Origin of the sequence: Azorhizobium oxalatiphilum (assembly GCF_014635325.1) — a bacterium.
Classification (GTDB): Bacteria; Pseudomonadota; Alphaproteobacteria; order Rhizobiales; family Xanthobacteraceae; genus Azorhizobium; species Azorhizobium oxalatiphilum.
On sequence record NZ_BMCT01000005.1, the window covers coordinates 397,264 to 453,798 of the forward strand.

At 67.2% G+C, this 56,535-nt stretch carries 50 protein-coding genes and 1 riboswitch (2 of these 51 cut by a window edge); of the genes, 34 read left to right on the forward strand and 16 right to left on the reverse strand.

What is annotated here, in order from left to right:
* From IEW24_RS18480 to IEW24_RS18510, 7 genes are all read left to right on the forward strand, one after another.
* Positions 1-1,884: the 3' portion of an efflux RND transporter permease subunit gene (locus tag IEW24_RS18480; protein ID WP_373870088.1), read on the forward strand. It extends 1,239 nt beyond the left edge of the window; the window shows 1,884 of its 3,123 coding nt (coding positions 1,240-3,123); its start codon lies off the left edge, out of view; it ends in the stop codon at positions 1,882-1,884.
* Positions 1,885-2,280: 396 nt separating this feature from the next.
* Positions 2,281-2,391 (forward strand): hemin uptake protein HemP, encoded by a 111-nt coding sequence (gene hemP / locus IEW24_RS29080; protein WP_308469029.1) that lies wholly within the window; start codon positions 2,281-2,283, stop codon positions 2,389-2,391.
* Positions 2,392-2,540: 149 nt separating this feature from the next.
* Complete coding sequence (locus tag IEW24_RS18490; RefSeq protein WP_188581329.1) at positions 2,541-3,623, forward strand: hypothetical protein; 1,083 nt, start codon at positions 2,541-2,543, stop codon at positions 3,621-3,623.
* A gap of 256 nt (positions 3,624-3,879) precedes the next feature.
* Positions 3,880-5,610, forward strand: a complete 1,731-nt coding sequence (locus IEW24_RS18495; protein ID WP_244644530.1) for an ArnT family glycosyltransferase — start codon at positions 3,880-3,882, stop codon at positions 5,608-5,610.
* Positions 5,607-6,515: a phosphatase PAP2 family protein gene (locus IEW24_RS18500; RefSeq protein ID WP_188581331.1), complete on the forward strand. Its 909-nt coding sequence runs from the start codon at positions 5,607-5,609 to the stop codon at positions 6,513-6,515. The genes IEW24_RS18495 and IEW24_RS18500 overlap by 4 nt, the downstream gene beginning before the upstream one ends.
* Complete coding sequence (locus IEW24_RS18505; RefSeq protein WP_188581334.1) at positions 6,512-7,249, forward strand: glycosyltransferase; 738 nt, start codon at positions 6,512-6,514, stop codon at positions 7,247-7,249. Before IEW24_RS18500 ends, IEW24_RS18505 begins: the two co-directional genes overlap by 4 nt.
* A gap of 7 nt (positions 7,250-7,256) precedes the next feature.
* On the forward strand, positions 7,257-7,592 hold the full coding sequence (locus IEW24_RS18510) for a lipid-A-disaccharide synthase N-terminal domain-containing protein (RefSeq protein ID WP_188581336.1): 336 nt from the start codon (positions 7,257-7,259) through the stop codon (positions 7,590-7,592).
* A gap of 62 nt (positions 7,593-7,654) precedes the next feature.
* Here IEW24_RS18510 and metC read toward each other — a convergent pair whose 3' ends face one another.
* On the reverse strand, positions 7,655-8,848 hold the full coding sequence (gene metC, locus IEW24_RS18515) for a cystathionine beta-lyase (protein ID WP_188581339.1): 1,194 nt from the start codon (positions 8,846-8,848) through the stop codon (positions 7,655-7,657).
* A 421-nt stretch (positions 8,849-9,269) separates the two neighbouring features.
* On the opposite strand from metC, the gene IEW24_RS18520 reads away from it, so the two are divergent.
* The 5 genes from IEW24_RS18520 to IEW24_RS18540 all read left to right on the forward strand — a co-directional run bounded on the left by IEW24_RS18520 (position 9,270) and on the right by IEW24_RS18540 (position 14,416).
* Entirely contained in the window at positions 9,270-10,280 is a 1,011-nt protein-coding gene (locus tag IEW24_RS18520; RefSeq protein ID WP_188581341.1) for an amino acid ABC transporter substrate-binding protein, read from the forward strand.
* Between the two features lie 357 nt (positions 10,281-10,637).
* Entirely contained in the window at positions 10,638-11,930 is a 1,293-nt protein-coding gene (locus IEW24_RS18525; protein WP_188581343.1) for an amino acid ABC transporter permease, read from the forward strand.
* Between the two features lie 12 nt (positions 11,931-11,942).
* Positions 11,943-13,343 carry an amino acid ABC transporter permease gene (locus tag IEW24_RS18530; RefSeq protein WP_188581345.1) on the forward strand — a complete coding sequence of 467 codons (1,401 nt, stop codon included), beginning with the start codon at positions 11,943-11,945 and terminating at the stop codon, positions 13,341-13,343.
* Between the two features lie 13 nt (positions 13,344-13,356).
* Positions 13,357-14,133: an amino acid ABC transporter ATP-binding protein gene (locus IEW24_RS18535; protein WP_188581347.1), complete on the forward strand. Its 777-nt coding sequence runs from the start codon at positions 13,357-13,359 to the stop codon at positions 14,131-14,133.
* A gap of 88 nt (positions 14,134-14,221) precedes the next feature.
* Entirely contained in the window at positions 14,222-14,416 is a 195-nt protein-coding gene (locus IEW24_RS18540; RefSeq protein ID WP_188581349.1) for a hypothetical protein, read from the forward strand.
* A 298-nt stretch (positions 14,417-14,714) separates the two neighbouring features.
* Here the strand turns inward: IEW24_RS18540 and panC are convergent, their stop codons facing one another.
* On the reverse strand, positions 14,715-15,572 hold the full coding sequence (gene panC, locus IEW24_RS18545; protein ID WP_188581350.1) for a pantoate--beta-alanine ligase: 858 nt from the start codon (positions 15,570-15,572) through the stop codon (positions 14,715-14,717).
* A gap of 183 nt (positions 15,573-15,755) precedes the next feature.
* Here panC and IEW24_RS18550 point away from each other — a divergent pair, with 183 nt between their 5' ends.
* Positions 15,756-16,466: a VWA domain-containing protein gene (locus tag IEW24_RS18550; RefSeq protein WP_188581353.1), complete on the forward strand. Its 711-nt coding sequence runs from the start codon at positions 15,756-15,758 to the stop codon at positions 16,464-16,466.
* 50 nt (positions 16,467-16,516) lie between these two features.
* Positions 16,517-17,251: a DnaJ domain-containing protein gene (locus IEW24_RS18555; RefSeq protein WP_188581355.1), complete on the forward strand. Its 735-nt coding sequence runs from the start codon at positions 16,517-16,519 to the stop codon at positions 17,249-17,251.
* 14 nt (positions 17,252-17,265) lie between these two features.
* Here the strand turns inward: IEW24_RS18555 and IEW24_RS18560 are convergent, their stop codons facing one another.
* Positions 17,266-18,951 carry a D-alanyl-D-alanine carboxypeptidase gene (locus tag IEW24_RS18560; protein ID WP_188581357.1) on the reverse strand — a complete coding sequence of 562 codons (1,686 nt, stop codon included), beginning with the start codon at positions 18,949-18,951 and terminating at the stop codon, positions 17,266-17,268.
* Positions 18,952-19,281: 330 nt separating this feature from the next.
* Between IEW24_RS18560 and IEW24_RS18565 the strand changes: the two genes are divergently transcribed.
* The 6 genes from IEW24_RS18565 (at position 19,282) to IEW24_RS18590 (ending at position 27,907) form a co-directional block, all read left to right on the forward strand.
* A complete protein-coding gene (locus tag IEW24_RS18565) occupies positions 19,282-19,614 on the forward strand; it encodes a phasin family protein (protein ID WP_188581359.1) in 333 nt (110 codons plus the stop codon).
* Positions 19,615-20,166: 552 nt separating this feature from the next.
* Positions 20,167-20,499, forward strand: coding sequence for an ATP-dependent Clp protease adapter ClpS (gene clpS, locus IEW24_RS18570; RefSeq protein WP_188581503.1), 333 nt, complete (start codon positions 20,167-20,169; stop codon positions 20,497-20,499).
* Positions 20,500-20,677: 178 nt separating this feature from the next.
* Positions 20,678-23,170 (forward strand): ATP-dependent Clp protease ATP-binding subunit ClpA, encoded by a 2,493-nt coding sequence (clpA, locus tag IEW24_RS18575; RefSeq protein WP_188581362.1) that lies wholly within the window; start codon positions 20,678-20,680, stop codon positions 23,168-23,170.
* Positions 23,171-23,393: 223 nt separating this feature from the next.
* Positions 23,394-25,574, forward strand: coding sequence for a BON domain-containing protein (locus IEW24_RS18580; RefSeq protein ID WP_188581364.1), 2,181 nt, complete (start codon positions 23,394-23,396; stop codon positions 25,572-25,574).
* 168 nt (positions 25,575-25,742) lie between these two features.
* Positions 25,743-26,492 (forward strand): helix-hairpin-helix domain-containing protein, encoded by a 750-nt coding sequence (locus IEW24_RS18585; protein ID WP_188581366.1) that lies wholly within the window; start codon positions 25,743-25,745, stop codon positions 26,490-26,492.
* A 319-nt stretch (positions 26,493-26,811) separates the two neighbouring features.
* A riboswitch (SAM-I-IV-variant riboswitch) is annotated at positions 26,812-26,921 on the forward strand.
* A 47-nt stretch (positions 26,922-26,968) separates the two neighbouring features.
* Entirely contained in the window at positions 26,969-27,907 is a 939-nt protein-coding gene (locus IEW24_RS18590; protein WP_188581369.1) for a homoserine O-succinyltransferase, read from the forward strand.
* A 245-nt stretch (positions 27,908-28,152) separates the two neighbouring features.
* On the opposite strand, the gene IEW24_RS18595 is transcribed toward IEW24_RS18590, so the two are convergent.
* Together IEW24_RS18595 and IEW24_RS18600 are read right to left on the reverse strand one after the other, a co-directional pair.
* The gene (locus tag IEW24_RS18595; RefSeq protein ID WP_188581371.1) at positions 28,153-28,323 is read right to left on the reverse strand and encodes a hypothetical protein; all 171 of its coding nucleotides are present in this window, start codon (positions 28,321-28,323) and stop codon (positions 28,153-28,155) included.
* Positions 28,324-28,627: 304 nt separating this feature from the next.
* Entirely contained in the window at positions 28,628-30,787 is a 2,160-nt protein-coding gene (locus IEW24_RS18600) for a lytic transglycosylase domain-containing protein (RefSeq protein WP_188581373.1), read from the reverse strand.
* 410 nt (positions 30,788-31,197) lie between these two features.
* Between IEW24_RS18600 and dapA the strand changes: the two genes are divergently transcribed.
* Positions 31,198-32,097, forward strand: coding sequence for a 4-hydroxy-tetrahydrodipicolinate synthase (gene dapA / locus IEW24_RS18605; RefSeq protein ID WP_188581375.1), 900 nt, complete (start codon positions 31,198-31,200; stop codon positions 32,095-32,097).
* A gap of 78 nt (positions 32,098-32,175) precedes the next feature.
* Complete coding sequence (smpB, locus tag IEW24_RS18610) at positions 32,176-32,655, forward strand: SsrA-binding protein SmpB (RefSeq protein ID WP_188581378.1); 480 nt, start codon at positions 32,176-32,178, stop codon at positions 32,653-32,655.
* A 301-nt stretch (positions 32,656-32,956) separates the two neighbouring features.
* Here smpB and IEW24_RS18615 read toward each other — a convergent pair whose 3' ends face one another.
* The gene (locus IEW24_RS18615) at positions 32,957-33,751 is read right to left on the reverse strand and encodes a DUF1217 domain-containing protein (RefSeq protein WP_188581380.1); all 795 of its coding nucleotides are present in this window, start codon (positions 33,749-33,751) and stop codon (positions 32,957-32,959) included.
* Between the two features lie 433 nt (positions 33,752-34,184).
* Here IEW24_RS18615 and IEW24_RS18620 point away from each other — a divergent pair, with 433 nt between their 5' ends.
* The 3 genes from IEW24_RS18620 to IEW24_RS18630 all read left to right on the forward strand — a co-directional run bounded on the left by IEW24_RS18620 (position 34,185) and on the right by IEW24_RS18630 (position 37,395).
* Positions 34,185-34,793 (forward strand): peroxiredoxin, encoded by a 609-nt coding sequence (locus tag IEW24_RS18620; RefSeq protein WP_188581382.1) that lies wholly within the window; start codon positions 34,185-34,187, stop codon positions 34,791-34,793.
* Between the two features lie 174 nt (positions 34,794-34,967).
* Positions 34,968-36,326 carry a DUF7256 domain-containing protein gene (locus tag IEW24_RS18625; RefSeq protein ID WP_188581384.1) on the forward strand — a complete coding sequence of 453 codons (1,359 nt, stop codon included), beginning with the start codon at positions 34,968-34,970 and terminating at the stop codon, positions 36,324-36,326.
* A 52-nt stretch (positions 36,327-36,378) separates the two neighbouring features.
* Positions 36,379-37,395: a DUF1963 domain-containing protein gene (locus IEW24_RS18630; protein ID WP_188581386.1), complete on the forward strand. Its 1,017-nt coding sequence runs from the start codon at positions 36,379-36,381 to the stop codon at positions 37,393-37,395.
* A gap of 3 nt (positions 37,396-37,398) precedes the next feature.
* On the opposite strand, the gene IEW24_RS18635 is transcribed toward IEW24_RS18630, so the two are convergent.
* The 5 genes from IEW24_RS18635 to IEW24_RS18655 all read right to left on the reverse strand — a co-directional run bounded on the left by IEW24_RS18635 (position 37,399) and on the right by IEW24_RS18655 (position 41,296).
* Positions 37,399-37,704 carry a type II toxin-antitoxin system RelE/ParE family toxin gene (locus tag IEW24_RS18635; protein ID WP_188581388.1) on the reverse strand — a complete coding sequence of 102 codons (306 nt, stop codon included), beginning with the start codon at positions 37,702-37,704 and terminating at the stop codon, positions 37,399-37,401.
* Complete coding sequence (locus tag IEW24_RS18640) at positions 37,704-37,970, reverse strand: type II toxin-antitoxin system ParD family antitoxin (RefSeq protein ID WP_188581390.1); 267 nt, start codon at positions 37,968-37,970, stop codon at positions 37,704-37,706. The genes IEW24_RS18635 and IEW24_RS18640 overlap by 1 nt, the downstream gene beginning before the upstream one ends.
* A gap of 55 nt (positions 37,971-38,025) precedes the next feature.
* Entirely contained in the window at positions 38,026-38,496 is a 471-nt protein-coding gene (locus IEW24_RS18645; protein ID WP_210324246.1) for a c-type cytochrome, read from the reverse strand.
* 79 nt (positions 38,497-38,575) lie between these two features.
* Positions 38,576-39,883: an MFS transporter gene (locus tag IEW24_RS18650; RefSeq protein WP_188581392.1), complete on the reverse strand. Its 1,308-nt coding sequence runs from the start codon at positions 39,881-39,883 to the stop codon at positions 38,576-38,578.
* Positions 39,884-40,156: 273 nt separating this feature from the next.
* Complete coding sequence (locus IEW24_RS18655; protein WP_188581393.1) at positions 40,157-41,296, reverse strand: Kelch repeat-containing protein; 1,140 nt, start codon at positions 41,294-41,296, stop codon at positions 40,157-40,159.
* Between the two features lie 505 nt (positions 41,297-41,801).
* Between IEW24_RS18655 and IEW24_RS18660 the strand changes: the two genes are divergently transcribed.
* Positions 41,802-42,773, forward strand: a complete 972-nt coding sequence (locus IEW24_RS18660; RefSeq protein ID WP_188581395.1) for a hypothetical protein — start codon at positions 41,802-41,804, stop codon at positions 42,771-42,773.
* Between the two features lie 256 nt (positions 42,774-43,029).
* On the opposite strand, the gene IEW24_RS18665 is transcribed toward IEW24_RS18660, so the two are convergent.
* Complete coding sequence (locus tag IEW24_RS18665; RefSeq protein ID WP_188581397.1) at positions 43,030-43,674, reverse strand: uracil-DNA glycosylase; 645 nt, start codon at positions 43,672-43,674, stop codon at positions 43,030-43,032.
* A gap of 4 nt (positions 43,675-43,678) precedes the next feature.
* Positions 43,679-44,284 carry a LabA-like NYN domain-containing protein gene (locus IEW24_RS18670; RefSeq protein WP_188581399.1) on the reverse strand — a complete coding sequence of 202 codons (606 nt, stop codon included), beginning with the start codon at positions 44,282-44,284 and terminating at the stop codon, positions 43,679-43,681.
* A gap of 198 nt (positions 44,285-44,482) precedes the next feature.
* Between IEW24_RS18670 and rpoZ the strand changes: the two genes are divergently transcribed.
* Entirely contained in the window at positions 44,483-44,872 is a 390-nt protein-coding gene (gene rpoZ / locus IEW24_RS18675; protein WP_188581401.1) for a DNA-directed RNA polymerase subunit omega, read from the forward strand.
* A 226-nt stretch (positions 44,873-45,098) separates the two neighbouring features.
* Here the strand turns inward: rpoZ and rimO are convergent, their stop codons facing one another.
* The 3 genes from rimO to IEW24_RS18690 all read right to left on the reverse strand — a co-directional run bounded on the left by rimO (position 45,099) and on the right by IEW24_RS18690 (position 49,308).
* Positions 45,099-46,451, reverse strand: coding sequence for a 30S ribosomal protein S12 methylthiotransferase RimO (gene rimO / locus IEW24_RS18680; RefSeq protein ID WP_188581403.1), 1,353 nt, complete (start codon positions 46,449-46,451; stop codon positions 45,099-45,101).
* A gap of 165 nt (positions 46,452-46,616) precedes the next feature.
* Positions 46,617-48,731 (reverse strand): TonB-dependent receptor family protein, encoded by a 2,115-nt coding sequence (locus IEW24_RS18685; RefSeq protein ID WP_188581405.1) that lies wholly within the window; start codon positions 48,729-48,731, stop codon positions 46,617-46,619.
* 142 nt (positions 48,732-48,873) lie between these two features.
* Positions 48,874-49,308, reverse strand: coding sequence for a DUF2946 family protein (locus IEW24_RS18690; protein WP_188581407.1), 435 nt, complete (start codon positions 49,306-49,308; stop codon positions 48,874-48,876).
* Between the two features lie 313 nt (positions 49,309-49,621).
* Between IEW24_RS18690 and exbB the strand changes: the two genes are divergently transcribed.
* From exbB to IEW24_RS18725, 7 genes are all read left to right on the forward strand, one after another.
* Positions 49,622-50,806, forward strand: a complete 1,185-nt coding sequence (gene exbB, locus IEW24_RS18695; protein WP_188581507.1) for a tonB-system energizer ExbB — start codon at positions 49,622-49,624, stop codon at positions 50,804-50,806.
* Between the two features lie 3 nt (positions 50,807-50,809).
* Positions 50,810-51,424, forward strand: a complete 615-nt coding sequence (gene exbD / locus IEW24_RS18700) for a TonB system transport protein ExbD (RefSeq protein WP_188581409.1) — start codon at positions 50,810-50,812, stop codon at positions 51,422-51,424.
* On the forward strand, positions 51,421-52,284 hold the full coding sequence (locus IEW24_RS18705) for an energy transducer TonB family protein (protein WP_188581411.1): 864 nt from the start codon (positions 51,421-51,423) through the stop codon (positions 52,282-52,284). The genes exbD and IEW24_RS18705 overlap by 4 nt, the downstream gene beginning before the upstream one ends.
* Before the next feature lie 233 nt (positions 52,285-52,517).
* Positions 52,518-53,831: a serine hydroxymethyltransferase gene (gene glyA, locus IEW24_RS18710; protein WP_188581413.1), complete on the forward strand. Its 1,314-nt coding sequence runs from the start codon at positions 52,518-52,520 to the stop codon at positions 53,829-53,831.
* Between the two features lie 24 nt (positions 53,832-53,855).
* Positions 53,856-54,374 (forward strand): transcriptional regulator NrdR, encoded by a 519-nt coding sequence (nrdR, locus tag IEW24_RS18715; RefSeq protein WP_188581414.1) that lies wholly within the window; start codon positions 53,856-53,858, stop codon positions 54,372-54,374.
* Between the two features lie 19 nt (positions 54,375-54,393).
* Positions 54,394-55,539, forward strand: a complete 1,146-nt coding sequence (gene ribD / locus IEW24_RS18720; RefSeq protein ID WP_188581416.1) for a bifunctional diaminohydroxyphosphoribosylaminopyrimidine deaminase/5-amino-6-(5-phosphoribosylamino)uracil reductase RibD — start codon at positions 54,394-54,396, stop codon at positions 55,537-55,539.
* 293 nt (positions 55,540-55,832) lie between these two features.
* Positions 55,833-56,535: the 5' portion of a GGDEF domain-containing protein gene (locus IEW24_RS18725; RefSeq protein ID WP_188581418.1), read on the forward strand. Its footprint extends 26 nt past the window's final position; the window shows 703 of its 729 coding nt (coding positions 1-703); its start codon is at positions 55,833-55,835; the stop codon falls past the right edge of the window.

Below are 56,535 nucleotides of genomic sequence, written 5' to 3' on the forward strand. Positions count from 1 at the left end.
GAGAATGGCGAGAAGCCGTTCCCGGCCGCCATGCGCGGCTCGCGCGAGATCGGCTTCACCATCATCTCCATGACGCTGTCGCTGGTGGCGGTGTTCATCCCGGTGCTGTTCATGGGTGGCGTGGTTGGGCGCGTGTTCCGCGAGTTCGCCGTCACCATCTCCATCGCCATCCTCATATCCGGCTTCGTCTCGCTCACCCTCACGCCCATGCTGTGCGCCCGCGTGCTGAAGGCGCCGGACCACCACAAGAAGCCCAACGCCTTCTACCGGGTGACGGAAGCCATGTTCGATGCGTGGCTGGCGGGCTATCGCCACAGCCTCGACTTCGTGCTGCGCCATCGCTTCTTCATGCTGCTGGTGACGTTCGCCACCATTGGCATCTCGGCCGCGCTCTATGTGGTGATCCCCAAGGGCTTCTTCCCCATGGAGGATAACGGCTTCATCACCGCCACGGTGGAAGCCAGCACCGACACCTCCTTCGATGCCATGGTGGAGCGCCAGAAGCTGGTGGCCGCCGCGGTGCAGGAAGACCCCAACGTCGCGTATCTCACCTCCACGGCGGGCGCCACGGGCATCAGCCGCACCACCAATACGGGCCGCCTGTTCATCGCGCTCAAGCCCAAGAGCGAGCGCACGCTCAGCGCCTTCCAGGTCATTCAGGATCTGCGCCGCCGCACCCAGCAGGTGCCGGGCGTGAACGTGTTCTTCCAGCCGGTGCAGAACATCAATATCGGCGGCGTGCAGTCCAAGAGCCAGTATCAGTACACACTGCAAAGCTCGGATTCTGCGGCGCTCTATGCTGCCGCTCCCGGCATGGAGCGGCGTCTGGCCGAGCTGCCGGGCCTGCGCGACGTGACGTCCGACCTGCAGATCACCAATCCGCAGCTCACCATCGACGTGAACAAGGACAAGGCCGCCGCGCTGGGCATCACGGAAGAGCAGATCCGCGATGCGCTCTATACCCAGTTCGGCACCCGGCAGGTGGCGACGCTCTACACCAGCACCAACCAGTACGCGATCATCGCCGAGGCGCAGCCGCGCTTCCAGCGCGAGGCGTCCGACCTCAGCCGCGTCTATCTGCGCACCACCTCCGGCACCGTCGTGCCGCTGGAGACGGTGGCCACCATCCGCCGGACGGTGGGGCCGCTGCTCATCGCCCATCAGCAGCAGCAGCCGGCCGTCACCATCTCCTTCAACCTCGCCCCCGGCGTCTCGCTGGGGCAGGCGGTGGAGCAGATCCAGGCGGCCGAGCGCGAGGCGGGCCTGTCGGCCTCCATCTCCACCGGCTTCCAGGGCACCGCGCAGGTGTTCCAGGATGCGCTGGGCAATCAGGCGCTGCTCATCCTCGCCGCCGTGGTGGTGATCTACATCGTGCTGGGGGTGCTCTATGAGAGCTTCATCCACCCCATCACCATCCTCTCGGGCCTGCCCTCCGCCGGCATCGGCGCGCTGCTGACCCTGATGATGTTCGACATCGAGCTGTCGGTGATCGCCATCATCGGCATCGTGATGCTGGTGGGCATCGTGAAGAAGAACGCCATCATGATGATCGACGTGGCGCTGGAGCGGCGTCGGCAGGGCGTGGAGGCGCTGGACGCCATCCGCGAGGCGGCGCTGCTGCGCTTCCGCCCGATCATGATGACCACGCTGGCCGCCATCTTCGGCGTGCTGCCCATCGCGCTCGGCGCGGGGGCGGGCTCGGAGCTGCGCCAGCCGCTGGGCGTGGCGGTGGTGGGCGGGCTGCTGTTCTCGCAGCTGCTCACGCTCTACATCACGCCGGTGATCTATCTCTATCTCGACCGGCTGGATAACCGCGTCACGCGGGCCATCTCCGGCGAGGACAAGGCGTCCGCCCCGCACGAGCATCCCGCGCCGGCCGAGTGATCCGGATTGGAGCGGATCTCCGATCCGTTCATCCGCCTCGGTAATCGGGCGCGTGACGTCGTCCCGCAGGGGAGATTCGTGCCGCGCCCGGATGCGCGTCACACCAATATTTGACCGAAGGTTATCCCCCGCGCGAAAGGTTGCTTCGCGCGGTGCAGCGCATTCAATAGAACAGTTCTATGACCCATTGCGTTGATTTATCTGTTAGCGTGCATTAATTCGATTTCATCGGAACGAGCGTAATATTGAACCGCTCTAAAGTGGCCTGAATGCAGGGCCGCGCGTGAAATCGACCGGCGTTAGTTTGGAGCAATTCAAATGACCAAGCATGATCATGCCCGTACCGCTTGGCAGCCCGAATCCCGGACGCGAGCGGTACCTGTGATGAACGAGAACATGGACAGCCGAGACCTGTTCGAGACGTCTCGCGTGCTGACCATCACCCATGGCGACCAGACCTATCAGTTGCGCCTGACCTCCCAGAACAAGCTCATCCTGACGAAGTAGGGTGCCTGTCTTTTCGGATGGTATTTTACGGCCCGACGTTGCCAAATCGGAAACGATCCTCCCTTAGTCTCTCTCCCCGGCCGGTCTGAACCCGGCTAAGAGTCCAGCTAACGACTCGAAGCCGCCGCAGAGTGGCAGGAGAGGGCAGGATGAACGTCAGGGGTATGCCGGGCCGTCACGGCCCTGTGGCAGGAGAAGTCGGAGCAGATCTGGTCAATGCCGGCATGCTGTATCATGCCGCGCCCGCCACATGCGCGGCTCTGCCAGCCGAATTCGAACCGCACATTTCGCTCCAGTCCGGCGCCTTGGTCGCCACCGGTCCGGACATGACCGACGCGGCCTTCGCGCCCGCGTTCGGCGGCATCGCCGGCTGGCAGGGGCAGGAGCGCCGCACCTCGGCCGATCCCGCCGCCCCCTGGCAGGCATGGAACGGCGCCGCCCCGTGGGGCCTTGCCCCGCAGGACGATGCGACCTTCGCCGCCGCCGGGGACACGCCCGCATGGGAGAGCTGGAGCCCGCCCGCCGGCCCCGACCCGCTGGATCCGCGCTCCGTTCAGCCCGCGCTTCTGGGGCTGCTTGACCGTCTGGGCCTGTCCGCCGCGCTGCTCCAGCCCGCGCCCGGCAGCGACTGGCGCGGGGTGATGGACGCCGCCGCCCGCGCACCGGAACGGCTGCGCGCCGTGCTGCCGCTTGCCAGCCTGACCTTGCCGCCCACCCTTGCCGTCATGGCCCGTCATGGGCTGGCCGGCCTCTCTGTCATGGTCGAGGCCTGCCGGGTGGAGCCGGCGCTGTGGCGCTCCGTGCTGCTCCGGCTGGCGGCCCACGGGCTGCACCTCCACCTCAAGGCCGACCCGGACCAATGGCCGGCGCTGCTGCCGTTCGTGCTTGGCCACGGCACGCCCGTGCGGCTGGACCTGCCCGGCGCGCGTCTGCCCGACGATGCCCACGCGGCGCTGGAACGCCATGCCGGCCATCCGGACCTGTGGATCGGCTTCGTCCCCGCCGCCGTGCGGGCACACCGCACCGGCCGGCTGCTGGAGCGGCTTGTGGCCGCTGCCGGGCCGTCCCGCCTCCTGTGGCACAGCGGGGCCGGGGAGGGCGGGTTCGATCTGGACGACCATCTGCTGGCCCTGCTTGATCTCTTCCCCACGGCGGACATCCGCCAGCAGGTGGCGGGCGCCAACGCCCGCTGGCTGGCTTTCGGGGTCGAATCCTTCGGCGATTTGGCCTGAGCCATCGCCTGAATCCTTTGCGGGCGCCGGAACGCCCCAGGGATTGCGAATCCTTGCAGGGCAGGGGAAGCCGCGTCTGAATCCTTGCCCGCGACTCCTTGTGCCGGTGCCGGCATGGGGCGTGCGCCTCCTGTTGCGGCAAGGCCCCGCAGGACTCCCGATCTCCGGGCCATTTTTGCGCCACCTTTGCACGGCCTTTGCCCGCCGGGCGTTTCTGCTATTGTCCGCGCCAAAATTGACCGGGTCTTCTCAACTCATGGCCATGACCGCACCGGCGTCCCAGACGCGCCGGTCCTTCGCAACTGATCTCGCCCAGCGCCTCGCCGCCGGCCTCGACGCCGCAGCCGGCACGCATCTGCGCGCCTGCCTCCTGCTGGTGGTGGTGGCGCTCATCGCCTTCCTGCCCGGCATCGGCGCCATCTCCCCCATCGACCGCGACGAGGCCCGCTTTGCGCAGGCCTCCAAGCAGATGCTGGAGACCGGCAATTTCGTGGACATCCGCTTCAAGGAGGATGTCCGCTACAAGAAGCCGGTGGGCATCCACTGGCTGCAGGCGGCCAGCGCCGCCATGGGCGAGGCCCTGACCGGCCCCTCGGCGCGCACCAATATCCTGTTCTACCGTCTGCCCTCGCTCATCGGCGCCATCGGCGCGGTGCTGCTCACCTACTGGACGGCTCTGGTCTTCACCTCCCGGCGCGGGGCGCTGCTGGCCGGCCTGATGATGGCCTCCTGCGTGCTGCTGGGCATCGAGGCCCGCCTCGCCAAGACCGACGCGGTGCTCCTGTGCACCGTCATGGCGTCCATGGGCGCACTGGCGCGGGCCTATCTCGCGCCCGTCATGGACAAGCGCGGCAGCTTCCCCAACGCCGCCATCTTCTGGACCGGACTGGCCATCGGCATCCTGATCAAGGGGCCCATGGCGCCGCTGTTCGTGGGACTGCCCATCCTCGCGCTGGTCATCGTGGAGCGTTCGGGCCGCTTCCTGCTGCGCCTGCGTCCGCTGCCCGGCATCCTGTGGTGCCTGCTGCTGGTGCTGCCGTGGTTCGTGGCCATCTATTACGTCACCAACGGCCAGTTCTATAAGCTCGCCGTCGGCGTCGACATGCTGGGCAAGGTGACGGAGGGCCAGGAGGGCCACTGGGCGCCGCCGGGCACCTATCTCCTCGCCATCTGGGGCACCTTCTGGCCGGCCATCGTGCTCGCCGTGATGGCGCTGCCGTTCGCATGGCGGGCGCGGCGCGAGAAGCCCGTCGTCTTCCTCATCGCCTGGGTTGTGCCGGCGTGGCTGGTGTTCGAGATCACCGCCACCAAGCTCCCGCACTATGTGCTGCCGCTCTATCCGGCGCTCGCCATCCTCACTGGCCTCGCCTGGCAGCGGGGCGAACTCCAGCATGTGGGCAAGCGCCTCGCCGGCCTCGTGTGGCTGTGGCCGCTGCTGGGCGTGCTGCTGGCCGGCGCGCTGGCCTTCGGCTTCTATTATCTGGGAGATGGTGCGGCGCTGATGGCGTGGCCCTTCCTCGCCGTGGCGCTGGTGCTCCTCGTGGTGGCGGCGCTCGCGCTGCCCTCGGCGGGCGCGCAGCCGGCCTATCTGGTGGCGGTGGTGGGCGCTCTGGCGCTGCACATCGGCGTCTATCAGGGCCTGATGCCGCATCTGAAGGGCGTGTGGATCTCCCAGCGCCTCGCCACCATCGCCCGCGACAGCGGATGCCCGGCCAATCGCATCGCCACCGTGCCCTATCAGGAGCCGAGCCTCGCCTTCCTGGCCGGCACGGACATCCGCTTCACCGATCCGGTGCAGGCGGCGGACCTCCTGAACGAGGGCGGCTGCTCGCTCGCCTTCATCGGCAAGAACATGCTGCCGCTGTTCGAACTGCGCATGACGCAGCTCGGCCTCAAGCCGCAACTGGTGGAGCGGGTGGCGGGCTTTGCCTATAACGGCGGCCGCATGGTCGAAATCTCCGTCTTCCGTGCGGAGCCCACCCGTTGAGTGACGCCGCCGCCACCCCTCCCGCATCCCGCCCGGCCTGGGTGGAGGATGTGAGGGCGGCCGTGGCCGGCCTGTTCACCGCGCTCAAGGTGCTGCGCACCCGCAAGCCCCGTGGCCCCGCGCCCCGCCTGCCCATGGACGGGCTGGTGGAGATGGTGTGCCTGTTCATGCTGGTGGGCGGCGTGGTGGCGGCCACCATGATCCTCATCGACCCGCTGATCCCGGGCCTGCGCCTGATGCTGCCGCTGGGCGTCATCCATTTCTTCGAGCGCGTCACCGAGCTTGGCCTCGGCGGCACCGTGCTGTGGCCGCTGGGTATCGCGCTCCTCGTGCTGCTGGGCGCCGTGCCGCACCTGGATTTGCTCTACCGCCGGGTGGCGGCGGCGGTGGTGGCGCGGGTCGGCTTTGTGTTCCTGAGCGTGGCCGCCACGTCGCTGGCGGTGCTGGTGGTCAAATACATCCTCGGCCGCGCGCGCCCCTATGAGGTGCTGCATCTGCCCGGCCCCAACGCCCATCTGACGTTCGAGCTGTTCAGGCTGCAGGCGAGCTACTCCAGCTTCCCGTCCGGCCATTCCACGGTGGTGTTCGCCTTCGCGGTCTCGGCGGCGCTGCTGTTTCCGAAGGCCCGCTGGTGGCTGATCGCGCTCGCCGTGCTGGTGGCCGCCTCCCGCGTGGTGCTCGGCTCGCATTTTCCCAGCGACGTGATCGCCGCCGCCGCCATCGCCACCGCCTCCAGCTTCTGGCTGGCCAAGGTGTTCGCGGCACGCGGGCTGGTCTTCTCCATCGCGGCCGATGGCAGGCTTCATCCCATGCCCGGTCCTTCCATGCGGCGCCTGATGGCGCTTTTCTCGCCCGCGCACCGCCTGTCCGGTGCCTCCTCCGCTTCCCAAGAGGCTAGACCTTGAGCTCCCCCTTTGCCGGATTTACCGGCACGCCCCGCCTGTCCGTCGTCATCGCCGTCAAGAACGAGCAGGGCAACATCGCGCCCCTCGTGGCCGAGATTGACGCCGCCATGACGGAGCCGTTCGAGATCCTTTTCGTCAATGACGGTTCCACCGACGGCACCGCGCAGGAGCTGGTCGAGGTGGCCTCCACCCGCCCTTACGTCAGGGTCATCACCCACGCCAAATCCTGTGGAAAGTCGGCGGGCGTGAATACCGGCGCCTGGGCGGCGCGGGGCGAGATCGTGCTGCTGCTGGATGGCGACGGCCAGAACAATCCGGTCTATCTGCCGGACATGGTTCGCGTGCTGGATGAAGGCGGTGCGCGTGTCGGCATGGTGCAGGGCGAGCGGCAGGGCCGCAAGGATACGGCGTTCAAGCGCGTCCAGTCCCGCACCGCCAACCGGGTGCGCCGTGCCTTGCTGAATGACGACACGCGCGATACGGGATGCGGCCTGAAGGTCGTGCGGCGCCCCGTTTATCTGGCCCTGCCCATCTTCGACGGCCTGCATCGCTTCACCCCCGCTCTGGTGAAGCGCGAGGGCTACGAGATCCGCACGCTCCCGGTCGTGGACCGGGCCCGTTGGCATGGCGTGTCCAATTACGGCTTCTTCAATCGCCTCTGGGTCGGCATCGCCGACCTCTTTGGCGTCTGGTGGCTGATCCGGCGGCGGCGGGTGCCGCAGGTCGTGGAGTGAAAGTCTGATGCTGCTCGTTCAGCTCCTGAATTCGGTCGGCGATTATCTGCACGACGTGTTCATCACCCAGTTCGACGGCTGGGTGGTGCTCGGCTTCGTGGCGCAGGTGATGTTCACCGGCCGGTTCGTGGTGCAGTGGATCGCCAGCGAGCGGGCCGGGCGCTCGGTGCTGCCCTTCGCCTTCTGGACCTTCTCGCTCGGCGGCGGCACGCTGCTGCTGGTCTATGCCATCTACAAGCGCGACCCGGTGTTCATCGCCGGACAGGTGTTTTCCACCCTGATCTATCTGCGCAACCTGCAGTTCGCCATCCGCGAGCGCCGCGCCAATCGCGCCGTGACCTGATCGGGGCTCGCCCCATGAAAAACCCCGCCGCCCGGAAGGACGGCGGGGTTTTTGTTTGAGGCTCACGCCGCCGCGGCAGCCCGCGCGGCCATCTTCTCCAGCGCCTGCGACAGATCCGCGATCACGTCCGCCGGCTCTTCCAGCCCGATGTGCAGGCGCACGGCCGGGCCTTCCACCTTCCATTCGGTCGCCGTGCGGTATTCCGCGCAGTCGAACGGAATGGCGAGGCATTCGAAGCCGCCCCACGAATAGCCCATGCCGAACAGCTTCAACGAGTCGAAGAAGGTGGCATAGGCCGCCTCCGGCACCGGCTTCAGGATCAGGCTGAACAGGCCGGTGGCGCCGGTGAAGTCGCGCTTCCAGATGGCATGCCCCGGATCGCTCTCCAGCCCCGGATGCAGCACCCGCGACACATAAGGCGAGGCCGTCAGCCAGCGCGCCACCTCAAGGGCGGAGGTCTGGTGGCGCTCCAGCCGCACCGCGAGCGTGCGCAGCCCGCGCGAGCCGAGCGCCGCATCGTCCGGCGAGACGCAGATGCCCATGTCGCCATGGGTGGCGAGCACCTGGGTCCATGCCTTGCCCACCGCCGAGATGGTGCCGAGGTTCAGGTCCGCATGGCCGCCCAGATACTTGGTGCCGGCCTGAATGGAGATGTCCACGCCGAAGCTGTGCGGCTTGAAGAAGAGCGGTGTCGCCCAGGTGTTGTCGATCAGCGTGAAGATGCCGCGCTCGCGCGCCACGGCGGTGATCGCCGGCACGTCCTGCATCTCGAAGCTCTGCGAGCCCGGCGCCTCAAGGAAGATGGCGCGGGTGTTGGGGCGGATGAGGTCCGCGATGCCGGCGCCGATGAGCGGATCGTAATAGGTGGTCTCCACCCCCATGCGCTTCAGCAGCTTGTCGCAGACATTGCGGGTGGGGCGGTAGACCGTATCCACCATCAGCAGGTGATCGCCCGCGCCCACCACGGACAGCAGGGCGACGGAGCAGGCCGAGAGGCCGGAGGGGGTGAGCACCGTGCCGTCGCCGCCTTCGAGCGCCGTGATGGCGTTCTGGAGCGCCTCGGTGGTGGGATTGCCGCGCCGGCCGTAGCTGTAGCGGCCGGTGTGGTTCACCAGATCCTTGTAGGTGGGGGAGAGCACGGTGGAGCCGCGCACCACCGGCGGATTGACGAAGCCGTCGAAGCGCTGGGGATCGAGGCCGAGATGGGCCACGCGGGTGGCGGGGGCCAGAGCGTCGTCGTCGCCGGAATGAGACATGAGCCACACTTCTCCCGATAAACTCGCCGCGTGATCCTGTCCGCCGGATGCGGAATCACGCTTTCGGTTGTTGAAAAGAGACCAAAATCAGCGATCGGTTCAATCCGCTCGTCGTGATCAGGCTCTAAAGTCCGATCGGATCAGGTTGCAACAACCTGATCGCTGAATCAGTCTCCAGGATACATGGAGTTGGATACATGGAGGACGTTTCGCCGATCAGATTGCAGGCAATCTGATTGTTACGTGCTCCGGAACTGCATTCGTGCGCAACCCGCAGGCACCTATTGACCGTGCGGGCGCGAGCGTTTGAGATGCTCCCATACGACGATCCCGCAGGGGACGTCGACTCTCGCCCTGTCAGGCGGGGGTCGGGCTGGCCACCGCCATCCCGGCTGGGGGACAAAAAAAGAAGGGATCATCCGTGAAACGCATCCTTATCGCAGCAATGGGTGTCCTCGCCCTCGGCGCAGGCGCCGCCAAGGCCACGACGCTGGACGACGTGAAGGCGCGCGGCGCGCTGAACTGCGGCGTGACGCAGGGCCTGCCGGGCTTCTCCAGCCCCGACGACAAGGGCAACTGGACCGGCCTCGACGTGGACTTCTGCCGCGCCGTCGCGGCCGCCATCTTCAATGACGCCAGCAAGGTGCGCTACACGCCCCTGTCGGCCAAGGACCGCTTCACTGCGCTCCAGTCCGGCGCCATCGACGTGCTCTCGCGCAACACCACCTGGACCATGTCGCGCGACACCTCGCTCGGCTTCAACTTCGCTGGTGTGATGTATTACGACGGCCAGGGCTTCATGGTCCGCAAGTCGCTGAACATCAAGTCGGCCAAGGAGCTCAACGGCGCCTCGATCTGCGTGCAGACCGGCACCACCCACGAGCTGAATCTCGGCGACTACTTCCGCGCCAACAACATGAAGTACGAGGTCATCACCTTCGCGACCATCGACGAGACGGTGAAGGCGTATGACAGCGGCCGTTGCGACGTGTTCACCTCGGACCAGTCGCAGATCTACGCCGTGAAGCTGAAGCTCACCAATGCGGGCGATCACATCGTCCTGCCGGAAGTGATCTCCAAGGAGCCGCTCGGCCCGCTGGTGCGCCATGGCGACGACCAGTGGTTCGACCTCATCAAGTGGACCTATTACGCGCTGCTCAACGCGGAAGAGCTGGGCGTGACCCAGAAGAATGCCGAGCAGGAGGTCAATTCGGCCAATCCGGAAGTGAAGCGCCTGCTCGGTTCGGACGGCAAGTTCGGCGAGGGCATCGGCCTCACCCCCGACTGGGCGCTGCGCGCCGTGAAGCTCGTCGGCAACTATGGCGAGATCTTCGAGCGCAACGTCGGCAAGGGTTCGCCGCTGGGCATCGAACGCGGCTTCAACAAGCTGTGGACCCAGGGCGGCCTCCAGTACGGCATGCCGATCCGCTGATCACGCAGTTCCGATGCCCGGTTCGCCGGGCATCGGCCTTTTAGGGGCGTTCGCCGTTCCGGCTGGGGAGACGGGGCGGGCGCTCTGATCCGGATGTGTCGCAGCGGGGAGCTGCCGGCGGGCCGGATCGTCGCCAATCGCCAAATTGGCGTGCCCCCGACTGAGGGGCATTCGAAGGATGCACCGGCCGCAGCCCCATCTGGATCAGGCGCGGCTGAAGGGCATTCCATCCCGTATCGTCGCGTTGATTGCCCGACTGCCGCGGATATTGGCCAAAGTTGGCTGGTCTTGGGGGCTGGCCGCGGGCGCCAGAGCGGACGACAGAGCCGCCGGCCTATCTCATTTCCGAGGGACAACATGACAGACGCTAGCCTGCGTGAAGGACCGCCGAAGGTCCGCCGCTGGTCCTGGACCGATCCGAAGCTCCGCTCTCTGGTCCTCCAGGCCGTGCTCGGCATCTTCCTGATCTGGATGGCCTGGTCCATCCTCGCCAATGCGCAGGCGAACCTCGCGCGGCGCGGCATCGCCTCCGGCTTCGGCTTCCTCGAGAATTCCGCCGGTTTCGGCCTCGTGCAGACGCTGATCCCCTACGATGAGAGCATGAGCTACGGCCGTGCCTTCCTTGTGGGCCTGCTCAACACGCTGCTGGTGGCCTTCGTCGGCATCATCTTCGCCACCCTCATCGGCTTCGTGATGGGCGTGGCGCGCCTGTCCTCCAACGTGGTCATCAAGGCGCTGGCCTCGGCCTATGTGGAAGTGACCCGCAACCTGCCGCCGCTGTTCCAGATCATGTTCTGGTACATCGCCGTGCTGGCGGCGCTGCCGGGACCGCGCCAGAGCCTGAGCTTTGGTCTTCAGCCGCTCATCAACGCTATCGCCTCGGGCCTCAACGGCATCGGCCTCGGCTCGGTGGGCGCCCAGCTCTCCGCATTCGCCGGCACGCTCGCGGCGCCGGGCGTGTTCCTCAACAATCGCGGCCTGCGCATCCCGCGTCCGGTCTTCGAGAGCGGCTCGACCATCGTCGGCATCGCGCTCGTGGTGGCCATCTTCGCCATCTGGTTCACCATGCGCTGGGCCAAGCGCCGGCGGGTGGCCACCGGCCAGCAGTTCCCGGTGTTCTGGACCGCTCTGGCCCTCCTCATCGGCCTGCCGCTGATCGCCGCCGTCGTCACCGGCTTTCCGGTGACGTTCGAGAAGCCCGAACTGCGCGGCTTCAACTTCGTGGGTGGCGTGCCCGTCATCCCCGAGTTCGTGGCGCTGCTGTTCGCGCTCTCCATCTACACCGCCGGCTTCATCGCCGAGATCGTGCGCGCGGGCATCCTCTCGGTGTCCAAGGGGCAGTCGGAGGCGGCGGCTTCGCTGGGGCTGAAGCCCAATCTCACCATGCGCCTGGTGGTGATCCCGCAGGCGCTGCGGGTGATTATTCCCCCGCTCACCAGCCAGTATCTGAACCTCACCAAGAATTCGACGCTGGGCGTGGCGGTGGGCTATCCCGATCTGGTGGCGGTGTTCGCGGGCACCACGCTGAACCAGACCGGACAGGCCATCGAGATCATCGCCATCACCATGGCGGTCTATCTCACCATCTCGATCATCACCACGATGATCATGAACTGGTACAACCGGCGCGTCGCGCTGGTGGAACGCTGAGGAGCCGCCGCCATGGACGTATCCGCTCCTCCCGCCGGCAAGCCCTCCGGTTACGTGTCTTCGGCCATGCTGCAGCAGCAGCCGCCGCCAGTCTCCACCACTGGCCCCATCGCCTGGGCGCGGGCGCATCTGGTCGGCTCGGTCGGGCAGGTGCTGCTCACCCTGTTCGGCCTGTGGGTGGCCTATGTGGTGATCCCGCCGGTGGTGCGCTTCTTCTTCATCGACGCGGTGTTCACCGGCACCAATCGCGACGCCTGCCTGCCCGAGAAGGTGGGCCGGGATGTGGGCGCCTGCTGGCCCTTCATCTGGGCCAAGTGGAACCAGATCATCTATGGCTTCTATCCGGAGCCGGAGCGCTGGCGGGTCAATCTCGTCTATGCGCTGGGCGTGGTGCTTCTGGTGCCGCTGATGATCCAGAAGGTGCCCGGCAAGCGCCTGAACGCGCTGGCTTTCTTCGGCATCTATCCGGTGGTGGCCTTCGTGCTGCTCACCGGCGGCGACCTCGGCCTGCGCGGCTTCCTCCTGAGCCGGCTCGGGCTCGGCGGCGTGTTCACCAACATCGGGCAGGCCATCGGCCTCAGGTCCGGCTTCTGGCCGGACTATGTGGTCTCGGCCCTGCTCATCTCCGCCATCGTGGCGGCGGTGGCGCCGGTGTTCGCCGGCAACCGCAGGACGGCGGGCAAAGGCATGCTCGTCGTCTTCGCCGTGCTCGGCGTGGTGCTGGCGGCGGTGGATATTCCCTTCGGCCTCACCTCGGTGCGCACCGACCTGTGGGGCGGCATGCTGGTGACGCTGGTCATCGCGGTCACAGGCATCACCGCTTCGCTGCCGCTGGGCATCCTGCTGGCGCTGGGCCGGCGCTCGCAGATGCCGCTGGTGAGCATCGCCTCCACCGCCTTCATCGAGTTCTGGCGCGGCGTGCCGCTGATCACGGTGCTGTTCTTCGCCACCTACATGCTGCCGCTGTTCCTGCCCGGCGGCGTCAGCATCGACAAGCTGCTGCTGGCGCTGGTGGGTGTCGCTTTGTTCGCCTCCGCCTACATGGCGGAAGTGGTGCGCGGCGGCCTGCAGGCGATCCCCAAGGGCCAGTATGAGGGCGCAGCCGCCCTCGGCCTGCCGGGCGGCCTGATGATGCGCCTCGTGGTGATGCCGCAGGCGCTGAAGCTGGTGATCCCCGGCATCGTCAACAACTTCATCGGCCTGTTCAAGGACACCACGCTGGTGCTGATCGTCGCGATCTTCGACCTGCTGGGTGCGCTGCGCGCGGCCTTTGCCGATGCCTCCTGGGCCACCCCCACCACGGTGGTGACGGGCTTCGGCTTTGCCGGCCTGTTCTATTTCGTGTTCTGCTTCGGCATGTCCCGCTACTCCATGGCGCTCGAACGGCGTCTTGACCGCAACCACCGCCATTGAGGGAAAGAACAAAATGAGCGCCGATCCCATCCTCGCCGCCGATGTCGCGGCTGCCCCGCCCACCGCCATCGAACTGGTGAGCGTCAACAAGTGGTACGGGGATTTCCACGTGCTGCGGGACATCAACCTCACCGTGAAGCGCGGCGAGCGCATCGTGGTGTGCGGCCCGTCCGGCTCCGGCAAGTCCACCACGATCCGCTGCATCAACCGGCTGGAGGAACACCAGCGCGGCCAGATCATCGTGGACGGCATCGAGCTGACCAACGACCTCAAGCGCATCGACGAGGTGCGCCGCGAGGTGGGCATGGTGTTCCAGCACTTCAACCTGTTCCCGCACCTCACCATCCTTGAGAACTGCATCCTCGCCCCCACCTGGGTGCGCAAGATGCCGCGCAAGGAGGCCGAGGATCTGGCCATGCACTTCCTCACCAAGGTCAAGATCCCCGAGCAGGCGGGCAAGTATCCCGGCCAGCTCTCGGGCGGCCAGCAGCAGCGCGTGGCCATCGCCCGCGCGCTGTGCATGCGCCCGCGCATCATGCTGTTCGACGAGCCCACCTCCGCGCTCGACCCCGAGATGGTGAAGGAAGTGCTGGAGACCATGGTGAGTCTGGCCGAGGACGGCATGACCATGCTGTGCGTGACCCACGAGATGGGCTTTGCGCGTCAGGTGGCGGACCGGGTGATCTTCATGGACGCCGGCCAGATCATCGAGATGAACGAGCCCAACGCGTTCTTCTCGAACCCGCAGCACGAGCGCACCAAGCTGTTCCTGTCGCAGATCCTGCACTGACGGGCACCCGTCCACGCGGCGTTCAAGGCCGCGTGGACCCAAAGGGCGGGTGCAGACGTTCCTCTGGGACAACCAGAAGGAGGCGATCATGCAGGATCCTGCCGAACGCCGCGAGGAACGCGACTTCCATCAGCCGGATAGGGAAGGCCCCGCCGGCGAACCCATCAAGCCCGCCGCGCAGGCCAGACAGGGCGTCGGCTCCGGTCGTATCCTGACAGTGCTCAGCGTCGCTCTGGTGCTGGTGATCATCGGCTTCGCCGCGACCTATATGGGCATGGTCTGACGGCCTTTTCGCATACGGCACGCACTCCCTCTCCCGCCTGCGGGGAGGGCTGGGGATCGGTTTCGCCGCGACCTACATGGGCATGGTCTGACGGCGCTTTCGCATGCGGCACGCACTCCCTCTCCCGCTTGCGGGGGAGGGCTGGGGAGGGGGCCGCGCGCTGCGCGGAGGCGCGCTCCACCGGCCTCCCCATTCCCGATTTTCCGCCCGGTCTGCCCCCTCCCTAACCCTCCCCCGCAAGCGGGAGAGGGGACAGGTCGCGCTGGGGGAAGTGTGGCGCCTGTAGCGAGCGGCCCGCTCACACTGGAATGTTGTCGATCAGCCGCGTGTTGCCGAGCCAGGCTGCCGCCAGCAGGCGGATGGGTTCGCCGGGCGCGGCAAGCTGAGCCAGCGTCAGTGCGTTGCGGGCTTCCAGATAATCCACCCGAAGGCCCGCTTCCGCCACCGTCAGGCTGGCATGCGCCATCGCCGCATCGGGAGCTGCGCCCGCGCGGATGCGGATGGCAGCCTCCGTCAAGGCCCGGTGGATCACCGGCGCGGTGGCGCGCTCCTCGGGCGAGAGATAGCGGTTGCGGGAGGAGAGGGCGAGGCCATCAGCCTCGCGCACCGTCTCGCAGGGCACCACCTCGGTCGGAATATTCAGATCGGCAGCCATCTGCGTCACCACCCGCAGCTGCTGATAGTCCTTCTCGCCGAACAGCGCGAAGTCGGCGCCGGTCTGGAGGAACAGCTTCGACACCACGATGGCGACGCCCGAGAAGAAATGCGGCCGGAAATCCGTCTCCAGCCCCAGCGCCGGGCCGGTGAGCGCCATGCTGGTGGCAAAGCCCGGCGGATACATTTCGGCGGCATCCGGCGCCCACACCAGATCGCAGCCGGCCTCTTTCAGCTTTGCCACGTCATCCTCGAACGTGCGCGGATAGCGGCCGAAATCCTCCGTGGGGGCGAATTGGGTGGGGTTCACGAAGATCGAGACCGCCACCCGGCCGGCGCGCGCCTGCGCGGCCTTCACCAAAGCGATATGGCCGGCGTGCAGCGCGCCCATGGTGGGCACCAGCGCCAGAGTTTCGCCCGCCCGGCGATAGCCGGCCACCACAGCCCGAAGATCCGCCACGCTGCCGACGATTTGCGGCCCGGTCACGCCCTGCTCGTTCATCGCTGTCCTCCCGCCGGGCCGTTGGTTCGCCCGCGCGCGGGGCGGAACCTAATCGCGAAGGGCAGGGGAGGAAAGCACCCTCCGGTATCTGCGGATGGCAGGACACCTTTGGGGGCGCCCTTGGTTGCCGGCGCACGACCGCCTATTTTCACCCCATGACACGCATCGAACCGCTGCCCGCCCATGGCCGATGATCCGAACCTTCCGGCAGGCTCCGCCTCGCAGGGCGAGATCAACGACTTCCTCGCCAAGGTGCGGGCTGTCGGTGCCACCCGCCCGGCCGGACGGCCGGCGCGGCTCGCCTTCGCGCTCGATGCCACCGCCTCCCGCCAGCCCACATGGGACCTCGCCTGCGCGCTGCAGGCCGAGATGTTCGATGTGGCGGCGAGCCTCGGCGGGCTGGAGGTGCAGCTCGTCTATTATCGCGGCCTGCGGGAATGCCGTGCCTCGGGCTATGTGACCGAGGCGCAGAAGCTGGCCGCGCTCATGGGCCGCATCTCCTGCGAGGGCGGGCGCACGCAGATCGGCCGCGTGCTGGGCCATCTGGAGCGGCAGGCGAGCGAAGCCGGACTGCCGGCGGCGGTCTTCGTGGGCGACGCGCTGGAGGAAGATGCCGGCACGCTGCTGGAGGCCGCCGGCCGGCTGGGCGTGCGCGGGCTGAAACTGTTCGTCTTTCAGGAGGGGCACGACAAGAGCGTGGAGCGGGTGTTCCGCGAGATGGCGGCCCTCACCGGCGGCGCGTGGTGCAGATTCGATGCGGGGGCGGCCGACGAACTGCGCGCGTTGCTCAGGGCGGTAGCCACCTATGCGGCCGGCGGATCAGCGGCACTCCTTGCGTCAGGCGATGCCGGCGCGCGCCGCCTGCTTGCGGCCATGCCGTCCGGCAAGGCATAGGTGAGCCCGGCGGGCCTTCGGGACGGTATGTATTTCTGGAGCTTCAAGCGATGAGTGTTCTGGCGGGGCTGGCCCTGCTCGCCGTGGGGCTCTACGCCCTCAAGGTGTGGACGGGCATGGATGCCAAGCAGCTGTCCCGCTACGTGATGCGCACCGGCGCGTGGATCGCGCTCACGGGCGCGGCGGGGCTGCTGTTCACGGGCCGCATCGGCGCCGCCATGGGGCTGGCGGTGGTTGGGCTCGCGCTGCTGGGGCGGGTCAGCGGGCAGACCGGCTGGCGTTCGGCCATGAGCGGCATGGGGACGCTGTTCGGCGCGGCGCGGGGGGCAAAGGCCTCGAAGGTGCGCTCGGGGCTGCTGGAGATGGAGCTGGATCACCGCACCGGCAATCTCACCGGCCACATCATCGCCGGGCCAAGGGCCGGCACCGATCTGGAGACGCTGGATGTGGCGTCTCTGGTGGCGCTGCGGGCGGAAATGGACCCGCAGTCGCTGGGGCTACTCGAAGCTTATCTCGACCGCCGGGCGCCCGCCTGGCGTGAACACGTTCAGGGTGATGCGGGTCGGGGGAATATGGGCGGTGGACGGCCGCGCACGGCTGACGCCGCCATGACCGAAGAAGAGGCCTATCAGGTCCTGGGGCTTGAACCGGGCGCCACGGAGGCGGCGGTTCGCGCGGCCCATCGGGGGCTGATGAAGAAACTCCATCCCGACCAGGGGGGCTCGGACTATCTGGCCGCGCGGGTCAATCAGGCCAAGGACGTGATTCTGCGCAAACATGCCTGAGGCCTCCCTTTCCGTCAGTTCCGCAGAGTCATGCAGTCGAAGTCCTTGCGCTGAAGTAAACGGCAGGCGTCCTTCGCGCCCTTTTCCGTCAGACCAGCGAAGCGGGCCCGGTAAATGTCCGAGCGGCCCTTCTCGACCTTCTCCGTGTAGGGATCGGCGCCCTTGAGCGCGATGGCGGCCTTCGAGCGCGCGTCGTCGAGGCGGGCGCGGGCTTCCTTCTCGGCGCCGAAGGCACCGATCTGGATGATCCAGCCCGAGCGGGGCGTGTGGGCGGCCGGCGCAGGCGCCACGGGGGCGGCGGAGGCGACACGCACCGGGCGTGGGGCAGGGGTGGTGGCTTCGGCCACCGTCTCGGCCGGCAGCGCCACCGGGCCGGAGGCAGCGGTGCGCACGGCGGCAGCTTCCGGCGGGGCCACGGCGGCCGGGGCCAGAGCGAGGTCGCCGGGCGGCGTCAGGGTGGCGGGCCGGGGCGCGGCGGCACCGGCGACGGGGGCCTGCTGGCCGGAGAAGGTCTGCGCCGCGGCGGGGGCGTTGGCCGGGCGGCCGATGGTGGTGGTGCGCACCGCCACCGGGCGGATCGGCTCGGTGGAGCCGGGGGCGGGCGCGCGGTTCTGCGAGACGCTGGCCGTCGTCACCGGATCGGCGGCGGCATAGGCCATGCGCTGCGGCGGGGGCAGCGGCGCGGTGAGGGCGGGCTGCGCCTGCGCCAGCTGCGGTGCGCTCGGGCGGTTGTCGGGGGCGGGCGCCGGGCGCGGCACGTCGGCATCGCGGGAGGCGGTCTCGACGATGCGCGGCGCGGTGCGGTTGCCGGCATAGGCGCGGTTGAAATTGGAGCTGAGCAGGCCGGCCATGCGGTTGTCGCGGGAGGCCGCGCTGGAGCCGCCGAGCACCACGCCGATCAGGTAGCGGTCATCCTTGTGCAGCGAGGTCACGAGGTTGAAGCCGGAGGCGTTGGTGTAGCCGGTCTTGATGCCGTCCACGCCTTCCATGCGGGCCATCAGGCGGTTGTGGTTGCCGATGGTCTGGCCGCGAAACACGAAGCTGCGGGTGGAGAAATAGCGATACTGGCGCGGGAAGCGCTCCTGGATGGCGCGGCCGAGGATGGCCAGATCGCGGGCGGTCGTCACCTGACCCGGATTGGGCAGGCCGGAGGCGTTGCGGAAGGTGGTGTTGTCCATGCCCAGCGCCCGCGCCTTGCGGGTCATCATGGCCGCGAAGTTGCTCTCGGTCCCGCCGATGGCCTCGCCGATCACCACCGCCGCGTCATTGGCCGAGCGGGTGACGACGGCCTTGATGGCATCTTCCACTTCCAGCGTGGAGCCGGGGCGCAGGCCGAGCTTGGTGGGGGACTGGGACGATGCGTGCGCCGAGACGGGCAGATCGCTGCCGAGCGAGAGGCGCCCGGTCTCGAGCTGCTCGAACAGCATGTAGAGCGTCATGATCTTGGTGAGGGATGCCGGATGGCGCAGGGCATCCGCATTGTCCTCATAGAGGACGCGCCCGGTGTTGGCGTCGATGATGAGCGCCGCGGTGCCGCGCTTCCAGTTGCCGCCGTCATCGGAGGAGCGCGAACTCGACTGGGCCGCCTTGGACTTGCGAGGGCGGGCATCGGCGGGGGTGGTGGCCGTCGCCATCACCACAGCCATGAGCGATGCCGCCACCAGTTTCTTGCCGAAGGAGGAGCCGAGCGCGAAATGCATGAAACCGTGTCCGTGTGCCTGGCCATGGCGACGCTGCGTGTGGTGCGTTGCGGAAGGCCCCCACCGAGCCGCTGCGCGCCGTCCAAGAACCAAGGCCATAGGAATTGACTGCACCCAGCCTAGGGAACGGGCAGTTACCAACGCGTAAATCCGAACGCATTGCATGCCATATTGTGCAGTGCACAAAATGACTTGACGTCAATTGTGCGGTGCGGGATATTCGGAGGTGGCGGGGGGAGGATCCCGCCTGTCGGCCTGCGGTGCAGTCGGCCTCAAGCCATGGCACTGGAGCGGGCCGTCTGTCGGCAATAGATGGATGGAGACACCCAAATGGTTCAGGGTCCCGTTGATTTTCAGAAACTCGGCAAGGACAATTACGACCTGGCCGTGACCAGCTTCGGCGCCTTCTCGAAGGGCGCGCAGGCGATCGCCATCGAAGTGGCTGATTACACCAAGAGCTCCTTCGAGCAGGGCACCGCGACCCTCGAGAAGCTCATGGGCGCCAAGACGCTCGAGCAGGCGGTCGAGATCCAGCAGAGCTATCTGAAGAGCTCCTACGAGGCGCTGGTGGCGGAATCCACCAAGCTCGGCGAGCTGTATTCCAGCCTCGCGAAGGATGCCTACAAGCCCTACGAAGCCGCCTTCGCGAAGGTGCAGGGCTGATCCAGCCGTTCCCGGCCCGGGCTGCTGTCCGCCAGGAGCTGCCCGGGGCGCGTTCGCTCAACGCGTATCGCGCCTGACGCATGATCCGGCCCGGCGCTCCCTTTCACCCAGGGTGAGGGGCGCCGCGCCGCAAACGCTTTTGTCACGAAAGGCCCCCGTCGGGCCTTTCGTTCCCCCTCCGGCCTTTCTTTTACCGGCGCGCGACGCGCCCCCGCGATGGGCCAGCCTGCGTTCCCGCCGATCCTGCGAACAGTTTCCCGTGGCGTTCACCCATGGCTGGCGCGCCTGCGCGGTTTGGTCCGCGGGCGGGCGCACGCTGTTTTTAGCCATTCTGGCAGCGCAGTCTCTGGCGCTTGGGGCAGCCGCTTCCTATTATCCGGCCAGTTCCCATCATCCGCGGTGCGTCTGGTCGCCCGACCCGCCGGCGCCGCCGCATGCGGGGTCGCGATCGCCGGACAAGGCGCAGAAGCCGAAATGACACGACGAGACATGGACCATTGCGAGCCCCTTTCCGCCCTCGACGGCGTCCCTGCCAGTCGGGACACCCGTGCCATGGCGGATGACGACAAGCCCCGCCGTGGCAATGGCGGCCCCGGCACGGCGGTCATCACCCGCACCAAGCCGCAGGTGAAGCGTCCCAGCCTGTACCGCGTCCTGCTGCTGAACGACGACTACACGCCCATGGAATTCGTGGTGCACGTCCTGGAGCGCTTTTTCTCCAAAAGCATCGAGGAAGCCAACACCATCATGCTGCACGTGCATCATCACGGCGTGGGTGAATGTGGGGTGTTCACCTATGAGGTGGCCGAGACCAAGGTCACGCAGGTGATGGATTTCGCGCGCAAGCACCAGCATCCGCTGCAGTGCGTCATGGAGAAAAAATGACGCTGTAATTGGAGGCATTTCCTGCGTTTGCACGATCACGACGACGCGGGTGGTGGCTTTTGGGGCTTGCGCAGGGGGGACAGCGGTACGAAGTTTTACGGAGCACACGCACCACGGGGGGCATGGCAGCCTGAAGTCAGGCGACCGGACCCCGGTGAGGCACGAGATAGAGGTGTCGATGCCTACTTTTTCCCGCAGCCTCGAACAGTCGCTCCATCGCGCACTGGCTCTCGCCAACGAACGCCACCACGAATACGCGACGCTCGAGCATCTGCTTCTGTCCCTCGTCGATGATCAGGACGCGGCCGCCGTCATGCGCGCCTGCAATGTCGATCTCGACAAGCTGCGTCGGAACCTCGTCGAATATGTCGACAGCGAGCTGGAAAACCTGGTCCAGACCGGCGGCGACGATTCCAAGCCCACCGCCGGCTTCCAGCGCGTGATCCAGCGCGCGGTCATCCACGTCCAGTCCTCCGGCCGCGAGGAAGTGACCGGCGCCAACGTGCTGGTCGCCATCTTCGCCGAGCGCGAGAGCCATGCCGCCTATTTCCTGCAGGAGCAGGACATGACGCGGTATGACGCGGTCAACTACATCTCCCACGGCATCGCCAAGCGGGCCGGCATGTCCGAGAGCCGCCCCGTGCGCGGCGCCGAGGAAGAGACCGACACCAAGGCCGGCGAGGAGCCGAAGAAGAAGGCCGATGCGCTCGACGCCTATTGCGTGAACCTCAACAAGAAGGCGCACGAGGGCAAGATCGACCCGCTCATCGGCCGCCATGCGGAGATCCAGCGCACCATCCAGGTGCTCTGCCGCCGGCAGAAGAACAACCCGCTGTTCGTGGGCGATCCTGGCGTCGGCAAGACCGCCATCGCCGAGGGCCTCGCGCGCCGCATCATCAATGGCGACGTGCCGGAAGTGCTCGCCACCGCCACCATCTTCTCGCTCGACATGGGCGCGCTGCTCGCCGGTACCCGCTATCGCGGCGACTTCGAGGAGCGCCTCAAGCAGGTGGTGAAGGAGATCGAGGCCTATCCGAACGCCATCATGTTCATCGACGAGATCCACACGGTGATCGGCGCCGGTGCGACCTCGGGCGGCGCCATGGATGCCTCGAACCTGCTGAAGCCGGCGCTGGCCTCGGGCACGCTGCGCTGCATGGGCTCGACCACCTACAAGGAATACCGTCAGTATTTCGAAAAGGACCGGGCGCTCGTCCGCCGCTTCCAGAAGATCGACGTGGCCGAGCCCACCGTGCCGGACACCATCGAGATCCTGAAGGGGCTGAAGCCCTATTTCGAGGACTACCACAAGCTGCGCTACACCAACGACGCCATCAAGGCGGCGGTGGAGCTGTCCGCCCGCTACATCCATGACCGCAAGCTGCCGGACAAGGCGATCGACGTGATCGACGAGAGCGGCGCGGCCCAGATGCTGGTGCCGGAGGCGCGGCGCAAGAAGACCATCGGTCTCAAGGAGATCGAGGCCACCATCGCCACCATGGCGCGCATTCCGCCCAAGTCCGTCTCCAAGGACGATGCGGAACTGCTGTCCAATCTGGAGACGACCCTGAAGCGGGTGGTCTACGGGCAGGACAAGGCCATCGAGGCGCTGTCCGCCTCCATCAAGCTGGCCCGTGCCGGCCTGCGCGAACCGGAGAAGCCCATCGGCTCCTACCTGTTCTCCGGCCCCACCGGCGTCGGCAAGACGGAAGTGGCCAAGCAGCTCGCCTCCACGCTGGGCGTGAACCTCCTGCGCTTCGACATGTCGGAGTATATGGAGCGCCACACGGTGTCCCGCCTCATCGGCGCGCCTCCCGGCTATGTGGGCTTCGACCAGGGCGGCCTGCTGACGGACGGCGTCGACCAGACCCCGCACTGCGTGCTGCTGCTGGACGAGATCGAGAAGGCCCATCCGGACCTGTTCAACATCCTGCTGCAGGTGATGGACCACGGGAAGCTCACCGACCACAACGGCAAGTCGGTGGATTTCCGCAACGTGATCCTGATCATGACTACCAATGCGGGCGCGGCGGACCTGTCGCGGGCGGCCTATGGCTTCACCCGCTCCAAGCGGGAAGGCGACGACGTGGAGGCGATCAACCGCACCTTCGCGCCGGAGTTCCGCAACCGTCTCGACGCCGTCATTCCCTTCGCCCACCTCTCGACCGACATCATCGGCCTGGTGGTGGAGAAGTTCGTGCTCCAGCTGGAAGCCCAGCTGGCCGACCGCAACGTCACCATCGGCCTTGCCGACGATGCGACGCAGTGGCTGGTGGAGCGCGGCTATGACGAGCAGATGGGCGCCCGTCCCATGGGTCGCGTGATCCAGGAGTTCATCAAGACGCCGCTGGCGGACGAGGTGCTCTTCGGTCGGCTCAAGAGCGGCGGCCACGTGCAGGTGGTGGTGGAAGGCGAGGGCAAGGACTCGAAGCTCGGCTTCGAATATCCGGATGGCCCCATCACGCCCAAGCCCGAGAAGATCAAGGCCCCGGCCCAGAAGCGCGCCCCGCGGAAGCGGGCTGCGGCGGCCCGCGCCACCAAGGACGGGGGCGGCAAGTCCGGCCCCAAGGGCAGCCCGAAGTCCGGCCCCAAGGGCGGTCCCTCGGGTGGCCCGTCCAGCGGCCCCCGGCGCGGCAGCCATGTGCCGAAGGTGCCTCTGGTGAAAGCCTGAGGCTCCCGGTGGAGAGTTCGGAAAGGGCGGCTTCGGCCGCCCTTTCTTTTTGCGCGCAGGCGCAGCCTTCCTCCAGTGCTTTTGTCCACCTGGGCCGTGATTTGGACCGCAAACCTGCTTAATGTGCCTCCGAGCCGGATCGGTGCAGATTGAGGCAATCTGAACCGTGAATCCGTCTCGAAGTCCCGATCCCGGTGGGCGGCCGAGGCGGCAGGAGAGGCGGATGGATGCAAGGTCTGGCCCGGGGGAGCGGGCCGGTGGGGCGGATGGACCGGCGCGGCGCAGCCTGTGGCGCGCCACGGGGCCCCTCGATCCGCGCATTCTTGTCATCGGCCTGCTGCTGCTCTGTGTCCTGATCGGCCTCGTCGCCGTGGCCAGCCGCGGCGGCGTCGAGACCGACCTCACCGAGCGCGCCGCCGACCAACTGGAAGCCATCGGCGAATCCTGGGCGGTCGCCCGTCTGGCGGGGCGCGATGCCACCGTGCATGGCGAGGCGCTGGCGCAGGAGGCCCGCGACAAGGTGCTGCGCGCGGTCGCCAGCCTCTCCGGCGTGCGCAGCGTCACCGATGCCACCACGCTTCTGCCGGAACGCCGCCCCTTCACCTTCTCCCTCGTGCGCGACGGCCCCGTGCTCCAGATGGAGGGCTATGTGCCCTCCCGCTATGCGCTCGCCCGCATCGCCGAGGCGGTCAAAAGCCTGCCGCCCGGCGTCACCGCGCGCGGCGTGGACAAGCTGGTGCGCGCACGCGGCGCCCCCGCCGGGGATTTCTCGGCCGTGGTGGCCTTCGCGCTCGATGCCTTGTCCCGCCTGCCGTCCGGCCGGGTCACGCTCTCCGACGACAGTTTCGCCATCGAGGGGCGGGCGCCGGACCTCTCCACCTATGATCAGCTGTTGCAGACCCTGCACGCCCCGCTGCCGCAAGGGTTCCGGCTCGCCCGCTTCGCGGTGCGCCCGCCGGTGGTGTCGCCTTATGTGTGGTCCGCAGCGCGCAACGGCGACAGCATCCAGCTGAAGGGCTATGTGCCCTCCGACGAGGCGCGCCAGCAGGTGCTGGATATCCTGCACGGCGCCATGCCCAATGCCGGGGTGGCGGATGGCACGGTGCTGGGCGATGGCGCGCCGGCCACCGACCGCTGGCTGCGCGCCGTGCGCTACCTCACCACCCAGCTCGCCATTCTGCCGAGGGGGCAGGTGGGCCTGTCCGATACGTCCCTGACCATCGAGGGCGCGGCGGGCAGCTTCGCCATCTATGACGCACTCGCCGCCGCCCGCCGCACCCCGCCCGAGGGCTTCCAGGTGAGCCGCTTCGCCATCGAGCCGCCTCAGGTGGCACCGTTCGTCTGGCGCATCTGGCGGCAGGGGCCGACCGTGCGCCTCACCGGCTATGCGCCGGGCGAGGAAGCCCGCCGCATCATGGGCGATGCGGTGAAAGCCCTGTTCGCCGGAGGGCAGGTGAGCGATCAGGTGCGCCTTGCCTCCGGCGGCCCGCCCGCCGAAGCCTGGACCGCCGCCGTCACCTACGCCATCGCGCAGGTGAGCCGCATGGCCTCGGGCGAGGCCACCGTGCTCGGCAGCACGCTTACCCTCACCGGCGAGGCGGTGGACAGCGCCAGTTTCGCGACCCTGTCCGAGGCGTTGAAGAGCCCGCCCGCGGGCGTCAAGCTCGATGCCGCCCGCGTGCTGCCGCCGGTGATCTCGCCTTATGTGTTCGCCGTGCGCTCGGACGAGACCGGCGTCACCGTGTCCGGCTTCTATCCGGACGAGACCACCCATGATGCGGTGAAAGCCGGCATCGCCCAGCTCTTCCCCGGCGCGCGCGTCACCGACGTGGCGGCGGTGGGGGCGGGGGCGCCGGCTGGGTTCCTCGATGCGGTCATCGCCGGCCTCGGCCCCTTGGCGCGGCTGGAGACGGGCGACCTGCGCTTTTCCGACGGGCAGGTGACGCTGATCGGCACCGGCCGCTATGCGGGTGCGGAGCCCCTCGTGACGGCGGATTTCAAGGCGGTGCTGCCCAAGGGCTTTTCGGGAGAGACCGAGATCGAGCCGCCGCCGCCCGCCGTGCCGGTGGGCGCGGCGGAGTGCACGCGCCTGCTCACCGATGCGGCGGCGCGCGGTCTCGCCTTCGATGCCGGCGGGCGGCCCACGCCGGTGAGCCGGGCCACGGTGGACCACATGGTGCAGGTGGCGCAGCGCTGTCCGGCGCTGGTGTTGCAGCCCGCGCCGGGCTCCACGCTGCCCGGACCGGTGGCGCAGGCGCGGGGCGCGGCGTTGCGCGCCGCCCTTGTGGCGGCGGGCGTTCCCGACCACCATGTGCAATGGGAACCCGATGCGCCGGAGCCTCTGCCCGGCGCGCCCGCGCTGAGCGTGGCGGGGGTCCGCATCGTGGTCCGCGCAGCCGAATGAACCAACAGGACGGCCGGCTCGCGGCCGCCATGGATGGCCGAAACGTCGGTCGTCAGGGGAAGGAGAAGGGATGCTCTATCTGGCGGTGAGCCTGTGGCCCTACGAGCTGCTGGCCTTCGGTCTGGGCTTCGCCACCATCTATGCCGCCTGGCGGCCCGGTGCGCAGCCATGATGGCCTTCAGCCTGGATGTGGCGTTGCTGCTGGTGGCCGCCTTCGGGCTTGGCGGCGCGCTGGCCTATGTGCTGCGCGTGCGGGCGCGGCGGCGGGGCCTCGAACATCTGGCGCGCGCCACCTTCTCGGCCATCGACACGTCGGATGAGGCCGAGCCCCGCAAGCGGCCTGTGCCCTCCGCACCGTCCCCCACGCTGACCCCGGCCATGCCGCCCGTGGAGCATGTGCCGCTGGCGCCCGACGATCCCGAGCTGCCGCTCGGCCTGCCGCCGGATCCCCCGCGCAGGGCCAAGGCACCGCCCAAGGCCGTTCCGGAGAAGAGCGCTCCGGAGAAGACGGCTTCCGCGAGGAGCGCTCCCAAGACCCCACCCAGGGCCGCTCCCGTTTCCCCCGCTACGCCGGCCGCGAAAGCGCCCGACAAGGGTGCCGCTGCGGAGACGCCCGCCGGTGAAGGCGCGCCCGGCATCGCCCCGCCGCTGCTGGCGGCGCCGGACGGGCCGGCGGACGATCTGAAGCGGCTGAAGGGCATCGGCCCGCAGAATGAGCGCAAGCTCAATGCGCTGGGCATCCACCATTTCCGCCAGATCGCCGCCTGGACGCCGGCGGAGGTGCGCTGGGTGGGTGCGGCTCTGGCCTTCCCCGGTCGCATCGAGCGCGAAGGCTGGGTGGCGCAGGCCCGCAGCCTGCTGGCGGACGGGCAGGGACCGGAAGGCGCCGGCGAACGCGGCGGGGACGGCGGGGAGTGAGGGGAGGCGGAAAGCTCTCCCGCCTGCGGGGACGCGCCGGACGTGCCAGAAAAGCCCTCTCCCGCTTGCGGGGGAGGGTTGGGAGGGGGCCGCGCGCAGCGCGGGCACGCGTTCCGCGGTCCTACCCCCGGAGATCTTCGGATCACTCTGTCTTGCTGTCTGACATGACGGGCGGCGCACCCGGCCGTGCCCCCTCCCTAGCCCTCCCCCGCAAGCGGGAGAGGGGACCTGTAGCGCGGGTGGCGAGTGTGGTGCCCCACGGACGAAGGCTCCCATTCAACATGCATCTTGCGGTTTTGCGCCAACAGGATTACACACGGCGGCACATCAAGAGTTGGGCCTGACGCCCAACGCCAACCTGCCTCCCGGGCAAGGTGGCGCTCCCAGAGATGGGAGGATGTGGCCGAACCGGCAATCAAACGGGTCAAAGCCACGCAGCGTCCGTCCAGCTCCTGAAAAGCGGAGGACCGTGGTTCATGCCCATCAAGATCCCTGACGACCTGCCCGCGCGCCGCACCCTCGAAACCGAGGGCGTGATGGTGCTGGGCGAGGCCGACGCCGTCCGTCAGGACATCCGGCCGCTCCGGATCGGGCTCCTGAACCTCATGCCCAACAAGATCAAGACCGAGACCCAGTTCGCGCGCCTGCTGGGCGCGACGCCGCTGCAGGTGGAGCTGACGCTGGTGAAGATCACCAACCACGTCGCCCGCAACACGGCGGAAGGGCACATCTCGTCCTTCTATCGCGACTTCGAGGACATCAAGGGCGAGCGCTTCGACGGCTTCGTCATCACCGGCGCGCCGGTGGAGACGCTGCCCTTCGCGGACGTCACCTATTGGGATGAACTGCGCCGCATCCTCGACTGGACGCAGACCAACGTGCACAGCCTGCTGACCATCTGCTGGGGCGCGCAGGCGGCGACCCATCATTTCCACGGCATGCCCAAGCACCGGCTGGAGGAGAAGGCGTTCGGCGTCTTCAGCCACCGCAATCTGGCGCCTGCCTCGCCCTTCCTGCGCGGTTTCTCGGACGATTTCGCCATCCCCGTCTCGCGCTGGACCGAGATGCGCCGGGAGGACATTCCGGCATCGAGCGGCCTCACCGTTCTGATGGAGGCGGACGAGACCGGCCTGTGCCTGCTGGACGACCCCGCCCATCGCGCGCTGCACATGTTCAACCACGTGGAATATGACTCAGGCTCGCTGGCGGATGAGTATTTCCGCGACATTGATGCGGGCCTCCCGGTGAAGCTGCCGGCCAATTATTTCCCGAAGGATGATCCGGCCAACCCGCCGAAGAACCAGTGGCGCAGCCATGCGCACCTGCTGTTCGGCAACTGGATCAACCAGCTCTACCAGACCACCCCCTTCGACCTCGCCGACGTGGGCGGGGTTGCCAAGGAACTGGCGGCGTAGGGGCGGGCAGCGCGGGCAGGCGTGACACAAAGCCCTCTCCCACGTGCCGGGGGGCTCTGCACCGGGCGATTGCAACGCGGGACAGGCCGTCTGTCTCGGCCTGTCGTGCGGCGTCATGACGACGGAAGACCGTCATGTCCGGGACAAGCCCGGGCATGACGTTGCTGTGTTGCATTGATGCTCAATGACGTGAGCGCCGCGATGCGGCGGCGGAGCATCCCGCGGAGCCTGTTGCTCCCTGTCGCCTACTTCGAGGCGTCGACGGTGCGTTCAGCGGGCGCTTGCGGTCCGCCGGCTTCGCTCTTCTGCTTCTTCCCCTGATCGTAGTGCCACTTCACGGCGAAGAACATGCCCACGCCCAGCACGATGATCTTGAAAGGGAAGAAGATGTAAGGAAACCAATCCCAACCGGACATTTGAGTGTTCCAGGCTACTTCTCTGTGCCGTCTATCCTGTGGGCTTGTGCCCCAGAACGACGGTTTCAGCAGCTGTATTAAGCCTGAGCCTGATGCACGGCCATAGCGCGTTTTGTCCAACCCTCCGCAGGGTCAAGCCTCCGCAGGGCAAGGTGCCGCAGGGGCAGTGCCGATCCTCTTCCGAGGGCGCGCCAGAGCGCTTCATCGTTTCATGGAAACGCTGAAACGCTCCAACTCATTGATAGAGAATGTCTTGCGGCTTGGATTGCGAAGCAATCAAAGCCGGACATGCTCCAGGCCGCGCTCAGCGCGCGGCCACCGGCTGGTTGCGGTCGGTGCCGAAGCGGGCGCGGTAGGCGTTGTAGTTCTCGCTCACCCGCTGCACGTAATTGCGGGTCTCTGAGAAGGGGATCAGCTCCACCCAGTCCACCGGGTCGATATCCGGCGAGCGCGGATCGCCGAAGCGCTCGATCCACTTGCGCACCGAGCCGCGACCGGCGTTGTAGGCCGCGAAGACGAGCACGGTGTTGCCGCCGTAATTCTCCATCAGCTCGCCCAGCTCGGCGGCGCCGAACTGCACGTTGTAGGACTGGTCGTTCATCAGGCGGCTCTCGTCATAGGGCACGCCGGTCTTCTTGGTCACTTCGCGGCCGGCGGCCGGCGTCACCTGCATCAGGCCCATGGCCTGCGCGCTCGAAAGCGTGCGCGGGTTGAACTGACTCTCCTGACGGGCGATGGCATAGACCATGGCCCGGTCCACCGGATTGCCGATGGAGGTGTAGGCGGGCAGGCCGAAGGTGGGGAAGGCGGCCTGATCCAGCGGATGGCCCTCGGCCACCGCCTCCTTGCCGACGACGAGCGCGCCGCGCGCGTCATTGTTCTGCTGCGCCAGCGTGTAGAGCATCTGGAGCTGCGAAGAGTCTTCCATGCGCCACGCGAGGTCGTAGAGCACGGTCATGGCGATGTCGCGCTCGCCGATGGCATAGAGCAGGCGCACCGCCTTGACCGGCTCGATGCGGTCGAAGGTGGCGCGGGCGCTGCCGCCGGCTTCGGGCGCATGGCGCAGGGCGACGGGCGCCGCGCCGAGGCGCTGGCGGGCGAGCTGGCCGTAATAGGTGGTCGAGTACTGCGCCGCCTGCTGATAGTGCGAGCGCGCGGTGCCGGTGTCGCCGGCCGCTTCCGAGGCGCGGCCCAGCCAAAAGGCGGCGCGCGACAGGGTGATGGGGTTCTTCTGCCCGTGGGCGATGCGCGAGAAATGCGCCTGCGCCGCGCGGGTATCCTTCAGGAAGGCGAGCGCGATCCAGCCGGCGGTGAACTGCTGCTCGGCGCGGTAATTGTCCGCCTCCGGCGCCGGGCCGTTGGCGGCCACCTTGTAGGCGGTGCGGAAGTCGCCGGTCTCCAGCAGCTCGCGGGAGACGAGGCGGCGCTCGATCCACCATTCGTCGGTGTCCACCAGCGCGTCGGCATCCTTGGAGGCGGCCTGCAACAAGGCGGCTGCGGCTTCCTGATCCTTCTCGGCGCGGCGGGCGAGCTGGGATTTGGCGAACAGATAGGCCGGGTCGCTGCTGAGCGTGAACGGCACCTGTGCCAGCAGGCGCGAGCCCTCGGGCGCGCGCTTGGCGATGGCGAGGCGGGCCTGCGTCAATGCCACCACGTCGGAACCGGCGCGGGCGGCGGCGCGCAGGGCGCGGGCCTGATCGGGCTTGTAGCTGAAGCGGTCGGCGCGGGCCTTGTGGTCGGCGCGGGTGAGCAGCACGCCGAAATCGCCCAGCACCTGATTCTCGAAGCTTTCGGTCAGCTCATCATTGCGCCAGGCATCGCGCACCAGCGCGGTGGTGGTGTTGCGGTCGCCGGAGGCGGCGAATGCCTTGGCGAGCGCGATCTTGCCCTCGCCGGACACCGGGTTCTGGTCGGCGAAGAAGGCGCGCACGGTGGCCGGGTCGCGATTCTCCTGCAGCAGCACGCGCTCGGCGCGGCGGCGCAGGGTGCCCGGCGTCGGCCAGCCCGGCTTGTCGCGCAGGAAGGCGGCGATGTTGTCGAAGCCGTAATCGTTGGGCGCGTGGCGGATGACAAGCCAGGTGACGAGCGTGCGCGCCACCGGATCGCTCATCTGGCGCGCCTGGGCGAGGGCCTCGGTGCCACGGCCGTTCTTGGCGGCGGTGACGGCGCTGCGCAGCTCGGAGAGTTCGCCGGTGGAGACACCGGCGGTGGGGGCGAGCGTGAGCGGGGCGGTCTTCGGCGCCGGGCGCGGCGGCAGGCCCGCGGACTTCACGTTGGATTTGGCCTGGGCGGCGGCCTTGGTGTCCTTGGCCTTCGCGTCCTTGCCCTTCGCATCCTTGTGCGCAGCGGGCTTGGCATTGGGCTTCGGCACCGGCTTGGCTTCGGCCTTCTTCGCCTTGGAACCGGGCTTGCTGTCGGTGGTTGAGGAAGAATCACCGGACGCCGCGAAGGCTGGCCGTGTCACGGTCCCGCTCATGGCGACGAGCGCCAGGGCAAGGGCGGTGCAGGAAAGCAGAGAGCGGACAGACGGCATGACAAATCCTCGCGCGGTACCCAGGGTTAGGACCCGGCACCGTCCGATCTTGGTCGACCCGCGTTGACGAAACGCTAAGCACCCTTCTCCGGCAATGCGGGCGGGAGCGGGGCAGCTTGTCCGTGCGGCATCCGAGGGTATGCCATCCTGGGGCGAGATTGCGTCCGGATCAACCGGAGATCGGTATCGTCGAGGCCAAGCCGCAAGCCCCGCGATCCCTTGCCAGCAGCCAAGAACCGTTCCATGCCCTTTTCGTCAGGGGCACAACGCTGTATCTGATGCGGTTCGCTGTCCCCGCTCCGGGGGATGGCGCCATAGCAATAGAGAACAAGGCTTCCGCCATGTCGTCCGTGTCGCCCAATGCCCTCTTCCGTGGCTCCCTCACCGCGCTGGTCACGCCATTCCGCGACGGAGCTCTGGACGAGAAAGCATTCCGCGGCCTCGTGGACTGGCAGATCACGGAAGGCACCAACGCCCTCGTGCCGGTCGGCACCACCGGCGAAAGCCCGACGCTGAGCCATGACGAGCACAAGCGCGTGATCGACTGGGCGGTGAGCGAATCTGCCGGCCGCGTGCCGGTGATGGCAGGTGCCGGTTCCAACGACACCGCGACCGCCATCGAATTCTCGCAGCATGCCGAGAAGGTGGGCGCACAGGGGCTGCTGGTGGTGACGCCCTATTACAACAAGCCCTCGCAGGAGGGCATGTACCAGCACTTCGCGGCCATCGCGAAGTCCACCAGCCTGCCCATCTTCATCTACAACATCCCCGCCCGGTCGGTGATCGACATGTCGGTGGAGACCATGGCGCGGCTGCGGGAGTTTCCGAACATCGTCGGCGTGAAGGACGCGACCACCAACATGGCGCGCGTGTCCTTGCAGCGGCAGACGCTGGGCGAGGACTTCATCCAGCTCTCCGGCGAGGACATCACGGCGCTGGGCTTCAACGCCCATGGCGGCGTCGGCTGCATCTCGGTGACGGCGAACGTGGCCCCGCGCCTGTGCGCGGAGTTCCAGGCCGCCTGCACCGAGGGCGATTACGCCGCCGCGCTGGAGATCCAGGACAAGCTGGTGCCGCTGCACACCGCGCTGTTCATTGAAACCAACCCGTCGCCCACCAAATATGCCCTGTCGGTGCTGGGCAAGATGGTGGACGACGTGCGCCTGCCCATGGTGCCCGTCTCCGACGCCACCAAGGCGGTGGTGCGTAGCGCCATGGTCCACGCCGGCCTCATCAACTGAGGCTGGTGCTGCCCGGTTCGGCGCAGGTTTCAAAACGGGGCGGGGGCCTGACCCGCGCCCGCCCCATCCGAGAGCGAAATGTCCGAAAAGAAGAAGAAAACGCTGCCGACCAGGACGGTCGCCGACAACCGGCGGGCGCGCTTCGACTATGAGATCGGCGAGACGTTCGAAGCCGGCATCATGCTGAAGGGCACCGAGGTGAAGGCGCTGCGCACCGGCAAGGCGACCATCCACGAGAGCTATGCCGCCGGCAAGAATGGCGAGCTGTGGCTCTATAACTCCTACATCCCGGAATATCTGGAAGCCAACCGCTTCAATCACGAGCCGCGCCGGCCGCGCAAGCTGCTGATGCACAAGCGCCAGATCCACAAGCTGACCGTGGCGGTGGAGCGCGAGGGCATGACCATCGTCGCCATGAAGGTCTATTTCAACGAAGATGGCCGGGCGAAGGTGGAAGTGGCGCTGGGCAAGGGCCGCAAGGCGCACGACAAGCGCGAGGCGGTCAAAGAGCGCGACTGGAACCGCGACAAGGCCCGCCTGATGCGGGATCGCGGCTGAGGAGCACCCGCAGCTTGCGCAACAGGCTCCCTCTCCCGCTTGCGGGGGAGGGGTGGGGAGGGGGCACGGGCGCAACATCTACCCCCAGAACGTCCCGCAGTTCTAGAGCATGTCCGGCTTTGATTGCTCCGCAATCCAAGCCGAAAGACATTCTCTATCAAAGACTTGGAGCGTTTCAGCGTTTCCATGAAACGCTGAAACGCTCCAGGCGAGCAAACCCTTCACCTGCCTCCGGAAAACGAAAAACGGCCGGGCAATATGCCCGGCCGTTCGCATGTCTGGGGTGGGGACGCGGGCGGGCTCAGCCGCCGTATTTCAGGTCCAGCAGAGAGGACGTGAAGGCGTCCGAGGTCGAGCTGGACGAGCCCGTCTGGAACAGCGCAAGGATCGGGTCCGAGGCCACGTTCTCAGTCGCGTCCCAGATGGCGGTGAAGCGCTGGAGCAGCTTGTCCACCTTCGCCGGGTCCTGCATGTCGGCCGGGGTGAACTTCTGCTCGACGATCTTCTTCTGCTGGTCGATGTCGATGCCGCCCATGGTCGCCGGGAAACCGTAGACCGTGGTCATCACCTTCCACATGGCCGCATCGCCGATCACCGTATAGGCGCTCTTGATGCTGGACGCGTTGCGGCGGAAGTAGAGCGCAAGCTGCACGCCCTGATCTTCCGTGCCGATCGTGGTCTCCATGGACTGGGCCAGGAAGAGCTTGCCGACGTCAGCGGCAGCCATGGGCGGATTGAGCGTGGATGCGCCCTCCACCGAGGAAAACTGCGAGAAGGCCTTGGCAAAATTGACGAAGCGATCGTCCGCCAGCCGGTTCGCGAAGCTGTTCTTGTCGGAGAGGTCGCTCTCCAGAACCTTCTTCATATAGGCCTTGGCATGCGCCATGTCGGACAGGCCGAACGCGGTCATGGCCGTATTGAAGATGGTGTAGTTGTTCACGAAGTCATCGGCAGTCTTCAGCTTGCCGATATTGGCTTCGTAATAGGTGATGTCCCGCTTGGTCTGCGGATCATTCGCCTGCATGGTCAGCGCCGTGGCGCTGTTCTTCACGTAGTAGTTGTAGGTCGCAAAGGTCGACCCGAGATTCACGGTCATCGCTGACAGTCCCCACCGTCTGCTTGGCTGGCCCGAATCCTCTCCCCGACCGTACGGACGAAAGACAGGAACGGTTGCTGCAACCATACCGTGGTGCAGGGTTTGGCGCCATCGCCATGGTGTGGAATTCGGCGTTGCCGCGCGGGGCGTGGCACCGGCACCGGGGCTGGCGGTGTGCGGGAAAACGGGCGGGAAATCCTTATGGTTAAAGGCCCGGTGGCGCGGGAACGGCGGCGCCCGCCTCGGCAGGGCGCGTCTGTGAAGCTGCAAGCTTCAGGCAAGCCTCGGCACCATGGCTGGCGCCTGCCGACCGGGATCATTGCTTGGGCCGAAGGGGATGTTGGCCAAAAGGGCGGGCGCCATGGCAGGATGCGGTTGCGGCCTTGCGTCGCGCGTGTGCCCCACGGGGGACGTTCACAGGGGAGACCGACCCATGCCCGACCCCATCGCCCCGGACCCCATCGCGCCCGCCGCCATCACCCCCGCCACCCCCGAGGATGACGGCGCCGCCGATCATCTGCCGGGGCTGGAACTGCCCATCATCCCGCTCATGGGCACCCATGGTCATCCGGTGGACCTGTCCGATCTCTCCGGTCGCGTGGTGGTCTATGCCTATCCGAAGACCGGCCGGCCCGACATGCCCACGCCCGATGGCTGGGACAGCATTCCGGGCGCGCGCGGCTGCACGCCGCAGTCCTGTTCGTTCCGCGACAGCATGGACGACCTGCGCAGCGTCGGCATCGAGCATGTGTTCGGTCTCTCGGTGCAGGACACCGGCTATCAGCAGGAGGCGGCCACCCGGCTTGTCCTGCCGTTTCCGCTGCTCTCCGATCATCGGCTGGAGTTCGCCCGCGCCGTACGCCTGCCCACCTTCGCGTTCGAGGGCGCGCTGCTCCTCAAGCGCCTCACCATGGTGATCGAGGACGGCGCCATCGCCCATGTCTTCTATCCCGTCCATCCGCCGCAGGAGAGCGCCCAGCAGGTGGTGGCGTTCCTGCGCGCCCACGACGCCGCGCAGGAGGCGAGCCGCTCGGGCTGGTGATGGCCCTGTGGATGGCTGCGACACGCGGCCACCGTCTGCGGTAGGGGCTTATGGGATCGGCGGGGCAGCTGGTGCCGGGTTGCCTCCGGTCGCGAAAAGTTCGCAAAAAGCTGCATCTTTTCCGTGGCTTCTGCAGTTAAGCTCCCGCCGCTTCGACGCGACACGGGAGAGCAGATGCCGACCTTCACGCCGCCCGACACGATTGCCCTCGCCGCGCTTCGCCCCGGCGATCCTTCCGAAAAGCTTGCCGCCGCCATCGGCCCGCGCTGGCGTCCGCCCCATCCGGGGGAGGGCGGCTGGGTGCGTTATCTGGAGCGTCAGTTCTCCTTCGCGGCGCGGCTCGACCGCGACGGGCGCATCGGCCTGCTGCAATTCAAGGGCAATTTCGATCCCAACGCCGTTATTGCCGGCGTTGGGATGCGCATGGAGCGTGCGGCGGCGGAGGCGCTGGAGCCGTCCCTGAGTATTGCGCAGAACACCGTGCGCGGCGGCGATTATGCCTTCGGCGGCCGGCAGCTCACCAAGGAGATCCGCCTCTCCGTCGATGTCGCCTATGGCAAGGTGAGCGAGATCAACATCACCAATCTTGCGGCCGTCTGGCCGGACTGGCGGGAGCTGAAGATCGCACCGCCGCGTCTCGCCTTCAACGTGAAGGTCGTTCCCGGTCTCAAGGCGCCGGGCAGTCAGGTGCCGCAGGGCTGGGCCTGCGGCCTGCCGCGCGGCATCACGCCCATCCAGTGGCCGCTCTCCATCGACACCGGCTTTCCGCTTGAGCACCATTTCACCGTGCGCGTGCCCGAGCCCTACCGGCTGAAGGGGCCCGATTATGTGGCGCTGGCGGTGTTCAGCGATACCCAGACCGAAAGCCGCTCGACGCCCGCCATGGTGGACTTCATGCACGCCACCCTCGACGGACGGCCGCTGCCGGAAGAAGTGGGACCGGAGCTGGCGCCCTTCCTTGAGCATCTGCGCAACCGCCATCCCATGGAGACGCGCACCTACGATCTGCTCTACAACACCTTCGCCTTCATCTGGCTGACGCAGGACGAGATCGACGGGCCGGAGTGCCTGCCCCCCGCGCCCATCGAGACGGATGCGAACGAAAAATCCGACCTGCCGGACTATCTGAAGACCTCCGCCGCCGAGCGCCTGTTCGGCTGGAACGGCAAGGAGGCGTTCAATTCCGAATATTACCTGCACCGCCTCGCCGGCCGCCGCCCGGAAAGCCGCTGGGATCTCCTGGAATTGCGGGTGACGCAGGTGTCGAACGATCCCAATGCCGGCAAGACGCCCATCGAGTTCGACGGGCGGGACAATGCCGACCGCTATGTGCCGCGCTTCGACGAGGCGTGGGAAAAGCTTGGGCTCCAGCTCGCCTATGACGATCTCCAGTTCGGCGGCACGCTGATGCACGGCGGCGGCATCTATGTGTCCTCGCCCTTCTTCCTCGCCTTCCACGAGACCATGGGCCAGCCGAACCTTGCCGGCCAGCTTGCCCAGCTCGATCTCCTCACCGGCATCGTCGATTACTGAGCATCCGCTCGTCGCCGTCCGGCTCCTGATCCCCCAACAGGGAGGCCTCCTCATGTTCGACAGCCCCGCCGATGCCCAGAAGATGCTCGCGGCCTATCTCGATCCGCCGGCCATCGTCGAAGTGGTGAAGTATCTCCAGCCCGCCATCGGCTTCACCTTCACCAGCCGTGCCGACATCCCGGTGGGCGCGACCAGGTTCGGCGGCACGCCCGATCTGCCCAAGGGCGCCGACTGGCCCCGCCCGCCCGCGCCGCCGAATGCGGAAGAGATCGCCGGGCGCGGCAATGCGGATGCGGGCGCCGCCATGCGCCGGCATATGGCGCTGAACCTGCCCTATGCCTTCATCGCCCAGATCGATCTCGGCGAGACGGCAGCGCTGGGCGAGGTTTCCGCATCCCTGCCGTCCGAGGGGCGGCTCCTGTTCTTCTACGACCTCTCGGTGGGGCCGTGGGAGACCGGGACGCGCGTGGCCAAAGTCATCTGGGACCGCACACCGAAGGCCGATCTCGCGGCCGCAGCCGTACCGCCGGACATGGCGGCGGAGGATGCGCTGGAGCGCAGGCAGTCGGCGGAGATCGCCCAGAAATTCAAGCTGCCGCCGCCGGATCCGAAGGCGGGCACCAATTATCTCGCCCCCGCCCGCGCCGCGAAGCCTTCACGCACGCTGGTGGCGGTGCCCCTCAGCACGGTGGAGGGCGATGCCATCCCCAAGGCCGAGCGCGACAGCTACACGGACGCCTATCAGGAATTCTATTACGGCGTGCTGGAGAAGCGCCCCGACGCGCGCAACCAACTGCTCGGCCCACCGGAGCCGGAGCAGGACGACCCGCGCTACACTGCCGCCGCTGTGACCTTGCTCAACAAGGAATTCCCTTCGAGCGATGAGTGGAAGCAGAACCGCGACACCATCATGAAGAACGCCGCCGACATGGTGCTGCTGCTACAGATGGACGTGAAGGGCTGGATGCAGGCCGACATGGTGGAAGGCACGGTCTATTTCGTCATCGGCAAGAAGGATCTGGAGGAGCGCCGCTTCGACAGGGTGATCGCGGTCTACCAGCAGACCTGAGGCTCACGGCTCACCCGCGATGAGCGCTGCGAAGTCGCGGCCACCATAGAAAATGCGGATGATCTCGACCGGTCCCGGCGTCAGCCGATAGACCACCACCACCCGCCTATCGAGCGGCAGCAGCCGTAGGCCGGGGCGCAGATCGTCCCGCGCCCGGCCCATCTCCGGTTGGGCGCCAAGCTGCCCGCAGCGGGCGATGATCCCGTCCACGAAGGCCGCCGCACGCTCGGGGCGGTCGCGGGCGATATAGTCCTCGATGGCGTCGAGATCGGTGAGGGCGGCAGGCCGGAACGTGACCGTGCGCGCCATCAGCCCCTGGCCGGTCCGGAGCGCAGGCGACGGCGGGCCGCGAGATGCGCCATCACCTCTTCCATCGGGACGCTTGGTCGGGGGTCTTCGAGGGATTCGTCGATCCGGCGCAGCAGGCCGGCGAGCCGCTCCTCATGGGAGACTTCGTGATCCTCCAGCAGCCGCAAGGCGGCGCGTACCACCTCGCTGGCGTTCTGGAAGCGACCTTCCGCGATCTGCTTCTCGATGAAGGCCTCGAAATGCGGGCCGAGCGAGACATTTGGCATCGGCACCTCCTCTCCCGCGCAGGGTCAGTCTGCGCCCATGCGATGTCAATAGATGTCAGTGTCCGCCCTGTGTCAGCAGATAAGCGATGAGATCGGCGCGCTCGGTGGGGGAGGGCACGCCGGGGAAGACCATGCTGGTGCCGGGCACCAGCGCGCGCGGCCCCTTCAGCCAGGCATCCATGCGCGCCGCATCCCAGCGCGCGCTCACGGCCTGCAAGGCGGCCGTATAGGCGAAGCGCGCACTGTTGCGGCCGACCTGCGATCCCATCACCCCATAGAGGTTCGGCCCGTTGAGATTGGGGCCGTTCTCGCGGATGGAGTGGCAGGCGGCGCAGCGCTTGAAGAGCTGCTCGCCCGCTTTCGGGTCCGCATGAGGCAGCAGTTGCGCCAGCGTGGCGCCCGGCGGCACAGCCGCCTTTTCCCAGTGATCGGGGCCGGCATCGGGGCGGGCGGCATGGACCAGCGCGCCGATGGCGGCCAGCATGGCGAGGAGGAAGAGGACGAGAAACGCCCGGGAGCGGGTCATAAGGCGAGGATCGGAACGCAGGAGACAGGGCGCGCACCATGGCGCGCGCCTGCCGCAGAGGCAAGCCGCCCGGGCCGGCTCACGCCGCCGAAGCGGCCTGCGGCTCCTTGCCCGCATCGGCAGGTCCATGGCGGGCGGGCGGATAGACGTAAGGCCCGAGCCGCAGCGACAGGAAGCCGGTGAGGAAGACGAGGCCGAGGAAGACGGCGATGCACGGCCCGTAGGTCTTCAGCGCATCATAGGTGCGGCCCATGGCATAGACGCCCACTCCCGAGCCGCAGATGAGCGCGCCGAAGATGAAGCCGTAGATGCGCGCGAACAGCGCCTTGGGAAAATAGCGGCTCGCCATGTAGCCCATGAGGTCCACCTCGGCCCCCAGCGAGAGGCCGAGCGCGATGACCGCCAGCGCGGGCGGCAGCAGCGGGCTGTTCAGCCACAGCACGCCCATGGCGCAGGCTGCCAGCAGGAACACGCCGAGCGCGATGAAGGGCGCGAAGACGCGGTCGGCGATGAAGCCGGCGCCGAGCCGCCCCACCACGCCGAAGGCGCCGGCAAGGCCCATCAGCCCCACCGCCTCGCCCATGCTCATGCCCCGGTCGGTGAAGAGCGAGACCAGATGCGGCATGGTGCCGTTCACCGCCACCGCCAGCACGAAGGCGGACGCAACCAGGATCCAGAAGGCCGGCGTCGCCAGCGCCGCGCGGAGCGAGGCTTCACCCTCGCCCGCCCGCTGCACGGTGGCGGGGAGAGGCACCGGCGCCTCCTTCTCGCGAATGACGAACAGCGCGCCCGGCAGGGTGACGCAGAGCAGCAGCGCGGCGAGGCCCACATAGGCGCCGCGCCAGCCGAATTCCGCCAGCAGCAGCGCCGCCACGGCGGGCATATAGGTGGCGCCGATGCCGAGGCCGGAATTCACCACGCCCAGCGCCAGCCCCCGGCTGCGGTCGAACCAGCCCACCACCACCTTCAGATAGGCCACCGGCTGCTGGCCCCAGTTCACGAGGCCGATGAAGGCGAACAGGGCGCAGAAGGCGGCCAGCGAATGGGCCAGCGCGAGGCCGGCAATGGCGGCGGCGGTGAGCAGCAGCGAAGCCACCAGCGGCCCGCGCACGCCAAAGCGGTCGATCACCATGCCCGACACGGGGCTTATGACGGCGGTGAGATAGAGCATCAGGCTCATGGCCAGGGAGGCGTCGGCGCGCGTCCAGCCGGTATCCTCGGTGATCGACTTCAGGAACACGCCGAAGGTGAGCGAGAGCAGCGGCAGGCCACCGGCGGTGAGCGCCAGCGTGGAGGCGCCCGCGATGGTCCAGGGATGGCGCAGGAACGGGTGGCGCAGGAGAGAAGGCTGTCCGGGGGCGGCGGGCCGGCGGGAGGCGTCGGTCATGGGTGTCCCGGATGACGGAGGAGGGCGGCAGCCGGAAGGCCCGGCCGCACGGAAGGGAAGGCACCGCCCGATGGTCCGGGCGGACTCAGCGGGCCGCGTGTCGGGAAGTAAGGTCGTACAGTCCGCGCGCGGGCGCAACATGTGTTGAACGGGAGAGGGAACGCCGCCCGACAAAAGGCCGCCGGCATCGGGCGGCATCGGGGCTCCTCGCCTGATGGCAGGCAGCCCCATCCCGCACCGGGTTCCCCCGGCGCGCTCCTGCTAAGTTTCCGCTCAGTCCAGCGCGAACGCCTCATGCACGGCCGATTGCAGCGAGCCGCCCAGCACCGCGCCGCCGCCGGCCACATGGATGCGGCCGCCCAGCATGGTGGCGCCCACCGCATGGCGGGGCGTGAGCATGGGGGCGTGCTGCTGCCATGTGTCGGTCTTCGGGTCGTAGCTCTCCATCTGCCCGAACACTTTTGCCTGCTGCGGCACGCCGTTGACGATGCTGCCGGCCTCGCCCCCCATGGCGAACAGGCGATCCTTGTAGATCACCAGCCCATGGCCGGAACGGGCGGTGGGCAGGGGCGCCCGCGCTTCCCATGTGTCTCGCGCCGGCAGATACACATGGTGCAGATCGGTATTGTACTCGAACGTGTTGAACCGCCCGCCGATCACATGGATGACGCCCTCATAGGCCACGCAACCCACGTGGTCGCGCGCGCCGGGCAGGGCTTTTCGCGTGCTCCAGGCATCCGCTTCCGGGTCATAGACCTCGTGCCAGCCGACGCTCGCCCGCTCCATGGTGGGGGCACCCGCGCCGCCGATGAGATGCACCTTGCCCGCCAGCGCCACGGCCGCCGCCGCGCCGCGCGGGCGGGGCATGGGGGCGATGGTGCTCCACCGGTCTTCCGCCACCACATAGACATAGGCGTTGGTGTCGGGATTGCGGTTCTGCTCGATGAAGCCGCCGAAGGCATAGATGCGCCCGGCGTCTGCCGTCACCGCCACATGGTTGGCGCCACGCGGCAGCGGAGCGGCATCGAACCAGCGGTCGCCGGCGGGGTCATAGACATGGTGATAGGCGCGGTCCACGCGTCCCTCGCCATAGCCCCCGATGATGTGCATGCGCCCGGCCCACGCCGTGGCCCAGGCCATCTCGCTGCGCGGCAGGGGCAGGGCAGCGCGCGGGCTCCATTGACCGGCCGGCCCCCTGGGGGCGGGGCTGTCGAACACCCTCTGGGCTTCCTGCGCCGGTTCCAGATGATGCACGAAGGTGCCGCCCTGCAACCGGGAATAGGGAGCGGGGGAGGGCGGCGCCTCCTTCAGCGCGGGCGCATGGCCGGCGTGCGGATTGGCGGTCTGGGCGAAGGCGCGGGAGCCGAGCGCGGTGGCGGCGAGCCCGGCGGCGAGGAGGGTGCGGCGATCCATGGAGGCCTCCCGTATGCGACGTTGCGCAGGGGGAGGATGAAAGCCGCGCGTGGGGGAGGGCGCAAGGGGGAGTTTGACCCCATGCCTACCCCGCGATGGCCCCTTCAGCGACGTCTGCTTTCGCCCTTGGAGCGGACCTTGCCAAGTACGTGCCTCGACGTCCGATATGGGCCCGAAAGCGGACTGGCCGGTTTTGGTTGCCGCCGTGCAGATAGCCGCCGTTCTGCGGCCGACCCCTTTTCGGACGTTCAGCTCGCATCCGAGTGCTCGATAAAGCTGCCATTCCTCCTTTGAGGTGACCTCCGCGAGGCTTCCCACTTCGGCCATTCAGGCCGGGCCTGCGTCTTGCTAGAAGCTGCCATTGCCCACTAGTCCGAGCTGACGACCAGCTTGGGGCTGCTTGCAGACGATATGCCTATCTTGTGGGAGTGGGGCAGCGACACAGACTCTTGCAGGATTCTAGGAGTAATCTGCAATACTATTCTCGTGACCTGCGAAGCAGGAAATGGCGACAAAAGCAGGAGTCAACGTGGACCTAGTTGCGCATTGTCAAAACTGGGAAGATCTGCTCACCCAGCAGTCTCAAGCCGAACAAGCAGTGCAGACGCTGTCCAAATATCTGATTGACACCCGTCAGCCGCCGCCGGGACCCTATCGGCTGTTTCACTATTTCTCAGACGTGATTGTGCGGATCCGCGAACTCAATGTTTTGTTCGAACGCATCTATCGTAGCAGGGAGCGGCTGCTGGAAGCCGACGCGGTATTGCATTCGCAAATGCCGACCACGTGGCCCGGAGGGACACGCTATCCGCCTGCAATCGCCGACCTAATTACAAAGACAGATCGGCTGAATTTGGAGCTAAGTCTCGACTTTCAATCTATGCTGATCTTCAGTGGCATGCTGCTCGATGAGGTGGCCCAGATCTGCGGGCACATCCTTGCAAAGCCCACGCCTTACCGCACCACCTTTGACGCCCTCGCCAAATCTGACGGTGCCGCTCCATTTGATACGTTGTGGGAGAAGTTTCGAGACGACATTTTGTGGCTCGACGCAGTTCCGCGCCTGTTTCGAAATAAGATGATGGTACACCGCGAGCGGCCTTGGCAGGTCGGAACCAACCGCTCCGTTTATCGCCTTGACTGGACGTTTTGGGTTCCAATTGCCGCAGGGTGGCTCTCCAGCGACGAACAGCAAGTCTTTATGGAAGAGGTTCAATCCATCCTTCTAAAAGCAGGGTTGCGCTTGATGGGCGCCACAGTGCATGAGGCGGTGTATCAGGGCCTAGATAACATTTCGAAGTTTGAACGCGACGATCGCAGGGCCCTTACGAAAATAGCGGCCGAGGTGGGGTTTGCAACGCCCAGCTTCCAAGTCTTCGGTCCACGAATCTATGGCTTCATTACCCGTTTCATGGCCGAATTGGAAGGGATTGTGCGCAGTAACCCGCAGGCGGTGGACTTGGGCAAAAAGCAATAGCGGGGTTTCGCGCGCTCCACAGAATGCCAGATTCAAAATTGCATCTTTGCTCCGGGGAGCGCCTCAACGCAAATCGGTCGCGAATGGGCATGCCGCAGCACACCTAAATGTCCGCTCGGATGCCGTTTCTCATAATAGCCGGCATTCCGCTTCCCACCCCAACCCGGCCATTCTTGATAGCCGCTGAACTTCAGCTTCTAGCGCTGTGACGTCGCGTCCCAAGATCCCTTCGCCCCGTCCCAACCGACGCCTTCCCTCAGCTCGCACCCTTGTCCAGAAACGCCCGCACGTCCGAGAACACGGCCCGGAACATCTCCGGCGTCAGCACGCCCGTATTGGTGTTGTAGCGCGAGCAGTGGTAGCTGCCGAACAGCGTATAGCCGCCGATCTCGTGCCGGGAGCCGTGGCCGAACTTGGCGCGCGACATGCGCTCGCCCAGAGACACCACCGTGGAGTCATGCGCGATCTTGCCCAGCGCCAGAATGGCGGTCAGGCGCGGCATGGCGGCCATGGCCTCGATCAGGAACGGCCGGCAGGTGCGGATCTCGTCCGTGGTCGGCTTGTTCTCCGGCGGCACGCAGCGCACCGCATTGACGATGTGGGCGTCGTGCAGGGTCAGGCCGTCATTGGGGTCGGCCCGGTAGGTGCCGCTGGCGAAGCCGAAGCGGATCAGCGTGTCGTAGAGCAGGTCGCCGGCATAATCGCCGGTGAAGGGGCGCCCGGTGCGGTTGGCGCCGCGCAGGCCCGGCGCGAGCCCGACGATGAGAAGGCGCGCATCCTGCGGGCCGAAGCCGGGCACGGGCGCGTTGAACCATGTCGGCTCGGCCGCCCGCCACTGGGTGCGGAAGGCGACGAGGCGCGGGCACAGGGGGCACTCGCGCCCCGGCTCCTGAAGAAGCAAGGGATCAGCCTTCGCTGGGGTCCGGCAGAGGCGCGCCGCGCCGTTCGAGGAAGCGCGGGGTGTCCTGCATGCGGTTGGCCCGCTCGGACGGATCGCGGCCGATCTTCACCTGCAGGTCCACGAGGTCGATGAAGGTGTCGGCCTGACGGCGCAGGTCATCGGCGATCAGCGGCGGCTGGGTGGAGATGGTGGACACCACGCTCACGCGCACGCCCTTGCGCTGGAGCGCCTCCACCAGCGAACGGAAGTCGCCATCGCCCGAGAACAGCACGATATGGTCGAGGCTGCCGGCCAGCTCCATGGCGTCCACGGCGATCTCGATGTCCATGTTGCCGCGGACGCGGCGGCGGCCCTGGCTATCGGTAAACTCGCGGGCAAGCTTGGTCACAACCGAATAGCCGTTATAATCCAGCCAATCCAGCAGCGGGCGGATGGAGGAGTATTCCTGATCCTCTACCAGCGTAGTGTAGTAGAACGCACGCAGCAGATAGCCCCGGCCCTGGAATTCCTTCAACAGTCTCTTATAGTCAATGTCAAAGCCGAGGGCTTTGGTCGCGGAGTAGAGATTGGCGCCATCAATGAAAAGCGCGATCTTTTCCATCCCTTGCATTTGGGGTCCTGCTGATGAAAATCTGGTGTCAGGCATGGGGCGATTTAGAACTGCGTGAGGGTTGTCATTTCTCGGCCAGACTCCGGCCGAGCGCAAGCGAAAAACACTACTCAGACTTGCCGAAGGGTGTCATTTCGGATATAGGGCCAATCTTCCACAAGCCATCCGCATTGCTGCGTGCACGAAGGAGTGCCGATCATGGCCCGCGTCACCGTTGAGGACTGCATCGACAAGGTCGATAACCGCTTCGAGCTGGTCCTCCTCGCGGGCCACCGCGCCCGCATGATCTCGTCCGGCGCCCCGATCACGGTGGACCGCGACAACGACAAGAACCCCGTCGTTGCTCTGCGCGAGATCGCCGACGAGACGGTCAGCCCCGAGGATCTGAAGGAAGACCTCATCCACTCGCTCCAGAAGTACACCGAGGTCGACGAGCCCGAACCCGAGGCCGTGCCGATGATCGCCAGCGGCGAAAGCGGCTCTGGTGATGATACGGACATCGTGCTCGACCGGATGACCGAAGAGGAACTTCTCGCCGGCCTCCAGGGCCTCGTGCCGCCGGAGCAGACCGACGACGACGAGGGTTGAACCCTACCTCCATCCTGCAAGGCAAGATGGCATTTTAACGCCGGTGGTTCCAGACGGAGCCGCCGGCGTTTTTCATTTCAGGCTATGGAACAGTGGCACAGTGCCACCCTGTGCGGCCATCGTCACAGGGCAGGCAAAAAGGCGTGCGCAATCAGGCACGGCTGTCCGTGGCCAAATGGGGCCAAGGGTGTGCCATTCGTCCCTGTCCCTGAACAGGTGAGGGGTATCAAAAGCCGGCGGTGCCCATGAGGTCGTAGGCGTCCGACGCCTCGATCTTGACCGTCACCACCTCGCCCACCCGCAGCGGGCGGCGGGCGGCGATCTTCACCGAGCCGTCGATTTCCGGCGCATCGCCCTTGGTGCGGCCGATGGCCCCGCCGGGGGTGAGGCTGTCGATGATGACCTGCTGGCGGGTGCCCACCTTGCGCTTGAGGCGGCGGGCGGAAATCGCCTGCTGCTTGAGCATAAAGCGTTCATAACGCTCGGCTTTCACCTCGTCGGGGACGGGGTTTTCGAGCGCATTGGCAGGCGCGCCGGCCACCGGCTCGAACTTGAAGCAGCCGACCCGGTCGAGCTGGCCTTCCTCAAGGAAATCAAGCAGTTCCTGGAACTCTTCCTCGGTCTCGCCGGGGAAGCCGACGATGAAGGTGGAGCGCAACGTCAGGTCCGGCACCGCCTCACGCCAGCTCAGCACGCGGGCGAGCGTCTTCTCCTGCGCCGCCGGGCGCTTCATGCGGCGAAGCACCGTGGGGCTGGCGTGCTGGAACGGAATATCCAGATAAGGCAACACCTTACCCGAAGCCATCAGCTCCATCACCCGGTCAACATGGGGGTAGGGGTAGACGTAGTGCAGGCGCACCCAGGCCCCCAGATCGCCCAGCGCATCGGCCAGATCGAAGAAGCGGGTGGACCATTCGCGGTCCTTCCACTTGCTTTCCGCATACTTCAGGTCGACGCCATAGGCAGAGGTGTCCTGCGAGATCACCAGCAGCTCGCGAACCCCTGCATTCACAAGCTTTTCCGCCTCGCGCATGACGTCGGCGAGCGGTCGGCTGACGAGGTCGCCGCGCAGCTTGGGGATGATGCAGAAGGTGCAGCGATTGTTGCAGCCTTCCGAGATCTTCAGATAGGCATAGTGCCGGGGGGTGAGCTTAACCCCTTGTTCCGGCACGAGATCGAGGAAGGGGTCGTGCTTGGGCGGCACCGCCTCATGCACGGCCGCAAGCACGCTCTCGTACTGCTGCGGGCCGGTGATGGCGAGCACGCTGGGGTGGACGGCGCGGATCTGCTCGGGCTCGGCGCCCATGCAGCCGGTGACGACGACCTTTCCGTTCTCCGCCAACGCTTCGCCGATGGCCGAAAGGCTTTCGGCCTTGGCGCTGTCGAGGAAGCCGCAGGTATTCACGATGACGAGATCGGCACCGTCATGGTTGCGCGTCAGTTCATAGCCTTCGGCCCTGAGCCTGGTGACGATGCGCTCCGAATCCACCAGCGCCTTGGGGCAGCCCAGCGAGACGAACGAGATGCGGGGCGCGCCGTTGGGCGCTGAATCGGTCGTGGTGGGCGCGAGCTGGGCCATGGCGCGGGGCGCAAGTCCGTGTTGTCCGAGAAGCCCGAGCGGTTACGGGAGGACGCACCTCCCGTCAATCCCATTGGAGCCATTCCAGCCTTCGGGGCGCGCAGGGGAGGCATGCGGCGGGAGGGGCGGGAAAGGCCCGGCAGATGTCGCCGGGCCTTGGCATCGTTAGAACCTGAAGCGTGTCCCCACCACCACCGAGCGCCCGTTGCCGGGCTCGAACAGCGCCTGATTGGCGCTGGCGCGGCCGGTGACGTTCACGCTGGCGATGTAGTTCACATCCAGCAGGTTGCGCGCATCGACGTAGAAGGACGGCCCTTTGGGATTGTCATAACCGAGCTTGAAGTTCAGCAGGGCGTAGGGCGAGGTATCCAGCGTATTGGCGTCGTCCACATAATAGGCGACGGGCACCCACTCCACGTTCGGGCCGGCGTAGAACCCGCTCGGATGCTTGTAGAGCAGCTCCGCCCGCAGGTAATGGGGCGGGATGCCCGGCAGGCGATTGTTGCCCCACACCGGATCGTTGTCGAAATAGAAGTCGCTGTACGTATAGGCGACATTCAGCCAGAGGGAATCCGTCACCGGACCGGGGGTGAACAGGTCCTTCGCCACCTGCATGCCGAAGCCGGCCTCCAGCCCCTGATGGATGGTGCTGCCCAGATTCACCACCGTGCAGGTGAGGCCCGCCGTGGTGCCGGGATCCTGGCATTGCAGCTCGTTCTGGACCCATGAACGGTAGAGCGACACGTCCCAATTATAGGTCGGTGCACGCCCGCGGGTGCCGATCTCCACCGTGGTGGCCGTCTGGGCCTCAAGGTTTCCGATGATCGGATCGACAAAATTGGTCAGCTCCGAGAAGGTCGGCACCTCGCCGGAACGCGAGACATTGCCATAGACCTGCGCCCCCGGCGCCGCCTCGAAGACGAAGCCGGCCTTGGGCAGGAAGAGATTGTAGTCGTTGCCGCCTGAAGACGCATTGTAGATGGCGGTGCGGTCGAGGCTGGCGTTCAGATACTGGAACGCCCCCACCAGAGCGAAGGCCGGCGTCAGGTAAAAGTGATCTTCCAGATAGTAGGTGGTGTTGGTGGCGTCGTCATTGGACCAGTAGGCGAGATTGCCGGCCAGCCCCGAGCGATTGACGTAGCGCCGGGCATCGGTGCTGCCGGTGCCGTAATTGATGCCGAGCACCAGCCGGTTGTTGAAGCCGCCGATGCTGCGCTCGTCCACGAGGCGGGTGAAGGCGCCGTACTCCTCGTAATTGTAGTTCAGCACCTGGAAGATCGGGTGGTTGAGGTCCTTGTTGGTATAGAAGACGCCGGCATCCAGCTTCGTCGTATCCGAGAGAAGGAAGGTCGTCTTGTTGGCGAGCCGCACCGCCTCGATATTGCGCTGATAGTTCAGCGAGATGTTGGTGGGATTGGCCGACTGCGGCGAGTTCAGCGCCACCGTCCTGGACACCGCGCCGGGAATTTCCTGCCGGACATTGGTGGCGTTGAGATAGAAGCGGGTCTCGATGTTCTCGTTCAGCTGGATGCCGAAATTGGCGCTGCCGCGTGTGTTCTCACCGGAGGAATGATCGCGGAACCCCTGCTGGGTCAGCCATGAGCCGGTGACGAAGCCGTCAAAGGCCCCGTTCACGCCGCCGGTGCTGGCCTGCAGCCGGTAGAAGCCGAAGGAGCCGGCATCCGCCCTCCCTGCGAAGGCCGCCGCATCCCGGCCGGTGGGCGTGACGAAATTAATGGCCCCGCCCAAGGCGTTGGCGCCGAACTGGTAGCCGTTGGCGCCCTTGAACACCTCCACATACTGGAAGGCGGTGGGGTCGATCTCCTGGAAGTCGCCGCTGCCGTCGGGCGAGGAGAGCGGGATGCCGTCCTGATAGAGCTGGACGCCGCGCAGATGTGCGCTGCGCGAGACACCCGAGCCGCGAATGGAGAGGCGGGTGTCCTCGCCCCATTTGGGCTGCGCGAACACGCCCGGCACATAGTCCAGCATGTCCTTCACGCCGGTGGCCGGCGTATCGGCCCAGGTGGCCGCGCCCACCACCTCGGCGCCGCCGGGGGTGAGGTTGATGGCCGCGCGCGCGGCCGCCTCCGACAGCACGGTGAGCGAGCCGCCAGTGGCCGTTTCCACATTCACGGTCGGCAGTTCGACGGCGGCTTCCTGTGCGGCGGACGGTGCGCAGACGAGAGGCTGTGCGGTGGCGGCAAGAAGGAGGGTCGTGGCGAGGGAAGCGCGGCGCTGCGGCCGACCTGCGGCAATGAACCGGGGGAGGAGAGGGGACATGGGGGAATTCCGGCGCCGGCGCGTCAGGCGCGTCCGGGCCTTGAGAAAGCTGGAAGATGAAGCGTTCGGCCCGCTGCCGGCATGGCGTGCCCGGGCAGGGGGCGCGTGGCGCCTGTGCTTTGTCTGCCGCTTGGTGCGGCGATCAGGCGGAGGTGGGCGGGGCGCGTGGCCGGGCGTTGGGGCAGATCTGCGCGGTTCGGGCCGGCGCGGGCTGGACGATCCGGTCTTCCCCCGGCCGGGCGAACGCCACGGGAACGGAGGGGAGCTTCAGATCCGGAAGAACCGGCATGCCGCCCGCAAGCGGACAGGCGGTGCAATCGTGCTGCGGCGGCAGGGAAGAGCCGCCGGCATCAGCCTGAGCGTCGGCCTGATGTGACGTAAGGCAGAGCAGGAAGGGATCGCTGACCGTCTGCGGGCCGGCCATGGCACCGGCGGCGAGGCCGGCGAATACGGCCTGAAGCACCACCAGATAGATGGCCAGCCACCGCCCGACCTGAGCCGCTGCCCGCCGGACATGCCCGCCCCGCCGCAGCCGTTGCTGCGGTCGGGCAGGGGAATGGTCCGGGCGACGAGACACGGGGGCGATACCTTGGGGCGGGCGATTGTCGGCGCCCATACGGCACGCAGATATGCCGTTTGGTCAACCCTGTCAGCCGCTGGAAGCACAGGTGGCGCTCAGGATACGGCGCGAACCCGCGCGGACAGTGCCATTGCGGCGCACAGTCTCGCAACGGAAGGGCCTGCGTCATTGCGGCGCAAGGATTTTCGGACACACTTTTTGGTTCCGCATTGCGGCATGATGGCGCTATAAGGACGCCAGCCAGCCAATTCCCGGTCAGGGATCGCCAGCCAACCGACGTTCAAAATGCTCGATTGCTGGTGACGCAATGATGAAACGCGATGGTTCTTGCACGCCCGTGGCGCGTGTGCGGCGGGTAGTGACAACAGCTGCCGCGCTCTCCCTTGTGGTGACGCTGTCTTCCGGCGCTGGCGCGCAGGGCACTTCTCCCGTTGCCCCGGCTGCGACCGCTCCTGCCGCAACGGCTCCTGCCACAACAACTCCCGCCACCCCGGCTCCTGCCGCGCCGAGCGCTGTGGCTCCTGCCCCGACTTCGGCCCCTGCCGCCGCCACCCAGGCCCCGCGCCCGACGCAGGCCGCACCCACCGCTTCCGGCAGCGCGCAGCCCACGGTTTCGCAGGCCCCCGCCGCCCAGTCTCCCTCCGTGCCTGCGCCGGCTGCATCGACGCCCGCCGCCGCTACGAACGGTGCCGCTCCCGTGGCGCCTGCCGATCCGGCCGCCGCGCCGGCACCCGCCGCTGCCGATCTGGCCCCGCATGCGGCCGCTCCGGCCGCTCCGGCTGTCGCCGGTGGCTTCCAGTTGCCCCATGACCTGTCCCCCTGGGGCATGTTCATGGCCGCCGACTGGGTGGTGAAGGGCGTGATGATTGGTCTTGCCTTCGCCTCGGTGGTGACCTGGACCATCTGGCTGGTGAAGGTGATCGAACTCTGGCTGGCCAATCGCAAGGTGCGCCACGGCCTGCATCTGCTGCGCAAGTCGCAGACCCTGATGGCTGCTGCCCGTGGCCTGCCGCGCCGCGGCGGCGCTGCCGGTCGCATGGTGCAGACCACGCTGGCCGAGGTCGAGGCGTCCCGCGCCCTGCCGGCGGAAGGCATCAAGGAGCGCGCGGCCATCGCGCTGAACCGCATCGAGGCTGCGGCCGGCCGGCGCATGTCGCTGGGTACCGGCCTGCTGGCCACCATCGGCTCCACGGCGCCCTTCATCGGCCTGTTCGGCACCGTGTGGGGCATCATGAACAGCTTCATCGGTATCTCGAAGTCGCAGACCACCAATCTGGCGGTGGTGGCGCCGGGTATCGCCGAAGCGCTGCTGGCCACCGCCATCGGTCTGGTGGCGGCCATTCCGGCGGTGATCATCTACAACGTGTTCGCCCGCGCCATTTCGAACTACAAGGCCAGCCTGGCCGACACTTCGGCCGAGGTGATGCGCCATCTCTCGCGCGATCTCGATCGTGAAGAGTCGGGTGACAGCCGCCTGCGCGCCGCCGCGGAGTAAACCATGGCCGCGAAGCTCGATCTCGGCGGGGAAGACCTCGTCGAAAACCACGACATCAACGTCACGCCGTTCATCGACGTGATCCTGGTGCTGCTGATCATCTTCATGGTGGCGGCGCCGCTGGCCACCGTGGACGTCCAGGTGGACCTGCCCACCGCCAATGCCCAGCCGCAGCCGCGTCCAGACAAGCCCCTGTTCGTGACCGTGCAGAACGATCTCACGCTCTCCGTGGGAGACGATCCGGTCCAGCGCACGGCGCTGGCGATGGCTCTCGACGGCGTGACGCAGGGTGACAAGCAGCAGCGCGTGTTCGTGCGCGCTGACAAGGCTGTCTCCTATGGCGACGTGATGGAGGTGATGAACCTGCTGCGCGACGCCGGCTACCTGAAGATCGGTCTCGTGGGTCTGGAGACGGTCGGCGGCGGGACGCCGGCTCCGGCTGCGCCCGGTGCCGCCCCCGCCCCGGGTGCCGCTCCTGCGGCAGGAACGCCTCCGGCGGGAGCGCCCGCGGCGCAGGGGGCCGCGCCTGCGGCGCCCGCAGCCACGCCGGCAGCGCCTGCTCCTGCGGCCCCGGCACCGGCGCCCGCTCAGGCGGCGCCTCAGGGGACCACGCGGTGACAGCCATCCATCCCGAGGATCACGTGGCGCAGGATCACCATCATCACGACCACCGGCTGGCGTACATCGCCGGCTGGTGGCTGCTGGCGGGCGCGCTGATCTTCGCCGCGCACGCGGGGCTCGTCTATGCGGCCCTGCACTGGCACAAGCCGATCTCGGCGGCGGACGAGGCTGCTGCCGCCGTCATGATCGAGCTGGCGCCGATCGCGACCGCGCCGCCGTCGCAGACGGAGGACGTGGCGCCGGGTCCGGAGATGGTGCAGGCGCCCGAGCCGATTCCCGATGCGCCGGAGATGATGGAGGAGGCCGAGCCGCCGCCCGCACCGGAGGTGGTGGAGGAGCAGCCGCCTATCGAGAAGCTGCCCGACCTGCCGCCGCCGCCGCCCATCGCGGAGGCAGTGCTTCCCACGCCGCGTCCGGTGATCCCGGATCCGCCGCCGCCGGAAAAGCGCAAGCCGGAGCCGAAGAAGGAACGCAAGGCGAGCCGTAGGCCCGCAGCGCCCGTCACCAGTGCGGCGCCGAGGTCCGATGCGCAGGAAGCTGCCGCCACGGCGGCGCCGTCCCAGGGTGACAGCGCCTCGCGCTCCCAGCAGCGTGCGGATTGGGCAAGCCTCGTCAGCGGGCGACTCAACCGCTTCAAGCGCTATCCTCCCGGTGCGAGCGAGCGCGGGGTCGCGCAGGTCCGCTTCTCCATGGATCGGTCGGGCAACGTCCTCTCGTCGAGCCTCGTCCGCTCTTCCGGCTCTGCCGCGCTGGACGCGGAAGCGGTGGAGTTGCCCCGGCGTGCGTCGCCTTTCCCGCCCCCGCTGTCGGGTGGGACGCAGGTGCTCACGGTGCCGATCAACTTCAACGGCCGCTGATCGCCTCCGATCCTGCACCCCTGGACAAGACTGCCAAAGCCCCGGTTCGCTCCCGAACCGGGGCTTTGGCTTGAAATGGAGCCGCCTGCCGTACACGGCTCGTGCCACGTGCGAAATCTGCGGTGTTCTTCCGTCCGCGCTTTGGACTTAGGCCACGCGCTATGATAAGCGAGCGCTCCCATTATCGGCTGGGCCTTTGCCCGGCTAAAAGCCGAATGTCTCGGAGACGTCCCATGGCCTCGTCTGCTGCGAACAGCACCTCCGCCTCGGCGGAGATGAACCGTTTCTTCTCCGCTCCCCTCGCCGAGGTGGACCCGGAAATCGCTGCCGCCGTCGAGGCCGAGCTGGGTCGCCAGCGTGAAGAGATCGAGCTGATCGCGTCCGAGAACATCGTCTCCCGCGCCGTGCTGGAGGCCCAGGGCTCGGTGCTCACCAACAAGTATGCCGAGGGCTATCCGGGCAAGCGCTACTATGGCGGCTGCCAGTTCGTGGACGTGGCCGAGACGCTGGCCATCGAGCGCGCCAAGAAGCTGTTCGGCTGCGCCTTCGCCAACGTCCAGCCCAATTCCGGCAGCCAGGCCAATCAGGCGGTGTTCTTCACCCTGATGAAGCCCGGCGAGACCTTCCTCGGCCTCAACCTCGCCGCTGGTGGCCATCTCACCCACGGCTCGCCCGTGAACATGTCCGGCAAGTGGTTCAACGCCGTGCCCTATGGCGTGCGCGAGGATGACCAGCGCATCGACTATGACGCGGTCGCCCAGCTCGCCGACCAGCACAAGCCGAAGGTGATCGTGGCCGGCGGTTCCGCCTATCCGCGTCTCATCGATTTTGCCCGCATGCGCGAGATCGCCGATGCCGTCGGCGCCAAGCTGATGGTGGACATGGCCCATTTCGCGGGCCTCGTCGCCGGTGGCGCGCATCCGAGCCCGTTCCCGCATGCCCATGTGGTGACGACGACCACCCACAAGACCCTGCGCGGCCCGCGTGGCGGCATGATCCTGACCAATGACGAGGAACTGGCGAAGAAGCTGAACTCCGCCATCTTCCCCGGTATCCAGGGCGGCCCGCTCATGCATGTGATCGCCGCCAAGGCGGTGGCCTTCGGCGAGGCTCTGCGCCCCGAGTTCAAGGTCTACGCCAAGAACGTGGTGGAGAATGCCAAGGCGCTGGCCGAGAACCTGCGCGGCCACGGCTTCGACATCGTGTCCGACGGCACCGACACCCATCTGATGCTGGTGGACCTGCGTCCCAAGCGCCTCAACGGCAAGGTGTCGGAAACGGCGCTCGGCCGTGCGCACATCACCTGCAACAAGAACGGCATCCCGTTCGATCCTGAGAAGCCGGCCATCACCTCGGGCGTGCGTCTCGGCACCCCGGCGGGCACCACCCGTGGCTTCGGCGTGGCCGAGTTCCAGCAGATCGGCGACATGATCGCCGAGGTGCTGGACGTGCTCTCGCAGAAGGGCGTGGCCGAGGACAGCCTCGTGGAAGAGGCGGTGCGCGGCAAGGTGAAGGCCCTGCTCGGTCGCTTCCCGATCTACAGCTGATACCAGCGGAGAGGGGGGGCTCTCATGCGGTGTCCTTATTGCGGCAGTCTCGACACCCAGGTGAAGGACAGCCGCCCCACCGAAGACAATACGGCCATCCGCCGCCGTCGGGTCTGCCCCGACTGCGGCGGGCGGTTCACCACCTTCGAGCGCGTGCAACTGCGCGAGCTGATGGTCGTGAAGCGCTCCGGGCGGCGGGTGCCGTTCGACCGTGACAAGCTCGCCCGATCCGTGGAGATCGCTCTGCGCAAGCGCCCGGTGGAAACCGAGCGGGTCGAGCGCATGCTGTCCGGGCTCGTCCGACAGCTTGAGAGCTTGGGCGATACCGAGATCCAGTCCGAGACCGTCGGCGAGATGGTCATGGAAGGGCTGAAGCAGATCGACGACGTGGCCTATGTGCGCTTCGCCTCGGTCTATCGCAATTTCCGCGAGGCCAAGGATTTCGAGAGCCTTCTGGGCGAACTGAACCTTGGCGACGGCAAGAAGGCCGAAGCGCTGGCCAAGCTCAAGCGTGGTGAGACGCGCGAGCCGGAGCCGGAGTAGCGCGCAGGAGTAGCCATTCATGAGTGTCCGCCCGGCCGCAGCCACCGTCAGCTCTCCCGAGGAAGACGAGGCCCTGATGGCCGAGGCGCTCGCCGTCGGTCGTCTCGGCCTCGGGCGGACCTGGCCCAATCCCTCGGTCGGCGCCCTCGTGGTGCGCCCGACCTCCGGTGGCCCGCAGATTCTTGGCCGCGCGGGCACGGCGCCCGCCGGCCGGCCCCATGCGGAGCCGCTGGCGCTGGCGCAGGCCGGGGATGCGGCGCGCGGCGCCACGCTCTACGTCACCCTTGAACCCTGCTCCCATTACGGCCGCACGCCGCCCTGCGCCGATGCTGTGATTGCGTCCGGCGTCACCCGCGTCATCGCCGCCATCGAGGATCCCGACCCGCGCGTGCGGGGCAGGGGCGTTGCCCGCATGCGCGCGGCGGGGCTCTGGGTCACGGTGGGCGTGGGCGCCGAGCAGGCCCTGCTGGACCATGCCGGCCACATCAGCCGCGTCACCCGCGCCCGTCCGCATGTGCTGCTGAAGATGGCGGTCTCGGGTGACGGCAAGATCGGCCGAACGGGGCCGCAGCGGGTGCAGATCACCGGCCCCGAGGCCAATGAGCGGGTGCATGTCATGCGCTCCGTCGCCGACGTGATTCTGGTGGGAATCGGCACGGTGATGGCCGACGATCCGCTGTTGACCTGCCGCCTGCCGGGCGTGACCGGCCGTTCTCCGGTGCGCGTGGTTCTTGATAGCGATCTGCATATGCCGCTCGAGTCGCGACTGGTGCGAACCACCAGTGAAGTGCCGCTCTGGGTGATGTGTGCCGAGGATGCGCCTGCTGGCCGGGAAGCTGCTTTGGTCAGTCTCGGCGTGGAGGTTTACCGCGTGCCGCGCGGGGCGAGCGGGCATGTGGACCTGAAGGCTGCCCTGCATGTGCTGGGGCTGCTGGGGGTGACGCGGGTGATGGCGGAGGGGGGCTCGCGCCTCGCCGCTGCTCTGCTGGATGCGAGCCTCGTGGACGAGGTGGCGGTGTTTCAAGATCCCGTGATGCTGGGCGCGGATGCCATTGATGCCCTGCATGGCCAGCCCCTCTCACGACTGATCTCGCCCGTGGGGTTCGAGAGCGTTGAGCGCCAGCAACTCGGACCACAACAATTGTTGCGTATGCTGCGGCGATAGCCATATTCTATGCCATCAATCAATAGATGATCATCGCAGCGTATTCAGCGATGGTTCATCTGATGTGCGGCTGGGGAGTACGCACCGCTTCTTTGGAGGTGTGGGACATGGCGGGGACGAGGGTTGCACGCGCTTCTATCGCTTTTACCAAAGCTCGGAGGTATCTTGCTAACTCAATTGTCTCGAATTTATTTCTAGTTTCCTTTATAGCCATCCACATACCTCTCCTGTTCGTCATTTCCTACACAGTGGTCGCCAATCGGATCGATCTTCTGGTTCTCATTCCCGGAACCTTGGCCTCTACCGTCTTGGGCGTGGCCGTATCCTTCTATTTCTCGTTCCGTGTGCTCAGCCCCGTGCGGGGGGTGATCAAGGCCGTGGAGGAGTATCGGCGCGCCCGCGGGCTCAAGGAGGAGCCTCGTCAGCGCCGAGACGAGATGGTGGAGCTGTCCAGCTCGGTGGAGGGGCTGCTCAGCGAGGTGTCGCACATGCTCGACCATCTGGAGCACAAGGCGAACACCGACCCCCTGACGGGCCTGCGCAACCGCCGCTGGCTGTTTGAGCAGGCGGCTCTGGTCTTCGACCGCGCCCGGCGGGAGACCAGTTCCGTGGCGGTGGCCATCTTCGACATCGATCACTTCAAGCAGTTCAATGATCGTTATGGCCATCAGGCCGGCGACCGTGTGCTGTTCACCGTGGCCGAGATGGCCCAGATGAATGTGCGCACCTATGACCTTCTGGCACGCATCGGAGGCGAGGAGTTCTGCATCGTCATGCCCAACGTCACGCGGCAACAGGCCGCGCACGCCATGGAGCGGCTGCGGCTCGCCATCGAGGCCGCACGCATCGATGACCTCGACGTGGGGCGCGTGACCGCCAGTTTCGGGCTCTGTGTCGGTTTCCCCGGGCAGGAGGGCCTTAAGACCATGCTGATGGAGGCCGATCGGGCCCTCTACAGCTCCAAGGCTGAGGGACGCAACCGGGTCAGCATCTGCG

Coding starts and splice junctions, on each gene's coding strand:
- nrdR (WP_188581414.1), top strand. CDS start 53,856: ATGCGGTGTCCTTATTGCGGCAGTCTCGACACCCAGGTGAAGGACAGC.
- IEW24_RS18685 (WP_188581405.1), bottom strand. CDS start 48,731: ATGTCCCCTCTCCTCCCCCGGTTCATTGCCGCAGGTCGGCCGCAGCGC.
- IEW24_RS18615 (WP_188581380.1), bottom strand. CDS start 33,751: ATGACCGTGAATCTCGGGTCGACCTTTGCGACCTACAACTACTACGTG.
- IEW24_RS18550 (WP_188581353.1), top strand. CDS start 15,756: ATGGCCGATGATCCGAACCTTCCGGCAGGCTCCGCCTCGCAGGGCGAG.
- IEW24_RS18595 (WP_188581371.1), bottom strand. CDS start 28,323: ATGTCCGGTTGGGATTGGTTTCCTTACATCTTCTTCCCTTTCAAGATC.
- IEW24_RS18495 (WP_244644530.1), top strand. CDS start 3,880: ATGGCCATGACCGCACCGGCGTCCCAGACGCGCCGGTCCTTCGCAACT.
- IEW24_RS18525 (WP_188581343.1), top strand. CDS start 10,638: ATGACAGACGCTAGCCTGCGTGAAGGACCGCCGAAGGTCCGCCGCTGG.
- metC (WP_188581339.1), bottom strand. CDS start 8,848: ATGTCTCATTCCGGCGACGACGACGCTCTGGCCCCCGCCACCCGCGTG.
- panC (WP_188581350.1), bottom strand. CDS start 15,572: ATGAACGAGCAGGGCGTGACCGGGCCGCAAATCGTCGGCAGCGTGGCG.
- IEW24_RS18635 (WP_188581388.1), bottom strand. CDS start 37,704: ATGGCGCGCACGGTCACGTTCCGGCCTGCCGCCCTCACCGATCTCGAC.
- exbD (WP_188581409.1), top strand. CDS start 50,810: ATGGCCGCGAAGCTCGATCTCGGCGGGGAAGACCTCGTCGAAAACCAC.
- IEW24_RS18670 (WP_188581399.1), bottom strand. CDS start 44,284: ATGCAAGGGATGGAAAAGATCGCGCTTTTCATTGATGGCGCCAATCTC.
- hemP (WP_308469029.1), top strand. CDS start 2,281: ATGGACAGCCGAGACCTGTTCGAGACGTCTCGCGTGCTGACCATCACC.
- IEW24_RS18620 (WP_188581382.1), top strand. CDS start 34,185: ATGCCCGACCCCATCGCCCCGGACCCCATCGCGCCCGCCGCCATCACC.
- smpB (WP_188581378.1), top strand. CDS start 32,176: ATGTCCGAAAAGAAGAAGAAAACGCTGCCGACCAGGACGGTCGCCGAC.
- IEW24_RS18645 (WP_210324246.1), bottom strand. CDS start 38,496: ATGACCCGCTCCCGGGCGTTTCTCGTCCTCTTCCTCCTCGCCATGCTG.
- dapA (WP_188581375.1), top strand. CDS start 31,198: ATGTCGTCCGTGTCGCCCAATGCCCTCTTCCGTGGCTCCCTCACCGCG.
- IEW24_RS18590 (WP_188581369.1), top strand. CDS start 26,969: ATGCCCATCAAGATCCCTGACGACCTGCCCGCGCGCCGCACCCTCGAA.
- IEW24_RS18655 (WP_188581393.1), bottom strand. CDS start 41,296: ATGGATCGCCGCACCCTCCTCGCCGCCGGGCTCGCCGCCACCGCGCTC.
- clpS (WP_188581503.1), top strand. CDS start 20,167: ATGGCGGATGACGACAAGCCCCGCCGTGGCAATGGCGGCCCCGGCACG.
- rpoZ (WP_188581401.1), top strand. CDS start 44,483: ATGGCCCGCGTCACCGTTGAGGACTGCATCGACAAGGTCGATAACCGC.
- clpA (WP_188581362.1), top strand. CDS start 20,678: ATGCCTACTTTTTCCCGCAGCCTCGAACAGTCGCTCCATCGCGCACTG.
- IEW24_RS18565 (WP_188581359.1), top strand. CDS start 19,282: ATGGTTCAGGGTCCCGTTGATTTTCAGAAACTCGGCAAGGACAATTAC.
- rimO (WP_188581403.1), bottom strand. CDS start 46,451: ATGGCCCAGCTCGCGCCCACCACGACCGATTCAGCGCCCAACGGCGCG.
- IEW24_RS18555 (WP_188581355.1), top strand. CDS start 16,517: ATGAGTGTTCTGGCGGGGCTGGCCCTGCTCGCCGTGGGGCTCTACGCC.
- exbB (WP_188581507.1), top strand. CDS start 49,622: ATGAAACGCGATGGTTCTTGCACGCCCGTGGCGCGTGTGCGGCGGGTA.
- IEW24_RS18630 (WP_188581386.1), top strand. CDS start 36,379: ATGTTCGACAGCCCCGCCGATGCCCAGAAGATGCTCGCGGCCTATCTC.
- IEW24_RS18490 (WP_188581329.1), top strand. CDS start 2,541: ATGAACGTCAGGGGTATGCCGGGCCGTCACGGCCCTGTGGCAGGAGAA.
- IEW24_RS18580 (WP_188581364.1), top strand. CDS start 23,394: ATGGATGCAAGGTCTGGCCCGGGGGAGCGGGCCGGTGGGGCGGATGGA.
- IEW24_RS18640 (WP_188581390.1), bottom strand. CDS start 37,970: ATGCCAAATGTCTCGCTCGGCCCGCATTTCGAGGCCTTCATCGAGAAG.
- glyA (WP_188581413.1), top strand. CDS start 52,518: ATGGCCTCGTCTGCTGCGAACAGCACCTCCGCCTCGGCGGAGATGAAC.
- ribD (WP_188581416.1), top strand. CDS start 54,394: ATGAGTGTCCGCCCGGCCGCAGCCACCGTCAGCTCTCCCGAGGAAGAC.
- IEW24_RS18660 (WP_188581395.1), top strand. CDS start 41,802: ATGGCGACAAAAGCAGGAGTCAACGTGGACCTAGTTGCGCATTGTCAA.
- IEW24_RS18530 (WP_188581345.1), top strand. CDS start 11,943: ATGGACGTATCCGCTCCTCCCGCCGGCAAGCCCTCCGGTTACGTGTCT.
- IEW24_RS18585 (WP_188581366.1), top strand. CDS start 25,743: ATGATGGCCTTCAGCCTGGATGTGGCGTTGCTGCTGGTGGCCGCCTTC.
- IEW24_RS18625 (WP_188581384.1), top strand. CDS start 34,968: ATGCCGACCTTCACGCCGCCCGACACGATTGCCCTCGCCGCGCTTCGC.
- IEW24_RS18510 (WP_188581336.1), top strand. CDS start 7,257: ATGCTGCTCGTTCAGCTCCTGAATTCGGTCGGCGATTATCTGCACGAC.
- IEW24_RS18540 (WP_188581349.1), top strand. CDS start 14,222: ATGCAGGATCCTGCCGAACGCCGCGAGGAACGCGACTTCCATCAGCCG.
- IEW24_RS18535 (WP_188581347.1), top strand. CDS start 13,357: ATGAGCGCCGATCCCATCCTCGCCGCCGATGTCGCGGCTGCCCCGCCC.
- IEW24_RS18560 (WP_188581357.1), bottom strand. CDS start 18,951: ATGCATTTCGCGCTCGGCTCCTCCTTCGGCAAGAAACTGGTGGCGGCA.
- IEW24_RS18650 (WP_188581392.1), bottom strand. CDS start 39,883: ATGACCGACGCCTCCCGCCGGCCCGCCGCCCCCGGACAGCCTTCTCTC.